Raw genomic sequence first — 57,671 nt, forward strand, 5'->3', positions numbered from 1 at the left:
AGAGGGGCAGTAGACCCGGAGCGACGCGGGCCTGTCCCGGATTCAGGAGTAACACATGCTGATCGCCCAGCGCCCGAGCCTCCAGGAGGAGTCGCTCGAGGAGCATCGGTCCAGGTTCGTCATCGAGCCGCTGGAGCCGGGCTTCGGTTACACCATCGGCAATTCCGTGCGGCGCACGCTGCTGTCCTCCATTCCGGGGGCGGCGGTCACCAGCATCCGCATCGAGGGCGTGCTGCACGAGTTCACGACCGTGCCCGGGGTCAAGGAAGACGTCACCGACATCATCCTCAACCTCAAGGCGCTGGTCGTCTCCTCCGAGCACGACGAGCCCGTGGTGATGTACCTGCGCAAGCAGGGCCCGGGTGAGGTCACGGCCGCGGACATCGCGCCCCCGGCGGGCGTCGAGGTCCACAACCCCGACCTGCACATCGCCACGCTGAACGGCAAGGCGAAGCTCGAGATGGAGCTGACCGTCGAGCGTGGCCGCGGCTACGTCTCCGCGGCGCAGAACAAGCAGCCGGGACAGGAGATCGGCCGGATTCCGATCGACTCGATCTACTCCCCGGTCCTGAAGGTCACGTACAAGGTCGAGGCCACCCGTGTCGAGCAGCGCACGGACTTCGACCGCCTGATCCTCGACGTCGAGACCAAGCCCTCCATGAAGCCCCGCGACGCGGTGGCCTCGGCGGGCAAGACCCTCGTCGAGCTCTTCGGCCTGGCCCGCGAGCTCAACGTCGAGGCCGAGGGCATCGACATCGGCCCGTCGCCGACGGACGCGGCCCTGGCCGCCGATCTGGCGCTGCCGATCGAGGAGCTCAACCTCACGGTCCGCTCCTACAACTGCCTCAAGCGTGAGGGCATCCACACCGTGGGTGAGCTCGTCGCCCGCAGTGAGCAGGACCTGCTCGACATCCGCAACTTCGGCGCCAAGTCGATCGAAGAGGTCAAGCAGAAGCTGCACGAGATGGGCCTCGCTCTGAAGGACTCCCCGCCCGGATTCGACCCCACAGCGGTCGCCGGCGGAGGGTACGACGACGAGGACGGCGGTTTCATCGAGACCGAGCAGTACTGATCGGTACTGCAAGGCCCTGACAGTGACGACCGGCCCGCCGGTCGGCCCGACCCCGGTACCTGACACGGCCGGGGCGGGTTATCCATGAGGAGCATCACATGCCCAAGCCCACCAAGGGCGCGCGCCTGGGCGGCAGCCCGGCGCACGAGCGGCTGATCCTGGCGAACCTCGCCACCCAGCTGTTCCAGCACGGCCGGATCCGCACCACCGAGGCCAAGGCCAAGCGCCTTCGGCCGCTGGCGGAGAAGCTGATCACCAAGGCGAAGAAGGGCGACATCCACAACCGTCGCCAGGTGCTGACCGTCGTTCGCGACAAGAGCGTTCTGCACCACCTCTTCACCGAGATCGCGCCGACGTTCGCCGAGCGTCCCGGTGGTTACACCCGGATCACGAAGATCGGGCCGCGCAAGGGGGACAACGCTCCCATGGCGGTCATCGAGTTGGTCACCGAGCAGCTCAGCCCGGTCACCGTCTCGCGGACCACGCCTGCCGCCGCGCCGGCTCCCGAGCCCAAGGCCGACGAGGTCGAGGCTCCCGAGACCGACGCCACTCCGGAGAGCGCCGAGGCCACCTCGGAGCCGGAGACCGCCGAGGCGGACGGCGCCAAGAAGGACGAGGCCTGATTCCAGGCTTTTGAGAGCGGGTCCGGCCTTCCCTCGCGGGAGTGCCGGGCCCGCTTTCTCGTTTGATGCGGCAGTGATACGGCAGTGATGCGGCAGGCTGAGTTCTGTCGACACGGATACGGCGTGGCCGGCACGGCCTGGCCGTACGGGAAGGATGACGTGGATCGGCTCGTTCGGCTGCGGATGGACCTGTCCTATGACGGGACCGAGTTCTCCGGCTGGGCGCGTCAGCCCGGCAGGCGGACTGTTCAGGGAGAGCTTGAGGAGGCGCTCGGCCGCGTCCTCCGGCTGGCGTCCGCTCCGGCGCTGACCGTGGCCGGCCGTACAGACGCCGGGGTCCACGCCCGTGGCCAGGTGGCCCATGTCGATCTGGCGATCTCGTCGCTCGCGGTCCTGGACTCCTCGGCCCGCCGAGGGACGTCCGCCGGGGGTACGGAGGAAGATTGGGAGGATAAGGGCGCTCAGTGGCTCTCTGCGCTCATCAGGCGGCTATCGGGTGTCCTGCCGCTGGATGTCAGGGTAAAGGCCGTCTGCGTGGCTCCTGAGGGCTTCGATGCCCGTTTCTCTGCCCTGTCTCGCCGGTACGTGTACCGCCTTTCCGACGCGCCCGGCGGGGTGGACCCCCTGAGGCGGCGAGAGGTCGTCTGGCACAACCGGCCGCTCGACGTCGATCTGCTCAACGCCGCATCCGCCGCGCTGCTCGGCGAGCATGATTTCGCGGCGTTCTGCAAGAGCCGGGAGGGGGCGACGACGATTCGCGAACTCCAACGCCTCGACTGGGCGAGGGGTGAGGACGGGATCATCCGTGCCACGGTCGTCGCCGACGCCTTCTGCCACTCCATGGTGCGGGCCCTCGTGGGCTCTGTCCTGGCGGTCGGTGAGGGAAGGCGGCCCGCCGAGTGGCCTGGTCACGTGCTGGCCGCCACGATCAGGGACTCCGGCGTGCACGTCGCGCCCGCGCACGGCCTGACGCTGGAAGAGGTCCGCTATCCGGCCGCCGAGGAACTGGCCCGGCGCGCCGCCTCGACGCGCCGGGTCCGAACGCTCAATGCGTGATGCGCTTGGTGAGCACTTCGGCGGTGTGGTCGCGGAAGGCGGCGCTCACCGGGCCGAGGCTCTTGTCCTTGGCCTCAGGCGTGTGGCCGTCGGCGTAGGTGGCGTAGCTGAAGACGATGTAGCGCCCCCAGACCATCCCGGCGGCGTACCCCCCGGAGATCGTCACCCGGTCGGTCGCCGTCTCCGCGGTGCCGTCGAGGCCCCGGAACCACTGGTTGGTGCCGAGGTTCTTGCTCCGGTCGACCGCCAGCGCGGCCTGCTTGGTGGGCAGGACGGCGATCCCGGTGGTGACCGCGTACAGCTTCTTGGCGTCCACGTAGGTCGCCCGGAGCACCCGGTTGCACTTCTGCTGCTGGAGGGCGGCCGCGAACGTGCCGGTGGCCGCCAGGCTGCAGGTGCTGTTGCTGCCGATCTTGACCCGCTTGAACGTGCGCCCTGCGACCGACACCCGAGACTCGGGGAACGCCTCCGCCAGCGACATGCTCCGGGGATCGGTCTTCTGCGAGTCCAAGATCGTGGCCGCCGTGGGCTTCGGAGCGGGCGCCTCCTCCACGTCCGGAGTGCCGGCCGTCGAAGGCGCCGCGGTGGTCGCCGCGGTGGTCGCGCCGGTGGTCGACTGCCCCGTGTAGGCGTAGAACGCGGCGGCGCCGATGACGCCGATGACGACGGCTCCACACGCGCTGAGCAGCACCCTCTTGGCCATGCCGGTGGCCGGCCTGCCCCGGTCGTCCTGGGAGACCGGGGGGAGGTCCGGCGGCGGCCCCGGCAGAACGGGGACCTTGGGTTGCGGGGCGGTGGCCGGCCCTTCGAAGTCGGAATCAGGCGGGGACCCCAGCGAGTCGAATCCGGACGGCAGAGCCTTCGTGGCGGCCTTGGGCGGCGTCACCGGTGTGAAGGCGAAGGGGGTCGTGGGGGCCGAGGCCGGGTTCTGCGGTGTTGGAGCGGGGGGCATCTGTCCAGGAGTCATGTAGGGGGACGGTGACTGAGGCGGTTGCGAGCCCGAGGGTTCCTCGATCGGCAGCGCGTGGATTCCCGTCTCCGGCGGCGGGAAACCGGCCGTCGGCGTGATCGCCTGCGCGATCGCCTCGTCGGTGGCCCTGCCGGGATCGGACGGGTCGTTCTCGGGGCGCGGCCAGAGCGATCGTGTGGCCGAGGCGCCTTCACCGGAACCCCACTGATCGAGAGCACCGGAGGGGGCCTCGTCACGCATGGCGGCCGGCCCTGTGGGGGAGTCGCCGAAAACGGCGTCACCGGGGAAGGCGGTGCCGGGAAGCGGTTCGTGCAGACCGGTCTGAGAAGCGATCGGGGAGACGCTGTCGTGATGTGCGGACGTGCCCAGAGGCCATATGGCTCTGGCGTCGGCCACCTCGATGGCCGCGGTCTCGTGCTCGACGGGCGGAGCCTCGTGGTGGAGGTGCCTGCCCTCAGCGGCCGGGGCCTCGTCGTCGGTGAGCCGCGGAGGCCAGACGGGGACGTCCCCGGGCTCGGCGGGCCGGGTGGAAACATCGGTACGCGTGGGATCGGCGGCGCCCGCGGCGGTCTCCCCGGGGCCCTCGCCGGTGGCGATGTCGCCGAACCGGGTGTCGTCGACAGGGATGTCGTGACTCGGGGTGTCGTGACTCGGCACGTCGTGCAGGGGAGTGTCGTAGACCGGGGCCCCGAAGACGGGAGCCCTCGAGATGGGGACGCCCTGAGCGGGCACGCCGCCGGTGCGCCCGGCGGGCCCGAGCGGGTCGAGGGGATCGGGAGGCTCGTACCCCTGAGCGGGGCTGTAGGTCCCGGAAGGCTCGTACGCCGGAGGGGGACTGTAGGTCCCGGAAGGGACGTACCCCTGAGGGGGGGTGTACGTCTCGGCGGCGGGATCCGGCTGGTCGGAAGGGGCGGGGCTGTACGCCTCGAGGGCCGGGTCCGGCTGGGAGGTCCCGTAGGTCTCCGCCTCGGGAGCCGGCCAGGCGGCATGCCGGGCGGGCCAGGAGCCGTCCCGGAAAGGCGCGTCGCCCGCCGGGCTCACACCGGGATCGGGGCTCCACGGACGGGAGCGATCCTCCAGGTTCGGCGGCGGTGTCCACGGCGGGGGCCAGGCGGCGTGACCGCCCGGCTCGGCCGACGGAGCATGCGGATCCCCACTGGGCGTCTCGGCGCCGTGCCCGCCCCTGTAGGCGTCCTGGGCGGTGAGGGGCTCTTCTTGGGTGGCGAAGAACTGCCCGGCGGCGTCGGGCTCACGGACAGGCTCCGGCTGTACGGCGATGCCGCCCGGCCATGGGCGCTCAACCGGCCGGGGAGGCTCCTCGGGCTGGGGAGCGAAGGCACCCTGTCCGGACGGGCGGCTCAGCGCGTGACGTCCGGGCTCGCCGAAGAGCGGCGTGTTCTCCGGCGCGGGCGCACTCTCCGCGCCGGTCGCACTCTGCCTGCCGCTCGCACTCTCCGCGGCGGCCCTGCCATCCCCGCCGAGCGCGCCATCCCCGCCGGCCCTGCCATTTCCGCCGAGCGCGCCATCTCCGCCGGTCGCGTCGATCGTGCTCTCCGGGTCGGCCTGGTGGGAGGCCGGCAACGGCGTGCCGGGGGCCTGGAACGGCGGGAACGAGTCGGACGGCTTGATGGCCCTGAACTGATTGGTGTCCTCGAGACGATCGGAGACCTCGGCGTCATGGACCTCCGTCTGCGGAGGCGAGAACCAGCTGTAGGCCGGCTCCTCCTCCGGGGTCCACGCGCTCTCCTCCCCGGCGGGCGATCGGCCGAAGCTCGGCGGTGGCGTAGCCGCTGCCGCCGAGTTCTGGGCGTCCGCCGAACGGCGAGTCCATGCCATATCGTTTTCGTGCTCGGAACCGGAATCCTGGCCACGCATAGCCGGAAGCGTATCGGCGTGGACGAGATCGCCGTGTCGCTATGGGCGTTTCCGCGGGGACCTCGGCGGCCGTTCGTCCGAGAAGATCACCTTATGAACGCACTGGTGACCAGGCCTGTCAGGCATGTCCTCCGGTGAGCGAACGGGTTTCGAGGGCAGGGAAAACCGTCGCATCGGTGATGTCCACGGCTGCCTGGTAGAGCTGCTTCAACCCGGTCTTGCTCGGCTTGTGTCCGTCCTTGAACTGGAACCACAACAGGACGGTGTAGTGGCCGTGAGTCCAGCCTCCGGCATACGCCTCACCGGCGCCGAGGTTCTTGGTGACCGAGTCCTTGCCCGGCAACGGCTTGAGGTAGTCGGTGCGCTCTCCGCCGCCGCCCGCCGACGCCACCTTCTTCGCGCCGGACGCGGTCTTCAGGTTCGCCACGCCGACGGTGCCGATGATCGTGCCCTTGGCGTCCCGGAAGCTCGCCCGGATCATCTGGGTGCAGCCACCCGACTTCAGAGCCTTGGTGATCTTCGTGCCGGAGATGCCGTCGGCGCACGTCTTCTCCTTGCGCCACACCGTCATCAGGTAGGAGTGCTTGTTCTGGGTGATCTTCTTCTTCCCGAACAGCTCCTTGGTGGTCAGCGGCGACTTGTCCGTGGCCCGGGACTCGGCATAGCCGTACTTGCCGCCCGGACCCGACGGCACGACGATCGTCGGCGTCGGCACGACCTGCTTGTGGACCGGCGGCTTGTCGTTCTTCGCGGCGACCCAGAGCCCGGCGAAGAGCGCGACGATCAGGGCGACCAGCGCGACGCCGAACACGAGCGGCCGACGCCACAGGGGCACCGGCGCGTCAGGGTCCCACTTCGGCTCGGGCGGCGGGGGCGGGCCGGGCGGCGGGGCCGCGGGGCCCGCGCCGAACGATTCGGTCGCCCCCGGGTAGCCGTAGCCCTGTCCGGGGGTGTCCTGCCAGTGATCGTTCGACGTCGCGCCGAAGGGCGAGTCCTGCTGGAGCCCGGCCCCGGCACCGTACGGCGCGGTGTCCTGCCGGTATCCGCCCGCCGCGCCGTACGGTGCGGCGATCTGCCCGGTCTCGTAGGGCGAGGGCTCCCGAGTGTGCGGGCCGCCGTAGGGCGAGGAGATCTCCTCGGCCTGGTGCGGCGGGGCGTCCCGCCAGCTCGGCGGGTCGGGAGGTGTCAACGGCTGGCGATGTGGATGTTGGTCGCCGGGATAACCCATGCGCCCGAGATTAGCCGGGTATCAGAGCACATGAGGAAGGGTCACGAATACCCGAAGTCCTCTGTCCACCATGGACCCCCAGGTCCGATGGCCACTCCCACGCCTGTGGCCACCAGCCGGCAGTTGAGCATGTTGCGGCTGTGCCCCGGGCTGTTCATCCAGCCGCGGACGGCTTCGTCCGCCGACCGGTAGCCGCGGGCGATGTTCTCCGCGCCGCCGTCCTTGTAGCCCACCTTGGCCATGCGCGACCAGGGGGTCTCACCGTCGGGGGAGTTGTGGTCGAAGACGTTGCTCTTGGCCATCTCCAGCGAGTGGCGCTGGGCGGACCTGACGAGACGGGTGTCCACGCGCAGCGGCCCGCATCCCACTTTGGCCCGCTCGATGTTGACCAGCGTGACGACCTTCTTGCTGGGGAAGCTCCTGGCGCCTCGGGTGCGGCTGGGGGGCCGGGTGAAGCCGGGGTTGCGCTGCGGCCCCCGGTCCGACGGGCCCGCGCTCGGCGTGGTCGGCGTGGCGGACGGCCGGGTGATCGAGGTGGCCGCCCGGGAGGCGGGCGCCTGCGGCCGCACGGCTTCCAGCGGCGGCCGGTCCTTGCGACTGGCGGCGACCGCACTGGGCGACGGCTGCGAATTGCGCAGGTAGACCTCGTCGACGCCGCCGCCGTTCGTGGTCAGCCTGCTGACCACGGCACCGAGGAGCAGGATCGCCAGCACGCACGCGAGCAGCCCCACGCGAGTCCCGCGTCGGGACGTCCGCCGGGTATGCCGGGTGTGAGGGGTCTGCCACATAGCGCAGTCAAATATAGAGATCCGCGGCATGTGGATGAAGAGGACAACGGGAAAGTATTTGCTGAACGTTCAAATGTTACCTTGGGGTCAGATGTCCATTCTGATCTCCCGATGTCCCGCCGGCGCGCGGGCGTCGTTTTGACCACGCCATACGAGGTCGGTTAGTCTGCTAGTTCGTTGTGTGTGGACCGGTCTGCGAGACGACCGGTGCACGGCGCGTCCGGCGTCTTCTCCCGTACATGCGGAGACGGAGGTTGTCGCCGTGCCTGCGCAACCTACCGAGAGTTCACATTCCGACAGAAGGCACTGCCGTGCGCACGTTCTCACCGAAGCCCAACGACGTCGAACGTCAGTGGTACGTCATCGACGCCACCGACGTCGTGCTCGGCCGGTTGGCCAGCCACGTCGCCACTCTGCTTCGCGGTAAGCACAAGCCGATCTTCGCCCCGCATGTCGACACGGGTGACTTCGTCATCGTCATCAACGCGGACAAGATCGCCCTGACCGGCAACAAGCTCGAGCAGAAGAAGGCATACCGCCACTCGGGGTACCCCGGCGGTCTGCGCGCCGTCACCTACGGCGAGCTCATGGAGAAGCGGCCGGACCGGGCCGTGGAGAAGGCGGTCAGGGGCATGCTGCCCAAGAACGCTCTCGGCCGGAAGATGGCGAAGAAGCTCAAGGTCTACGCCGGAACCGAGCACCCGCACCAGGCCCAGAAGCCGGTGACCTTCGAGATCACCCAGATCGCCCAGTAAACGTCGAGCCAGGAAAGTAAGAGGAGAACCGTGGCTGAGCCCACCGGTACCGAGACGCTCGTCGAGGGCGAGCTGGAAGACTTCTCCCCGGAGGAGTTCCCGTCCGAGTACACCAGTGAGTCCGCGCCCCAGAGCGACGCCCCCGTGCGCAAGCCCGTCACCACGGGCAACTCGTACGGCACCGGCCGCCGCAAGGAGGCCATCGCCCGTGTCCGCATCGTGCCGGGCACCGGCAAGTGGACGATCAACGGCCGCTCGCTGGACACCTACTTCCCGAACAAGGTCCACCAGCAGATCGTGAACGAGCCGTTCGTCGTGCTCGGCGCTGAGGACCAGTTCGACATCATCGCCCGCATCGACGGCGGTGGCGTGACCGGCCAGGCCGGTGCGCTGCGCATGGGCCTGTCCCGCGCGCTCGCCATCCTGGACGCCGAGAACCGCCCGCCGCTGAAGAAGGCCGGCTTCCTCACCCGTGACGCCCGCGCCACGGAGCGCAAGAAGTACGGTCTGAAGAAGGCCCGTAAGGCTCCGCAGTACAGCAAGCGTTAAGTTGGGGCGCCTCTTCGGCACCGACGGGGTACGTGGGGTCGCGGGTCGCGACCTCACCGCGGAACTGGCCATGGACTTGTCCGTGGCCGCCGCTCATGTCCTCGGCGATGCCGGGGCGTTCCACGCCAGCGTCGGGCGGCGTGGCCGCCCGATCGCCGTCGTAGGCCGGGACCCTCGGGCCTCAGGGGAATTCCTTGAGGCGTCCGTGGTCGCCGGCCTCGCGTCGTCAGGCGTGGATGTGCTTCGGCTCGGCGTGCTGCCCACCCCGGCGGTCGCGTATCTCACATCCGCACTGGGGGCTGACCTCGGGGTCATGCTCTCCGCGTCCCACAATCCGGCCCCCGACAACGGGGTCAAGTTCTTCACTCGTGGCGGGTACAAGCTGCCCGACGCGGTGGAGAACGAGATCGAGCAGCGGCTCGGGGAGAAGTGGGACCGCCCGGTAGGCCCGTCCGTGGGCCGAGTCCGGGAGGCGTACGGCGAGGCGGATCGATACGTCTCGCACCTGTTGGCCACCCTGCCCCACCGTCTGGACGGGCTCCGCGTGGTCGTCGACTGCGCACACGGCGCGGCGCACATGGTCGCTCCCGAGGCGTTGCTGCGCTCGGGCGCGGTCGTGGAGACCATCGGCGCCAACCCGGACGGTCTCAACATCAACGAAGGCGTCGGGTCGACGCACCTCGGACCTCTCAAGGAGGCCGTCGCCGAGCGTGGCGCCGACCTCGGGGTCGCCTATGACGGTGACGCCGATCGTTGCCTCGCGGTGACCGCCGACGGCGACGAGGTCGACGGCGACCAGATCATGACGATCCTCGCGCTGGCCATGCACGCCGACGGCCGCCTGGCCGAGGACACCGTGGTCGCGACCGTGATGTCCAACCTCGGATTCAAGATCGCTATTCGGAACGCCGGGCTGAACATGGTGGAGACCGCCGTGGGCGACCGCTACGTCCTGGAGGCGATGAAGGAGCACGGGTACAACTTCGGCGGGGAGCAGTCCGGTCACGTGATCATGCTGGATCACGCAACGACCGGCGACGGTCTCCTCACCTCGTTGCACCTGATGGCCGAGGTGGCGCGGTCGAAGCGTTCGCTGGCGGACTTGGCGTCCGCGATGACCAAGCTCCCTCAGGTGCTGGTCAACGTCCGCGACGTCACCAAGGCGAAGGCGTCCGCGCCGGAGCTTCTGGCGGCCGTCGCCAAGGCGGAGGCCGATCTCGGCGACAGCGGCCGGGTGCTGATCCGGCCGAGCGGGACCGAGCCGATGATCCGCGTCATGGTCGAGGCGGAGTCGCATGACCAGGCCTCGTCCGTGGCCCACTACCTGGCGGACGTCGTCCGTACGGTCTGCGCCTGAACGAGCGTTGAAAGGAAAGGCACGGCTCATGCCCAAGGGCGTGAACCGTGCCTTTCTGCTTGAGGCGGTCTGCTGTCGAGTGGCGAGGAGTCGAGAAGGTCACTCGTCGCCGGTGAGAGACAACGACCGCAGCCGCTGACCGGCCCACACGAGCGAGCCCACCGTCACGACGACCATCGCTGAGATGGCGAAGCCGAGTGAGACGTCCGAGGTGAGGAACGGCGAGGAGGAGATCTGGTCGGCGATCGACGTGGCCCACTGCTGGATGGAGAACGTCCGGGCGCCGGGCACGTAGCCGCCGACCAGGCCTTCCCACACGAGCGCGTAGATGACGCCCACGGTCACCGCGTGCCGGGTGAGCACGCCCACGAGCATGAAGACCGCCGCGTAGGCCACTCCGCCGAGCAGGGCGCCCAGCGAGAAGCCGTAGGCCACCCCCGACTCGTCGCGGATCAGCAGGAACGCCGCCACGAAGGTGCTCAGCGCCCCGAACACCGCCACCAGTGAGGCCGCCACGACGAACTTCGTCAGGGCGATCACTGGCCGCGAGATCGGCTTGGCCAGCAGATGGATGATCGTGCCGTCCTCGATCTCCGGGGCGATCACTCCGGTGCCCGCGATGAGCCCGAGGAGCGGCAACATCGTCCCGATGGAGAACTTCTCCATGAGGATCACGGCCGTGTGCTCGTCGGGACCGCCGATCAGTCTCAGCAGCGCCGCCATGCCGATCAGCGCCGCCGGCAGCAGTGCGAGCAGCCAGATGCGCTTGCGCCCCAGCATCGCCCGATAGGTGATATCCGCCACGACTGCGTTCATCGGTCTCGCTCCGCTCGACTGCTCGACGGCGCCTTTGAGGCACTTTCCTGTTGCGCTCGCGGGTTCATGCGGAGCTCCGGGAGATCAGGTAGGAGAAGACGCTCTCCAGGTCTTCGTCCGTGGGTGAGACCTGCCACAGGTGGACGTCGAGGTCTCTGGCCAGCTTGGGCAGCAGTGAGGTGAACCGGGGGAAGTCCACGGCCTGGACCTCGATGCCCTGGTCGGTGAGCGACACCGCGCTGGAGGAGGGGTCCGCGATCAGCGCGGCGGCCAGTCGCCTGTCGTCGCTCGACCGCACGCGGAAGCGGTGCGGCCGGTCGGTCATCCGGCGCCGGATCTCGCGGTAGTCGCCGGAGGCGGCATGCCGTCCGGCGACGAGGACCTCGATCTGCTGGGCGACGCGCTCGACCTCTTCGAGGATGTGCGAGCTGAACAGGATGGTCCGGCCCTGCTCGCCCAGTTGCCGGACGAGGTCCATGAGATGGAGCCGCTGGCGCGGGTCCATGCCGTTGAACGGCTCGTCGAGCAGCAACACCTGAGGATCGTGGACCAGCGCGGCGGCCACCTTCACCCGTTGGCGCATGCCCTTGGAGTAGGTCTCGATGCGGCGGTCCTTCGGCCCCGCCATCTCCACGAGGTCGAGGGCCCGGGCGGCGGCGTCCGCCGGGGACGGCAGGCCGTGCAGCCGGGCGGCGGAGAGCACGAACTGCCAGCCGGTGAGGAATCCGTAGACGGCCTCCTTCTCCGGGACCAGGCCGACGAGCCGGTAGATCTCGTGGTTGCGCCAGATGCGCTGCCCGTTGAGCGTGGCCGTGCCGCCCGAGGGCGCGAGGAACCCGGCCATCATGTGGAGCAGCGTGGACTTGCCGGCGCCGTTGGGGCCCAGCAGGCCGGTCACCCCTGGCCCGATCGTCATCGTGACGTCGTTGACGGCGACGACGTTGCCGTACCAGCGGGACACCTGGGTGAGCTCCACGACGCTGTGGCGTGTGGTCGCCTGGGTGGTGGTCATGGTCATGACGACGCGGCCTTCCGGTAGCGGAGGAAGAGACCGGCCAGCGCGACTGCGATCACCATCACCACGATCAGACACGGCCACAGACCGGGCGGGTACCCGTCTCCGTTGGAGGGAGCGGTGCCGAACAGCGCCACCTGCACGGAGTCGACCAGGAAGAACGGATTGATGAGCATCGCCCACTTGCCCGCGGTGTCGCGCCCCATCGACATGAACACGCCGTAGAACACCGCTGAGACGGCCGAGGTGAACAGATAGAACGCGATCACCGAGGCGACGCCGAGCCCGCGACGTGGGGTGAACGAGGCCAGGGCGAGCCCGAGCGCGGCGAGGATGACGGCGAGGATGACGGCTCCGGCCATCGCGGAGAAGTACTCGGCCGTGTGCGGCGGCCCGGGCAGGTCGACCAGCAGTTCGCCCGCGAACAGGAGGGTGAGCGGCACGGCCAGCACGAGGAACATCGCGATCGACAGGGCGGCCAGTTTGGCGCCGAGGTAGTCGAGCACGGCCACCGGCCGGGACAGGTAGAGCGGCAGCACCCGGAACCGCAGGTCGGGCGCGACGAGATAGGGCGACTGCGCCGCCAGGAAGACGGCGAGCACGGCCTGCATGAAGACCGCGTAGTCGGGATATTTCACGCCCTGCTGCTTCACGAGCGCCATGATGGCGATCGACACCACGGCGGGCAGCAACATGATCGTCGACAGCAGCAGTGGCATGATCTTGGCGCGTGCCGTGCGGCCGAAGCCGAAGGCGCCCCTGAGACTGTGGACAGTGAGGGCCGCGAAGGCGCTCCCGCGGCCCAGACGCGCACCTTCGTAATGGCGGTATCCGATGTCGTGGATGACACCGGTCGGCTCTGGCATCATGCGGCCGGCTCCTTGAACACGTCCTCGATGTGGCCGCGGCGCTGCTCCAGCCGTATGAGGTTGAGGTTGAGATCGCAGACGGCGTCGCGCAGCGCGTCGTAGGCCCGTCCGGGGTCGGCGTCGGCCGGCACTTCGAGCGTCAGCGTCCTGCCCTGTACGGCGACGGCCTCGCCGACCCCGGCCAGGCGGTCGGCCAGGGGTTGGAGCCCGTCCTCCACCTCGACGGAGATGATCTGAGTGGCCTGGGTGAACTCGCCGATCGACGACGATCGCAGCAGCCGGCCCGCGTCGATCACGATGACGTGGTCGCAGACCCGTTCCAGTTCGCCGAGCAGGTGGGAGGTGACGAGCACGCTGATGCCGAACTCGGCGCCGATGCGCCGGATCAGCGCCAGCATCTCGTCGCGGCCCTGAGGGTCGAGACCGTTGGTGGGCTCGTCGAGGAAGACCAGACGGGGATCGTGGACGAGGGCCTGGGCGAGCTTGACCTTCTGGCGCATGCCGGTCGAGTAGCCGCCGATCGGGCGATACCGCTCTTCGTACAGGCCCACGTGCCGCAGTGTGTCGGCGGCCCGTTCCCTGGCCGCGGTGCGCGGCAGCCCGGACATCTGGGCCATGTGAACCACGAACTCGGTGGCCGACACGTCGGGCGGCAGGCAGTCGTGCTCGGGCATGTATCCCACGACCCGGCGGATCTCCGCGCCCTGGGTGGCCGCGTCCATGTCGAGGACACGAGCGCGTCCCGACGACGCGGGCAGCAGGCCGAGCAGGATCTTGATGAGAGTGGACTTGCCCGCACCGTTGGCGCCGACCAGGCCGGTCACTCCGGCTCCCGCCGTGACCGTCAGGTCTTCGAGCGCGGTGACGCGAGGGAATCGTTTGGTCAGGCCCTCGGTCGCGATGCAGGTGATGGCGCTCGCTGTCATGAATCGCACACTAGCGGCCCCGCGATATGACCGGCCTCCTTCGAACGGACGAGTCGGCCGTCATCCTCCGGTGGGCGGTCGGATCCCTGCCCGCCCCTTTCGCGGGGGGTGGGCGCGGACCCCCACGCTCGTCGTCCGACGCTCGCGATCATGCCCGTCTCAGGTACGGCGGAGCCGTACCTGCTGGATGGAGTGGTCGGACCCCTTGCTGAGGATCAGGCCCGCGCGGCCCCGGGTGGGCGCGATGTTCTCGACGAGGTTGACCTCGTTGATGTCGCGCCACACGTTCCTGGCGAACTCGGTGGCCTCGTCGTCCGACAGGTCGGCGATGTGCGTGAAGTAGGACTTGGGGTCGGAGAAGGCGGTGCGGCGCAGTTTGTGGAACCGGTCCACGTACCAGGACCTGATGTCCTCGACGCGGGCGTCCACGTAGATCGAGAAGTCGAAGTAGTCGCAGACCGCCAGCGCGTCCGGCGGGGCGGGCTGCAGGACGTTGAGGCCTTCGACGATCAGGATGTCCGGCCGCCGGACGGTCTGCGCGGCGCCGGGCACGATGTCGTACTCCAGGTGGCTGTAGACGGGGGCGTCCACCGGGGAGCGGCCCGCCTTGACGTCGGCCACGAACGCCACCAGCGCCCGGCGGTCGTAACTCTCGGGGAAGCCCTTGCGGTGCATGATCCCGCGCTCTTCCAGCACCTTGTTGGGGTAGAGGAAGCTGTCGGTGGTCACCAGATCGACCCGGGGATGCTCCGGCCAGCGGGCCAGGAGCGTGTGCAGCAGGCGGGCGGTGGTCGACTTGCCCACCGCGACGCTCCCGGCGATCCCGAGCACGTACGGCACGCGCTCCTCGCGCTCGCCCAGGAACGCCCCGACCGCGGCGCTGCGCTGCCGCGAACCGGTGAAGTGCAGGTTGAGCAGGCGGGTGAGCGGCAGATAGATGTCGGTCACCTCGGCCAGGTCGATCGGATCGTCGACGCCTCGCAGATCCTCCAACTCGGCTTCGGTCAGGGTGAGGGGGGTGTTCTTGCGAAGATCCCGCCACTGTTCCCGGCTGAGCTCGGCGTACCCGTCTCCATCTGCCACGTCGGAAGCGTATTCGATCGCTTCGGAGTCGATCGAGCCCGGGTCGTGCACAGCCTGTGGACAAAAATCGATGGATTACTTATATGAGGAAGTGGGAAGGACACGCCGATACCGCCTGGATTCGACGGCGTGGCGGGCCGCCTTCCTCCCAACTTGTACGGCGTACGCTGCTCGGGTGATCGTGGGCATCGGGGTCGACGTGGTCGATGTGGCTCGTTTCGAGGCGGCGCTGAACCGCACGCCCAAGCTCAGGGCGCGCCTGTTCACCGATGCCGAGAGGACGCTCCCGCTGGCCTCGCTCGCCGCCAGGTTCGCCGCCAAGGAGGCGGTGGCCAAGGCCCTCGGCGCGCCGGCCGGCATGAGCCACCTCGAGGCCGAGGTCGTCAGGGACGACGACGGAAGGCCCGCCATACGGATCACCGGCAGGGCCGCCGACGTGGCCCGCGATCTCGGGGTCGCCCGCTGGCACGTGTCCCTCTCCCATGACGGCGGAGTGGCCATGGCCTACGTGATCGCCGAGTCCTGACGCGCGCCTGCTTCCGCGGCCCGGTGATCGCGACGCGGGACGCCGGGGGTTACCGTCGGACGCATGCGGACCGCCTACAGCCCTGACCAGATCCGGACCGCCGAGTCGGCGCTGATGGCCGGACTACCCGCCGGGACGCTCATGCAGCGGGCGGCGGCCGGGCTGGCCGTCGTGTGCGCCCGCCTGCTCACGGGGGCGCACGGCCGGGTGTACGGCTCGCGCGTCACCGTGCTCACCGGCAGTGGCGACAACGGGGGAGACGCCCTCTACGCCGGTGCCAGGCTGGCCCGCAGGGGCGCCCGCGTCGTGGCGGTCCTCGCTGGCTCACGGACCCACGAGGCCGGCCTGGCGGCGCTGCGGGCGGCGGGGGGAAGAGCCGTCGCGTTCACCGAGGAGGAGGCCCTCGGGCTGGTCGGTGACGCGGACCTCGTCCTGGACGGCCTCGTCGGCATCGGCGGTGGCGGCGCGCTGCGGGAGCCGTACGCGACGCTGGCGAAGGCGACCGCGGACACGCCCGCGCTGGTGGTGGCGGTCGACGTGCCCAGCGGGGTCGACTCGGGCACGGGGTGTGTCGAGGGTCCGGCGGTGAAGGCCCACGTCACCGTGACGTTCGGCGCCTACAAGACCGCACTGTTCGTGGATCCGGGCGCGACGCACGCGGGCATGGTGGAGTTGGTGGACATCGGCCTGCGCCCCCACCTGCCCGAGCCCGAGGTCGTCGCGCCGGCTGACGGGGATGTGGCCGCCCTGCTGCCGCGACCGGCGGCGGAGTCCGACAAGTACCGCCGCGGGGTCGTGGGGATCGTGGCGGGCAGCGACACCTACACCGGGGCGGCCGTGTTGTCGGCCGGCGGCGCCGTACGGGCGGGTGCGGGGATGGTGCGCTTCGCGAGTTCGGCGGAGCCGGTCCGGCTCGTGCGGGCACGCTGGCCGGAGGTCGTCACGACGATCCTGGACACGACCTCCGAGGTGTCCCTCGACGGAATCGGGCGGGTCCAGGCGTGGGTGGTCGGCCCCGGGATGGGGACCGGGCCCGAGGCCCATGCCGTGGCCCGCGCCGTCCTGGCGGCCGACGTGCCCGTGCTTGTGGACGCCGACGGGCTGAGCATCGTGGCCGCGGATCGTGCGCTGCTGCGCAGGAAGGCGCCGACCCTGATCACTCCGCACGCGGGCGAGCTGTCCCGACTGCTGGGGGTGCCCAGGGAACGGATCGAGGCCCGCCGCCTCGAGCACGTACGGCGGGCCGCGGACGAACTGGGCGTCACCGTGCTGCTGAAGGGCTCGACGACGCTGATCGCCGAGACCGGCCGCCCGGTGCGGGCGATCACCACCGGCACGCCATGGCTGGCCACCGGAGGCACCGGCGACGTTTTGTCGGGCATCGCGGGCGCCTTCCTCGCCGGAGGGCTCAGCGGGTACGACGCCGCCTCGTGCGCGGCGCACGTGCACGGTCTGGCCGCCAGGGTCGCGGCCAGGGGCGGGGTGCCGGGCTCGGGCGAGGCGCCGATCGCCGCTCTCGACGTGGCCGACGCGCTTCCCGAGGCCCTCCGGACGCTCTGACGAAGCGCTCGGAAGGCGTCGAGGAGGCGCCGAGGACGCTCGGAAGTGCCCGGAAAGTGCTCGGGCGCGGGATGTCTCGTGGTCACGCGCACGGGACCCACCTGACAGACTGGGGGGATGAGTTTGTCGACGGCGCACCAGGTCACCCCGGCCGAGGCGCGTGTGGATCTCGCCGCGATCCGGCACAACGTGGGGCTTCTGGCGGAGAGCGCCCCCGGCGCCGCGCTGATGGCCGCCGTCAAGGCCGACGCCTACGGCCACGGCCTGGTCCCCGTGGCGCGGGCGTGCCTGGAGGCGGGCGCCGCCCGGCTCGGCACGGCGTTCGTCCGGGAGGCCCTCGCGCTGCGCGAGGCGGGCGTCACCGCGCCCATCCTGTCGTGGATCATCACGCCGGGGGAACCGCTCGACGAGGCGTTGCTCCAGGACGTGGAGCTGTCCGCGAGCGCGTCGTGGGTCATCGACGAGATCGCCGCCGCCGCGGGCCGCACGGGGCGGACCGCCCGGGTCCATCTGAAGGTGGACACCGGCATCACCCGCGGTGGGGCGCCGATCGCCGAGTGGCCCACGCTCGTCGAGAAGGCTCTGGCCGTACAGGCCGGGGGTGCGATCGAGATCACAGGGATCTGGTCGCACTTCGCCTGTGCCGACATTCCAGGACACCCCTCGATCGATCGCCAGATCTCGACCTTCGACGAAGCCCTCGCCATGGCGGACAAGGCGGGCGTGTCGAGCACCGTCATCCGGCACATCTCCAACTCGGCCGCCACGCTCACCGTGCCCCGGGCCAGATACGACATGGTCAGGACGGGCATCGCCCTCTACGGCCTGAGCCCCGTTCCCGAGCTCGGCGACTTCGGGCTGCGCCCTGCCATGACCCTTACGGCCAGGCTTGCCCAGGCCAAGCGGGTCCCGGTCGGCTCCGGCGTCTCCTACGGCCACCTGTACGTCACCGAGCGGGAGACCACGCTCGGTCTCGTTCCGCTCGGGTACGCGGACGGGATCATGCGGCACGCGACGAACCTGGCCGAGGTGCTGGCCGCCGGGAAGAGGCGGACGATCGCCGGGCGGGTGTGCATGGACCAGTTCATGCTCGACTTCGGCGACGATCCCGCGGAGGCGGGCGACGAAGTGATCCTTTTCGGGCCCGGGGACCATGGCGAGCCGACATGTCAGGAATGGGCGGATTCCCTGGGCACGATCACTCATGAGATCGTGACGAGGATCGGGTCCCGCGTGCCGCGCGTCCACGTGGACGGACGCTGAGCCGCGGTTGCGAGGAGAAGCGGGAATGAGCACACGTCGCAGGGTCGGCATCGCCGGAGCGGTCGTCGGTGCGGCTTCGGCCGGCGTGGCCGCCGCCGCCCTGGCCAAGAGGTATGCGGTCGGCCGCATCCGGTTGCGCCCGGATCTGGAGGCCAACGAACCCTTCGGTGAGCTCCGGGGACGTCCCGTGGCGCTCACGACGTCGGACGGCGTGCTGATCCACGCCGAGGTCGACGGGCCGGAGGACGCGCCGCTCACGATCGTGTTGTGTCACGGCTACTGCCTCACGCTGGACTCCTGGCACTACCAGTGGCGGGATCTGCGCGAGTCCTACCGTCTCGTGCTGTGGGACCAGCGATCCCACGGCCAGTCGGCGCGGTCGGAGGACTGCTCGATCGACCGCCTCGGCGAGGATCTCGCGCACGTGCTGGACGAACTGGTCCCCGGCCCCTGCGTGCTGGTCGGCCATTCCATGGGCGGTATGACGATCATGGCGCTGGCCGACCGGCGGCCTGAACTCTTCGGCGACAAGATCCGCGGCGTCTCGCTGATCTCCACGTCGGCGGGCAAGCTGGCCGAGCTCACCCTGGGCCTGCCGGCCCTGCTGTCGAAGGTCGTGCACCGGGCCGTCCCCTCCGCGGTGTCGGTCATGCGCAGGAGCGGCGCGCTGGTGGACCGCGGCCGGGAGGCGGGCACCGACCTGTCCTTCCTCGCCCTGCGCCACCTCGGGTTCGGCGACTCGAAGAGCGTGAGCCCGACGGTGGTGGACTTCGTGGATTCGATGATCAGGGCCACGCCCAGCGAGGTGATCGCGGACTTCTATCCCGCCCTGATGTCGCACGACAAGCTGACCGCGCTCGACGTGCTCAACAAGGTGCCCACGGCGATCATCGTCGGTGAGCGCGACTGGCTGACCCCCCTCGACCACAGCAGGGCCATCGCGGCGGCCGTGCCCACCGCGGAGCTGACCACGGTGGCCGGCACCTCGCACCTCGTGCAACTCGAACGGCCGGGCGAGGTGAACGACGCCCTGCGCGTGTTGCTGAAGCGGTCGGAGAAGGAGGACGCGTGAGCACGACACCACCCGGCCCGCAGACCCGGGACGTCCAGGAGATCGGAGCGGAGACCGCGGAGGAGATGCGGGCGGTGGGAGCGCGGCTGGCGACGCTGCTGCGCCCCGGCGACATGGTCGTCCTCAGCGGACCTCTGGGCGCGGGCAAGACCACCCTGGTGCAGGGGATCGCCGAGGGTCTCAAGGTGCGGGGTCCCATCACCTCGCCGACCTTCGTGATCGCCCGGGTCCATCCGTCGCTCTCCGGCGGCCCCGCCCTGGTCCACGCGGACGCCTACCGGCTGGGCGGCTCGCTGGAGGTGGACGACCTCGACCTGGACGCCTCACTGGAGGAGTCCGTCACGGTCGTCGAATGGGGCGAGGGCCTCGTCGAGGGGCTCTCCGACGACCGGCTCGAGATCCACATCGAACGCGGCGACGAGGACGAGCGGCGCCTGGTGCGACTCCGCGGCGTCGGCGCGCGGTGGGCCGGCGCCGTCGTCTAATTTCGGGCTCCATCTCTCTTCATTTCAGAGGGTGACGAACCACACGTCTTGCTGTACACACGGCATGTATACATCGTGTGTATATTCCCTGGCATGTCGATTGGACAGACCTTCCTCGGTCTCCTCGAGTCCGGACCGCGTCATGGCTACGACCTGAAGAAGACGTATGACGACCGGTTCGGCCATGCGCGCCCCCTGCACTACGGCCAGGTCTACGCCACGCTCTCGCGGCTGCTGAAAGACGGCCTCGTCGAACTCGACGGCGTCGAGCCGGGTGAAGGCCCGGAGCGCAAGCGGTACGCCGTCACCTCCGCCGGAGTGAGCGACGTCGAGTCGTGGCTGGCCAGCGCCGAGAAGCCCGAGCCGTATCTGCAGAACACCCTCTACACGAAGGTGATCCTGGCGCTGCTCACGGGCCGGTCGGCCGCCGACCTGCTCGACGTGCAGAGGGCCGAGCACCTCCGGCTGATGCGGGAGCTCACCCGCCGCAAGGCCGGCGGCGACCTCGCGGACAACCTCATCTGCGACCACGCGCTGTTCCACCTCGAGGCCGACCTGCGCTGGCTGGAGCTCACCGCGGACCGGCTCGACGACCTCCGCAGGCAGGTGCGGGCATGACCGGGCAACCGTTGCTGGAGGGCGACGGCCTGCACAAGGCGTTCGGTCCGACGAAGGCGCTCGACGGTGCGTCGATCGCCATCAGGGCCGGTGAGATCGTCGCCATCATGGGGCCGTCGGGATCGGGCAAGTCGACCCTGCTGCACTGCCTCGCCGGCATCGTCCGGCCCGACTCCGGTCACGTGCGGTATCAGGGCGCCGAGATCTCGGCGATGACCGACGGGGAACGCAGCGCGCTGCGCCGCACCCAGTTCGGCTTCGTCTTCCAGTTCGGTCAGCTCGTGCCGGAGCTGACCTGCCTGGAGAACATCGCCCTCCCGCTGCGCATGGAGGGGGTCCGTCGCCGCGAGGCCGAGGCCCGGGCCGCCGAGTGGCTCGACCGTCTCGATCTGGCCGACGTGGGGAGCAAACGGCCGGGAGAGGTCTCCGGAGGCCAGGGTCAGCGGGTCGCCGTGGCCCGTGCGCTCGTCACGCGGCCGCGGGCGGTGTTCGCCGACGAGCCGACCGGCGCCCTCGACTCACTCAACGGTGAACGGGTGATGCGGCTGCTGACCGAGGCGGCTCGCGAAACCGGCGCGGCCGTGGTGCTGGTGACCCACGAAGCGCGGGTGGCCGGATACTCCGATCGGGAAATCGTCGTGCGCGACGGCCGCACCCGCGACATCGCGCGGGAAATGGAGGAGGCGCTGTGAGCGTCGGCCGGGGCAGGGGAGGGGCGTCCGCGTCGCGCGACGTGCTGCTGGGCATGCGGTTCGCCTTCGCCGGCGGCCGCGACGGATGGACCCGCACCGTTCTCACCGCGGTGGGGGTGGGGATCGGCGTCGCGCTGCTCCTGCTCGCCGCCGCGGTGCCGGGCGCGTTGCAGGCCCGCCAGGAACGCACCGACGCCCGCAGCGACCTGCGGCTGGGGGAGCAGATTCCGGCGGCGGCCGACACCATGCTGGTGGGGCAGGTCGACACCTCCTTCCGCCAGACGCCGGTGCGCGGGCGTCTCCTCCACCCCGAAGGCCCGCGGGCGCCCGTCCCGCCCGGACTCACGGCCGTTCCCCGGCCCGGCGAGGTCGTGGTTTCGCCGGCGCTGAAGGACCTGCTCGACTCGCCGGACGGACGCCTGTTCGCCCCACGCCTCGGCGGCGCCCGAGTGACCGGGACGATCCGGCAGGAAGGCCTGTCCGGCCCGGGTGAGCTGGCCTTCTACCGCGGCGTCGACGCCCTGCCCGCCGACGAGGCCACCAGACTGCGAACCTTCGGCGACGACTTCTCCTCGGAGGGTCTGGGGACGCTGCTCTCCGTCCTCGTCGTGATCATCATTGTCGTGCTGTTGCTGCCCATCGCGGTCTTCCTCGGCGCGGCCGTACGGTTCGGAAGCGAGGGCCGTGACCGGCGGATGGCGGCCCTCCGGCTGATCGGCGCCGACCGCCGGATGACCCGCCTGATGGCGGCAGGCGAGACGATGGCCGGGGCCTGCCTCGGGTTACTGGTCGGCGGTGTGCTGTTCCTCGTCGGCCGCCAGGTCGCGCCGATGCTCTCGCTCTGGGACATCAGCGTCTACGCGTCGGACGTACGGCCGAGCCTTCCGCTTGTCGCGGTCATCGTGCTGGCCGTACCGGCGATGTCGGTGGCGGTGAGCGTGATCGCGCTGCGAGGGGTGGCGATCGAGCCGCTGGGAGTGACCCGGCGGGCGACTCCGCCTCGGCGCAGGCTCTGGTGGCGGCTGATCCTGCCCGGGATCGGCCTGGTGCTCCTCGTCCCGCTGGTCGGCGGTCTGCCCGCGACCATGGGCGGCGTCGTCCAGTATCAGGTCGCGGCGGGGGCCGTCCTGTTGCTGATCGGCGCGGTCACCGTGCTCCCCTGGGTGATCGAGCTGGTCGTGCGTCCCCTGCGCGGCGGCCCGGTCGGCTGGCAGCTCGCCGTCCGGCGGCTGCAGCTCGACAGCGCCATGTCGGCGCGCCTGGTCAACGGGATCGCGGTCGCGGTCGCCGGCGCCATCGCCCTGCAGATGCTCTTCGCGGCCGCGCAGAAGGAGTCGACCGTTCAGACCCGGCAGGACCCATCCCGGGCGCAGGCGCAGATCCGCACCCACGACCCGGCCTCGGCGGGACGGATCGCGGCGCGGCTGCGCGCCACACCGGGGGTGACCCGCGCCACCGAGACGCTGGTCGACGGCGTGTCCGCCGAGCCGCCCGCCGGAGCGGCCGGGCGGGATCCCGTCTTCGCCGTGCTGCAGGTGGGGGATTGCGCCGCGCTGGCGGAGTACGCGGACCTGGGATCGTGCGCCGGCGGCGACGTCTTCATCGCCCGGGCGACGCCCGTCGACCCGGCCGCGCAGGAGGCCATCCGCCCCGGCGCCACGGTCACGGTCGGAGAGGGCGGGCCACGGTGGAAGGTGCCTGGTGACGCCCGGCAGGTCCCCGCGCGCAAGGACCCCTCCGGGGTCTACCAGGACGTCATCCTCGCCACGCCGGGCGTCGTCGACGCGGACGCCGTGCCGAGATCGATCGCGAACACGTTCGTCAGCGTCGACCCGGGCGATCCCGACGCGATGGACCGGGTCAGGAACGTGGTGGCGCAACTCGATCCCCTCGGGACGGTCGCGACTCTGGCGGCCAGCGCGACCGTCGGCAGGTTCGACGGCATTCGTCGCGGCCTCTACGTGGGCGTCATGGTGACGCTCCTGCTGATCGGGGCCAGCATGCTGGTGGGAACCGTGGAACAGCTGCGCGACCGGCGCCGGCTGCTCGCCATGCTCGTCGCGGTCGGCACGCGGCGCAGCGCGCTGAGCTGGTCGGTGCTCTGGCAGACGTTCATACCGGTCATGATCGGTCTCGTTCTCGCGGTCGTCTTCGGGCTGGGACTCGGCGTCGCTCTGCTGAGGATGGTGTCGGTGCCCGTGTCGATCGACTGGGCGACGGTAGCGATCTCGGCGGGCATCGGCGCGGCCGTGGTCCTGCTGGTGACCGCGTTGAGCCTGCCCACCCTGTGGCGGCTCACCCGGCCGGAGGGCCTGCGCATGGAGTGATCCCGAGGACGGGCGGGCAGCGCGCCCGATCCCGGGGCGACGGTAACCCCCTTGTCACCTCGACACGTTTGCGGAACATGCCGAAAAGAAGATCTCTAGTCATGGATTGGCATAGATTTTCTGGGTAAATGACCGGGCGTGGGAGGGGTTGGCCGATGAGCAGGGTCACGCAGGTCGCCGTCGCGGGAGTCGTGCTGTTCGGCGCGCTCGGCTGCTCGGCCTCCGCCCAGACGGACACACCCACACCGGGGATCACGCTGACCCCAGGGCTTCCCTCGCCGACGGTCACCATTCCGCGCCAGGACATCGACGTCGTGGTGGAGCCCGCGACGATCACCGGTGGGGCGACCAGGAGCGTCCGCATCACGGCTCGCTGCCCGCTCCCGCAGGGCGGCCCCGCGTATCGGGCCGCCGCCCGCTCGGACGCCTTCACCGGCCCGGTGACGCTGCTACCCCCGGTGACGACGCCCTCGGCCTCCCCGACGACCGAGCTCGCCGTGCCGGAGTTGACGGGCAGCGCCCCGGTCCGGGCGGACGCGAAGCCGGGCGGCTACAAGGTGCAGGTCCGCTGTGAGGCCACCAACGACATCGGCAGCGCCTCGTTCAAGATCGTCTCACCGACTCCGGCGCACACGCGGATACCCACCCGGGCGCCGCACGCGGGCGGCGGAGGCACCGCGGCAGGCGGCCCGACCGACGATTCCGGGCTGCCCGTCGGTGTGACCGCGGTGGCGCTGCTCGCCGTCCTCGGCATCGGCATCGGCGTGTCCCGCAGGCGCTCGAGGAGCTGACCTTGGGGGTCTCGTCCCGGTGGGTCGTGGTGGCCGGGGTCGTCACCGGGCTCGCGTTGTTCGCGGCGAACGGCCGTTCGCAGGAGCCGCGCCCCGCCGCCCGTCCGGACCCGGTCGTGCCGAAGCGCATCGACATCCCTTCATTGAGCCTGAAGGCGCCGCTCATGAAGCTCGGGCTGGACTCGGCGGGCGACGTCGAGCTTCCGCCGTTCGACAAGCCGTCCACAGCGGGGTGGTACACCGGCAGCGCGGTGCCGGGGAACCCCGGCGCCTCAGTGATCATCGGCCACGTCGACACCAAGACCGCACCCGCCGTGTTCTACAAACTGCGCGATCTCCGCAAGGGCGCGCTGGTCAAGGTCGTGCGCAGCGACGGCAAGACCGCCGACTACCTGGTCGACTCGGTCGAGCGGGTGTCCAAGAACGACTTCCCCGCCGAGCGTGTCTACGCCGAGAGCGGGCTGCGGCTGATCACCTGCGGCGGCGCCTTCGACTGGTCGGAGCACCAATACCGGGACAACATCATCGTCTACGCGTCCCTGGAGGCGGACGTCTGAGGCCGCCGCCCCCGCCGCCCGGCGGGACGTCGTCATGATGCGGTCCCACCCGTTCGCCGATCGGTCTTCCGGTACCTGTGCACCGACTACCCTTGACGTTCGTGCTTGTCTTGGCCTTCGACACCGCCACACCCGCCGTCACGGCCGCCCTGCATGACGGAGAACGCGTGCTGGCCGAGTCGACGACGATCGACGCGCGGCGGCACGGGGAGCTTCTCGCCCCCGCGATCGAGCGCGTCCTGCGCGACGCGGGTGTGACGCTGCGGGATCTCACCGCGATCGTCGCCGGAACCGGCCCGGGGCCGTACACCGGCCTGAGGGTCGGTCTGATGACCGCGACGGCGCTCGCGGCGACCGCCGGAGTCCCCGCCTTCGGGGTGTGCACCCTCGACGCCCTCGCGTACGCCGCGCAGTCACCCGGCCCGTTCCTGGTCGCGACCGACGCGCGGCGCAAGGAGGTCTTCTGGGCGAGGTACGGCGACCGCGAGACGCGCCTCGACGGCCCCCGGGTCGACAGGCCGCACGATCTCCCCGGCGACCTGCCGGTCGTGGGAGCGGGGGGCCGTCTCTACGCGGACATCGTGGGTCCCGGCCGCGTCGAAGGCCCCGAGCACCCGTCGGCGGGAGCCCTTGCCGCGCTGGCCGCCGGGCACCTCGCCGCGCTCACGGACGAGGAGGCCGCCGAGATCGCCCGCGTGCCCGAGGGCCGCGTCGACTCGGTGGAGAAGGCGCGCGAGCTCGGTGTGCTCGGCCCGCCCCGGCCGATCTACCTGCGCCGCCCCGACGCCCAGGTGCCCGGCGCGCCCAAGAAGGTGACGGCGTGAGCGCCACGGTCGACGGAGCGGCGCGATGAGCGGGCCCGATCCCGTGGTGCGGCAGATGACCATGGACGACCTCCCGGCGGTCATGGAGATCGAGCGGACCACCTTCCCCGCCGACGCGTGGAGCGAGTCCATGATGCGTGGGGAACTGAACGACCAGCCGCGCACCCGGCACTACGTCGTCGCGTGCGTCGGCGACGCGATCGTCGGCTACGGCGGGCTGGCGGCCGCCGCCGACCAGGCCGACATCCAGACGATCGCGGTCCTGGCCGGGCACCGCCGGTCCGGCATCGGGGCCGCCCTGATGGACGCCCTGCTCGCCGAGGCGGCTCGTCGCGACACCGAGGCGGTCTTCCTCGAGGTGCGGTCGGACAACGAGCCCGCGCAGGCCATGTACGAACGGTTCGGCTTCGAGCGGCTCGGTGTCCGGCGCCGCTACTACGAGGACGGGACCGACGCCATCACGATGGTGAAGAAACTCGACGGACGAGGGGACGGGGCATGAGCGGAGCTGACGAGCCGATCGTCCTGGGGATCGAGACGTCCTGCGACGAGACGGGCATCGGCATCGTCCGCGGCCACACGCTCCTCGCGGACACGATCGCCTCCAGCATGGAGGAGCACGCCAGGTTCGGCGGCGTCGTGCCCGAGGTGGCCTCACGCGCCCACCTGGAGGCCATGACGCCGACGGTGGAGAGCGCGCTCGCCAAGGCGGGCCTGCGGTTCTCGGACATCGACGCGGTCGCCGTCACGGCCGGCCCCGGTCTCGCGGGCGCCCTGCTCGTCGGCGTCGCCGCCGCCAAGGCCTATGCCATGGGGCTCGGCGTCCCGCTCTACGGCGTCAACCACCTGGCCGCGCACGTGGCCGTCGACCAGCTAGAGCACGGCCCGTTGCCGAAGCCGGCCATCGCGCTGCTGGTCTCGGGCGGGCACTCCTCGCTGCTGCTCGTGCCCGACGTGGCCCGCGACGTCGTCTCGCTCGGCTCCACCGTCGACGACGCGGCCGGTGAGGCGTTCGACAAGGTGGCGCGGGTGCTCGGCCTGCCGTTCCCCGGCGGCCCTCACATCGACCGCGCCGCCCGTGAAGGATCCGGCACGGCCGTCGCCTTCCCCCGGGGCAAGTACGACGACGGAACGCTGGACTTCTCCTTCTCCGGCCTGAAGACGGCGGTCGCCCGCTGGGTGGAGGCCCGGGCGGCGGCAGGCGAGTCCGTGCCGATGAATGACGTCGCCGCCTCGTTCCAGGAGGCCGTCGTCGACGTGCTCACCCGCAAGGCCCTCCAGGCGTGCGCCCGTCACGGCGTCGAAGACCTGTTGATCGGTGGTGGCGTGGCGGCCAACTCCCGGCTCCGCGCGCTGGCCCAGGAGCGGTGCGACGCCGCTGGCGTCCGGTTGCGGGTCCCGCGGCCGGGGCTGTGCACCGACAACGGCGCGATGGTGGCCGCCCTGGGATCGGAACTGGTCGCCGCCGGCGCCGAGCCCTCCACGCTGGAGATCCCGGCCGACTCCTCGCTCCCGATCACGACCATTCACATCTGACCGGCTGCGGCCGGGCCTGGCCTGACTGGCCGTGCGGCCAGGGGGTTTCGCCGGGGGATCAGTCGCCGGGGGAGCGCACCGGCCGCAGCAGGGCCTCGGCGAGCGCCAGCATCGTCTCTTCGAGCGCGGCCAGCCGCCGGGCCACGTCACCGTGGACGGGCTCCACGACCCGGCTCGTCGCCTCTGAGACGGTCTCGGCGATCTGGTCGCGGTCGGGGCGGTTCCTGATCGCCTCCAGGAGAGGGGCGAGTGAGCTCGCGGTGGCGCTGACCTCGGCGCCCATCTCGGCGACGGCCGCGCGAAGCTCACCGACCTCGAGCTCGGCGGGCAGCCCGCCCACACGTTCGCTCGCGGCCTCCAGCCGTTCGTCGACGGCGTCGAGCCGGCCGAGGACGGCGGCCTCCAGACGCTCGACGCGCTGGACCGCCTCGGTGACGGCCTTGTCGAGGCGGGTGAAGCGGCCCGCCGCGGCCTCCATCCCCGCGTGGACCTGACCGAGCCGCTGGCTGAATGCGGCCACCTGGTCCGCGACGTCCTGGGTGCGGCCCCTGACCTCGTCCACGTGCTCGCGGAGCGACTCCACATGCTGGGCGAGGGCCTCGGCCCAGGCGGGCGGCCGGGCGGTCATGTCCTCGAGCCGTCCCGCCACGCTCTCGACGGCGCCGCTCAGGCCGCCGAGCTCGCGCTCGCGAACCTCGCGCAGCAGCCACTCCATGCCCTCCAGGCGCTGCCGGATCTCATCGAGGACGGCCCCCTGCGTGCGCTGCTCGTAGACGTGGTCCTGAGCCGCGCGGGCCAGAAGCTCGCGCATCCGATCGGAGATGGCGGTCTGGCTGCCCGCCTGGAGGAGGGTGTGGCTGGAATGGTCCACCGAAAGCTCCTTCACTCGCTGAGGCGGTGGTATCGGCCCGGTCTCGCGGAAATGAACGAACAGGGGGAACAGACCGCGCCGCCAACTGTAGGCCCTGTACGGCATGGCTTTCGGGTGGACTGTAAAAGATCGCAATTCTCGATGAATTGCCGGGATTGATGTGATCAGTGCTGGTCAACGGGGTCGCAGAGCAGCACGAAGGGCCGGTCATCGATACGGGTGAGAACGACGACCGCCGAATTTCCACCGGAAAGCCGGAGGTCTTTCCGCAATCGCTCGATATCGACGGCTGAACCACGTTTCTTGATGGTGACGTTCCCGACTTTCCGGTTTCTCAGCGCGCTCCGGAGGTGCTTGAGCGAGAAGGGCATCACGTCGGTGATCTCGTAACAGGACGCCCATTCCGTGGCCACCTGACCGTCGCCGGTGATGTAGGCGATCCGAGGGTCGAGCAGGTGTCCGCCGACCATCTCGGCCACCTCGGCGACGAGATGCGCCCGGATCGCGGCGCCGTCGGGTTCGTAGAGGTAACGGCCCACCGGCCCCGCCTCGGCCTCGGCGCCGGAGGGCGTGAGCGTCGCGCCGGAGGGCAACATCGTCGCGCGCCGCCCGCTCGCTTCCGTGCCGATCCAGATCGCCGCCTCCTTGACCTCTCTCCTGTGGGAGACCCACTCCGCCTCCGCCCCTCCGGGGACCAGTTCGTGCGGGATGCCGGGGGCGACCTTGAGACAGGCCGTGCGCGCCCGAGCGACCAGGTCGAGCACTTCGGGCCAGGTGGGGGAGTAGGCCATCGGATCGAAGATCCGTCCCCTGACGCCACGCCGCGCCGGATCGGCGAAGAGCAGGTCGTATCCGGAGGGGTCGGCCTCGACGGCGTCGGCTGTCCGGACGTCGACGAGGCCGGACAGCCCCAGTGCCGCGGCGTTGGCCCGGGCGACCTCCACGGTCAGCGGATCGAGGTCCACGGCGTCGACGGCGAACCCGGCCCGGGCGAGCGCGATGACGTCGCCTCCGATGCCGCAACACACGTCGAGGACCCTCGCGGCCGGCCCTGCCCCCGGCTCCGTGTCCAGCGCTGTGCCCGGCCCTGCGCCCGGCTCCGTCCCTCGCTCCGTGCGCGTTCCTCCGGCCGGTGCGGCGAGCAGGCGGGCGCGGTGGGCGCGATGAGTGGCGACCTGCGTGCGGGTGGCCTGCTCGAGCCCGTGCGGCGTGAAATACATCACGGCGGCGTCCGCGCCGAACTTGGCCTCGGCCCGTCGCCGTAGGGCCGCCTGGGTGAGCGCCGCCGCCGTGAGGTCGGCCGGGTGGCTCCGGCGGAGCGTGGTGGCCGCCACGACCGGATCGGCTCCCGCGGCCGCCAGTTCCACCGCCTGCGCCAGGGCCTTCTGCCCGGCCGGTTCGAGCAGGTCGCGAAACGCCACGAGGTCCACGCCTCCCGACGTTAGCGCCTCGCCGTAAGGGCGCCGGCCGGGCGAGCGGCCGGGCTCATGATCCCGGCGGCCCGATCGGCACCGGCCGCGGCGCCGATCCGCGGGACGCACGACCCGCCACGCGCGCCGCCTGAGCGGTCCCGGACGGGCGACGGCCGAGGGCGCCCGCCCGGACGCGGGCCGGTTCCGGTGGGGTGCGGCCGGAAAGCGAGATGACCTGCGACGTGGGTTCGTGTTGACTGTCACGGCCCCCTTGCATACTGTTTCGTGTTGGCACTCGCCTATCGAGAGTGCCAACATGCGACGAGGCAGGTCTGACACCCGCGACGGCAGGCCGCTGGTCGCCTCTTCAGCTCATTCATCGCAATCTGAAGGGGAGGTCCGATCGTGACGACCGCCACTAAGGTTCCCGTTAAGCCGCTTGGTGACCGCATCGTGGTCCAGCCGCTCGAGGCTGAGCAGACCACCGCTTCCGGTCTGGTCATCCCGGACACCGCCAAGGAGAAGCCTCAGGAGGGCCGGGTCCTCGCTGTGGGCCCCGGCAACTGGGACGAGGACGGCGACAAGCGGATTCCGCTCGACGTCAAGGAGGGCGACATCGTCCTCTACAGCAAGTACGGCGGCACCGAGGTCAAGTACGGCGGCGAGGAGTACCTGGTGCTCTCGGCTCGCGACGTGCTCGCCATCATCGAGAAGTAAGCCGCGCAAGCATGAGGAGCCCCGGGACGTTCGCGCCCGGGGCTCCCGTGCTCCTATAAGGAGACTTGAATGCCCAAGATCCTGGAGTTCGAGGAGGACGCGCGGCGCGCTCTTGAGCGTGGCGTGAACGCCCTCGCGGACGCCGTGAAGGTGACCCTCGGCCCGCGTGGCCGCAACGTGGTCATCGACAAGAAGTTCGGCGCACCGACCATCACGAACGACGGCGTGACCATCGCCCGTGAGGTCGAGCTGGACAAGCCGTACGAGAACCTCGGCGCCCAGCTCGCCAAGGAAGTCGCCACCAAGACCAACGACGTGGCCGGTGACGGCACCACCACGGCGACCGTCCTGGCCCAGGCCATGGTCCGCGAGGGCCTGCGCAACGTGGCCGCGGGCGCCCAGCCGCTGGCCCTGAAGCGCGGCATCGACCTGGCGGCCAAGGCCGTCAGCGACAGGCTGCTCGACAGCGCCCGTCCGGTCGAGGACAAGCAGGAGATCGCGAACGTCGCGACCATCTCCGCGCAGGACGCCAAGATCGGCGAGCTGATCGCCGAGGCGTTCGACAAGGTGGGCAAGGACGGTGTCATCACCGTCGAAGAGTCCAACGCCATGGGCCTGGAGCTGGAGTTCACCGAGGGTCTCCAGTTCGACAAGGGTTACCTGTCGCACTACATGGTGACCGACCCGGACCGTATGGAGTCCGTGCTCGAGGACCCCTACATCCTGATCACCCAGAGCAAGATCGGCTCCATCGCGGACTTCCTGCCGCTGCTGGAGAAGATCGCGCAGACCAAGAAGCAGCTGCTGGTCATCGCCGAGGACGTCGAGGGTGAGGCCCTCGCCGTTCTGGTGACCAACAAGATCCGTGGCACGTTCACCTCCGTCGCCGTCAAGGCGCCCGGCTTCGGTGACCGCCGCAAGGCCATGCTGCAGGACATCGCGATCCTCACCGGCGGCCAGGTCGTCAGCGAGGAGATCGGCCTCAAGCTGGAGCACGTCGGCCTCGAGGTGCTCGGCACCGCGCGCCGCGTCGTCGTCGGAAAGGACGCCACGACGATCGTCGACGGCGCCGGCGAGGCTCAGGCCATCGAGGACCGCATCCGCGAGATCAAGCTCGCCATCGAGCAGTCCGACTCCGACTGGGACCGTGAGAAGCTCCAGGAGCGGCTCGCGAAGCTCTCCGGCGGCGTCTCCGTGCTCAAGGTCGGCGCGGCCACCGAGGTGGAGCTCAAGGAGAAGAAGCACCGTCTCGAGGACGCGATCTCCGCGACCCGCGCCGCGATCGAGGAGGGCATCGTCTCCGGCGGTGGCTCCGCGCTCGTGCACGTGTCCAAGGAGCTCGACGACCTCGGCCTGGTCGGCGACGAGGCGACCGGTGTCTCGATCGTGCGCAAGGCGCTGATCGAGCCGGCTCGGTGGATCGCCGAGAACGCCGGGCTCGAGGGATACGTCGTCACCTTCAAGATCGCCGAGCTGAAGGCCGGTGAGGGCCTCAACGCCGCCACCGGTGAGTACGGCGACCTGGTGGCCCAGGGCGTCATCGACCCGGTCAAGGTGACCCGTTCGGCCGTTCAGAACGCCGCGTCCATCGCGGGCATGTTGCTGACGACCGAGGCTCTCGTGGTCGACAAGCCCGAGGAGGAAGAGGCTCCGGCCGCGGGCGGCCACGGGCACGGTCACGGGCACGGCCACTGACGCCTGCGCGTCTTCCCCGATGAAGGGGACGCACCGTGAGAATGCAGTTCGGCTCCCGCCTCAGTGAGGCGGGAGCCGTACTTCTTTATAGAAGTCAGGCCATCTGACAATTCCCGACGATTTGGCCATTTGGTTGGAATGTTCCAACGGTATTGTGTTCGGTTGATTACAGCTGGTTATCGCCGCGTCAATGTGACCAATCCGTAGCCGTCAACCATGACGACATGCACGATCGTGGCGGGCATCATGCCTAACGTGACCGAGGGACGCGTCGCCGACGCCGCAACTGGGGTAAGGCTTGCGACGAGATCGGATGAGTCCGACCTCAGGGAACTGACCAGCCTTGCCGTACAAGGAGATCGCAGCGCGATCGAATCGCTTCTGGGGCATCTGCGCCCCATGGTGGTGCGATATTGCCGAGCCCGGTTGGGTAGGGTCTCCGGTCATTACCACATCGCCGACGACGTCGCGCAGGAAGTGTGCATCGCCGTTCTTTCCGCGTTGCCGCGTTATCGCGATATGGGCCGGCCGTTCGCGTCGTTCGTGTTCGGAATCGCCTCGCACAAGGTGGCCGACGCGCTGCGCAGTTCTGTGCGCTCCGCGGTGCCGACACAGGACCTGCCGGACGGGCCGGACGAGGGGCCGGGGCCGGAGGAGACCGTCGTCCGCTACATCGAGGCGCAGCACGCTCGTGACCTGTTGTCGCGCCTTCCGGACAACCAGCGCGAGCTCCTCATCCTTCGGGTGGTGTCGGGCCTTTCGGCCGAGGAGACCGGTAATGTACTCGGCATGTCACCAGGTGCCGTCCGGGTCGCCCAGCATCGCGCCCTCGCCAGGCTGAGGCAGCTGGCCGAGCTGGAGTCGATTGCGTGACCACGAAACGTCGTCGTCGTCCGGCACGCTTCCTCGGGTCGTACGACGACGCCGACGTGGAGGCCGAAGTACAGCGGACCGACGCGATCCTCGACGGGCTGGCCCGGCGTGAGCCGGTGGCCTCAGGCGCCGACGCCGCGATCCGGATGCTGGGCGCGCTCGTGGCCGACGTGGAGAGTCAGCGGCTCTCCTCGGTGTCGATCACCCCGTCCACGTAGCCCCGGGCGTACTCCCAGCTGACGTAGTCGGTCGGGTCGGGCTGAAAGGCCGGCTCGTGTACCTGGGGCCGGCCGTTGTCGATCATCTGGCGAAGGTTGCCGCGGAGCAGGTCCCAGTCGAAGTAATGCTGCTCGCCGCACTCGGGGCAGTCGAGGACCAACCCCAGCACACCCTGGGGCTCCAACAGGGAACGGAAGACCTCCACGTCGGCGAGGTCGGTCAGCGCCTCATCCCGCTCGGCGACACTGAGCGGCTCCGGGTCGTCGGGCTCGCCCAGCTCGGCAGCGGGGTCGTTCGGGTCATCCGCGAACGGGTCGCGGGGGACGTCTTCCAGCACGCATCCCACCTTATGACCAGGACCCACCATGGTGAGTGAAAGTGGACCCCATCTACTGATTGGGCTGTCATAACCGGACCAGCGTGCCAGATGCCCGCCCGGCAGGGGTCACAACCAGCCGCGACGCGCGGCCTCGACTCCGGCGTGGAAGCGGGACTGCGCCCCCAGCTCGGCCATCGCCTCGGCGAATCTGGCCCGGACCGTCCGGACGGAAAGGCCCAGGTGGCGGGCGATTCCCTCGTCGCTGAGCCCTTGCGCGGCGAGCCTCAGCACCTGGGACGTGCCGCTGTCGCACGACGACACTGGGACGGCCCTGGCCCACAGTTCCTCGAAGAGCGTACGGAGCGCGGCCACGACGATCGGCGCCCGGACGAGGTAGCAGTTGTAACCGTGCTCCGGCAGGGAGTCGCCCCATTCGGCAGGCAGGCCCGCGGTGTCGTCGCCCAGGGCGAAGAACCAGCTCGGCACCCGGTCGAGGGTGCGGATGCGTGCACCCGCCTCGGTCAGCCGGTCGCACACCTCCCGTATGCCGGGCACCTCCATCACCGAGATGGGGATGACGGCCCGCGAGGACAGCAGGCCGTCCTTCATGGCCGCCGTCCAGGGGCCGGTGTACTTCTCGACCAGATCGCACATCGTCCGCCGGTCCGGGATCGCGGAGACCAGGTCGGCCGGCGGCGCCTGCAGGGCCAGGCCGACGACGCTCTCGTAGAGCTCGTCCGCCCCGCTCACGAGGTCGACGGCGAACTGTCCGTTCTGGTAGTCCCGGCCGGCGTCGTAGTGGTGGGTGAGGGGTGCGACGGAGGCGAGGGCCGCGTCGATCTGGCGGCTCTCCCTGGCCAGCCGGTCGAGCCTCTCGGCCACCAGCCTCCCGATGGCGGCGGCCGGGTGACGGGCGAGGTACTCCCCCTGCTGCTCGTCGACCGTGCCCAGCCGTACGAGCCGGGTGAGCCGGTCGAGCACGTCGTCGACGGGCGCGTCGACGGCGCGGGCGATCTCGGCGAGGGTGGCCCGATGGAGTTTCAGCACCACGGTGTAGAGGTCCCTGTGCTCCTGGGTGAGGCCGAGGGCTTCGAGAGGGTCCGCGTTCCGCGTCGTGATCATCAGCCGCTCCGTTGGTCGTTCCGCTCCGCGTCAAATCCGCGGTCGCGCCAATGGCGGAACTCGCGGAAGTCCGATCCCTCGCGTCGCGAGAATAGCCGCGCCCTCCGGCGCCGTGCCGGGCGTTCGCGTATTCGGAAGAGCGCGCGAAGAACTTTTGTGCATATGCACGTTCCAAAGCTTTCTTCGCCCGCACTTTCGAAACGGCGACAAAATGCAACTTTGTGCAGTTGCATCTAGCGACATTGCGCTTGGACGCTTCGTGACGCATCCTTGACTCAGCGTTAGCGAACGGTACGTCATTCGAGCGCGGAGGGGGGCTCGATGGCGTGGCCTGAGTGACGCACATGTGGGGGGACCGCTCGTCGGTCCCCCCACCTTGTCTTCTCCGGAGCCGCCTCGGGGGCCGCCTCCGGAGTCGATCCCGGCCCGCGCCGGGCCCCGTGGCGGTCTCCGTCTCCGTCTCCGGCCGGCTCACCTCCCGGTTCGCGTCCTGCCTGTTCCGCAGGGCCGGGGAGGGAACCCCGGAACCGCGTGCTGAGGAGCCCACTAGACTGACCTCGGGGTCTGGCGAGGGGTCCGCCGGGCAGGAGGGTTGGAGATGGCCAAGTTCACCGAACCGGGGCTCACGTTCGATGACGTGCTCCTTGTTCCCGCCTACTCGGATCTGCAGCCGGGAGAAGCCGACACGACGACGCGCCTGTCGCGGAACGTCGTGGTGCGCATCCCGCTGGTGTCCGCCGCCATGGACACCGTCACCGAGGCGCGGATGGCCGTCGCGATGGCCCGCCAGGGCGGCATCGGCATCCTGCACCGCAATCTCTCGATCGAGGACCAGGCCAGTCAGGTCGACCTCGTCAAGCGCTCCGAGGCGGGCATGGTGACCCATCCGGTGACCTGCGCTCCGGACGACACGCTCGCCGACGTCGAGCGGCTGTGCGCCACCTACCGGATCTCCGGCGTTCCGGTGACCGACCCCGACGGAGTCCTCGTCGGCATCGTGACCAATCGCGACATGCGGTTCGAGACCGACCAGACGAAGGCCGTCCACGAGGTCATGACCCGCATGCCTCTCGTGACCGCCCCCGCGGGCGTCTCCCGCGACGAGGCGTTCCGGCTGCTCCGGGAGCACAAGGTCGAGAAACTGCCGATCGTCGACGTGGCCGGCCGCCTGCAGGGCCTCATCACCGTCAAGGACTTCACCAAGAGCGAGCAGTACCCGCTGGCCACCAAGGACGCGCGCGGCCGGCTGATGGTCGGCGCGGCGGTGGGCGTCGCGGGCGACGCGGAGCAGCGGGCGACGGCCCTGATCGAGGCGGGCGCCGACGTCATCATCGTGGACACGGCCCACGGCCACTCGCACGGCGTGTGCGAAATGATCGCCAAGATCAAGGCGAACAGCCGGGGCGTGGACGTGATCGGCGGCAACGTGGCCACCAGGGCCGGCGCCCAGGCGCTGATCGACGCCGGCGCCGACGCGGTGAAGGTCGGCGTGGGCCCGGGCTCCATCTGCACCACCCGCGTCGTCGCGGGCGTGGGCGCGCCCCAGCTCACGGCGATCTACGAGGCGGCCCTGGCCTGCGGGCCCGCGGGCATCCCGGTCATCGGAGACGGCGGCCTGCAGTACTCGGGGGACATCGCCAAGGCCCTCGCCGCCGGCGCGGACACCGTCATGCTGGGTTCGCTGCTCGCGGGATGCGAGGAGTCACCCGGTGAGCTGATCTTCATCAACGGCAAGCAGTACAAGTCCTACCGCGGCATGGGGTCGCTCGGCGCGGTGCGCAACCGCGAGCGCGGCGGCAAGTCCTTCAGCAAGGACCGTTACGCCCAGGCCGACGTCTCCGGCGAGGACAAGTACATCCCCGAGGGCATCGAGGGCCAGGTGCCCTACCGCGGTCCCCTCGCCGCCGTGGCCCACCAACTGGTCGGCGGGCTCCGCCAGGGCATGTGGTACACCGGCTCCCGCACCGTCGCCGAGATGCACGAGAAGGCGCAGCTCATGCCCATCACGGCGGCGGGTCTCAAGGAGAGCCACCCTCACGACATCCAGATGACGGTCGAGGCTCCGAACTACCACCGCCACTAGGGGAGCCGTCCGGCACCGTATCGATACGGGCTCGGTACGGCTTTCGCGCCCGGCGGGAGCCGTACGCACATGAATGGAAAGAGCAGGCGAGATGACTCAGGTGGAGATCGGGCGCGGCAAGAACGGCCGTCGTGCGTACGCGCTGGACGAGATCGGCATCGTGCCCTCCCGGCGCACCCGTGACCCCGAGGAGGTCTCGATCTCCTGGCAGATCGACGCCTACCGGTTCGAGCTTCCGCTCGTGGTGAGCCCGATGGACAGCGTCGTCTCGCCCAGGACCGCGATCGAGATCGGCAGGCTGGGCGGCCTCGCCGCCCTCGACCTCGAAGGTCTGTGGACGCGCTACGAGGACCCCGCGCCGCTGCTCGAGGAGGTCGCCACCCTCGACCAGGAGGCCGCCACCCGCCGCCTCCAGGAGATCTACACTGCCCCGATCCAGGACGAGCTGATCGCCCGGCGCATCGGGGAGATCCGCGAGGCGGGCGTGACCACGGCGGTACGGCTGTCGCCCCAGCGGACGGTGCAGCACCACAAGGCCGTGATCGACGCCGGCGTCGACATCTTCGTCATCCGCGGCACCACGGTCTCGGCCGAGCACGTGTCGGGGCGGGCCGAGCCGCTGAACCTCAAGCAGTTCATCTACGAACTGGACGTGCCCGTCATCGTCGGCGGCTGCGCCACCTACACCGCCGCGCTGCACCTGATGCGCACCGGCGCGGCCGGCGTGCTGGTCGGCTTCGGCGGCGGCGCCTCGCACACCACCCGCAACGTGCTCGGCGTGGTCGTGCCGATGGCGACCGCGATCTCGGACGTGGCCGCGGCCCGCCGCGACTACATGGACGAGTCGGGCGGCCGCTACGTCCACGTCATCGCCGACGGAGGCATGGGCGGCTCGGGGGACATCGCCAAGGCGATCGCCTGCGGCGCCGACGCCGTCATGGTCGGCTCACCCCTCGCCCGGGCCGCCGAGGCCCCGGGCCGCGGCTTCCACTGGGGGTCGGAGGCGCACCACCCGGACCTGCCGCGTGGCAGGCGGGTCGAGTTCGGCACGATCGGGACGCTGGAGCAGATCCTGCACGGCCCGTCGTCGGTGGCGGACGGCTCGATGAACCTCATGGGTGCGCTGCGCCGCACGATGGCGACCGCGGGCTACTCCGACCTCAAGGAGTTCCAGCGCGTCGAGGTCGTCGTCGCCCCTCCGCAGCCCTGATCAACGGGAGCGGGCCCCGCGTGATCGGGTGATCACGCGGGTTCCCGCACCCAGACGCCGCGCCTCATGACGCCGTCGAGGCGCAGATCCTCGTCGAGGACGACCAGGTCGGCGTACTTGCCGACGGTGATCGAGCCGATCTCGCCGTCGAGGCCGAGCACCCGCGCCGGGGTCAGCGAGGCCATCGTGGACGCGTCGACGAGCGAGGCGCCCATCTCACGGACCGTGCGGCGGAAGGCCACGTCCATGGTCAGCGTGCTTCCGGCGATCGTGCCGCCCTCGGACAGGCGCGCCACGCCGTTCTCGACGTCGACGGTCATCGGGCCGAGCGGGTAGCGCCCGTCGCCCATGCCGGCCGCGGCCATCGCATCGGTGATCAGCGCCGTCCTTGCGGGGCCCGACTCGTGCGCGGCGAGACGCAACATCGCGGGGTGGACGTGGACTCCGTCGTTGATGAGTTCCACGGTGACCCGATCGTCTTGGAGGAGGGCCGCGACCGGGCCGGGATCGCGGTGGCTCAACGGCGGCATCGCGTTGTACAGGTGGGTGGCGACGCTGCCGCCCGCCTCGATCCCCGCGAGCGTCTGCTCGTAGGTGGCGTCACTGTGGCCGAGTGCGGCGATCACACCCTCGGCCGCGGCGTCCCTGATGACGTCGAGCGCGTTCGGCAACTCCGCCGCGATGGTCAGCATGCGGACGTGGCCCCGGCCGGCCCGCACCAACTCCCGGAACTCCGCCCGGTCGGGCTCGCGCAGCAGCGCGGGGTCGTGGGCGCCGCAGCGGGCCTTCGAGATGTACGGACCCTCGAAGTGGATGCCGGCGATGAGCCCCTGTTCGCAGAGATCGGCCAGGGCGGACGCCGTACGCGCCAGGGTGGCGGGTGAAGCGGTGACCAGGCTGGCCAGTGTGGTGGTGGTGCCGTGTCCGAGGTGGAACGCGGCGACCTCGGCCGCCTTCTCCGGATCGCCCTCCGGGTAGGAGCCGCCGCCCCCGCCGTGCGTGTGGACGTCCACGAAACCCGGGACGACCGTCCGGCCGCCCAGAGACCGGCCGTTGCCGGGCGCCTGGCCTCGGCCGATATGGGTGATCTTGCCGTCCTCGATGGTCAGCCAGCCGTCGTGGACCCCTTCCGGCGTCACGAGGCGAACATCAGAGACAGTGAGGCTCATGAGCCCATCTTTCCGCCCGGGGGCCGGGATCACAGATCGGGGGAGGTGGAACGGCTCGTTTATAGCAAAAAACCAGCATCGATCCGGCGCGTCGTGCCTGATCTCCTCGTGCCGACCGGGCGATGAAGATCATTTGGCGTGAGGGGTGGAAGTAGGATTTGCTGGTCAGAACCTACGGGTAGAAAACGACCGCACAGGCGAAAGCCGTACCGAGGGAGCCCTATGACCGCGCGGATGGGCACCGCAGCGCTCGGCCCCACAGAGCGTTCCGCCGCCCTTGACCGGATGCAATCGCAGGAACTCGACGTGGTCGTGATCGGCGGCGGTGTCGTCGGTGCAGGTGTCGCCCTCGACGCCGTGACGAGAGGCCTGTCGGTGGGTCTCGTCGAGGCGAGGGACTTCGCCTCCGGGACCTCCTCGCGCTCGTCCAAACTGATCCACGGCGGTCTGCGCTACCTGGAGCAACTCAACTTCGATCTGGTGAGAGAGGCGCTGAGGGAGCGGGCCCTGCTGCTCCAGCGGATCGCGCCGCACCTGGTCAGGCCGGTGCCGTTCCTGTTCCCGCTGACCCACCCGGGCTGGGAGCGGCCGTACGTGGGGGCGGGGCTCGCGCTCTACGACACGCTGGGCTTCTCCTTCGGCTTCAGCCGGGGCATGCCGGGCCACCGGCACCTGTCGCGGCGGCGGGCCCTGCGGATCGCCCCCGCGCTCAAGCGCTCGGCCTTCACCGGCGCGGTGCAGTACTGGGACGCCGGGGTGGACGACGCCCGATACGTGATGACCATGCTCAGGACCGCCGCGACATACGGTGCCGACGTGGCGTCGCGGGTCCAGGCGGTCGGCTTCCTGCGCGAGGGCGAGCGCGTCACCGGGGTCCGCGTGCGCGACCTGGAGAGCGGGACCGAGTTCGACGTCCGGGCCCGCCAGGTCGTCAACGCGACGGGGGTCTGGACCGACGACGTCCAGGAACTCGTCGGCGGGCGCGGCCAGATCCACGTCAAGGCGTCCAAGGGCATCCACCTCGTGGTGCCGCGCGACCGCATCCACTCCCTGACGGGGATCATCATGCGCACCGAGAAGTCGGTGTTGTTCGTGATTCCCTGGGGCCGGCACTGGATCATCGGCACCACCGACACGGAGTGGACACTCGACAAGGTCCATCCCGCCGCCTCCCGGACGGACATCGACTACCTGCTCGACCACGTCAACTCCGTCCTCGCGGTGCCGTTGACCAGGGACGACGTGGAAGGTGTGTATGCCGGGCTGCGGCCGCTGCTCGCCGGCGAGTCGGAGGAGACGTCCAAGCTCTCGCGTGAGCACGTGGTGGCCCACCCCGTCCCCGGCCTCGTCATGGTGGCCGGCGGCAAGTTCACGACGTACCGGGTGATGGCGGGCGACGCGGTCGACGCCGTCGCGCACGGCCTCGACCGGCGCGTGCCCCCGTCCTGCACCGACCAGATCCCCCTGGCGGGGGCGGAGGGCTATCGGGCGTTGTGGAACTCCCGCCATCGGCTCGCCCGCTCGTCCGGTCTGCACGTCGCGCGGATCGAGCACCTGCTCCAGCGGTACGGTTCCATGATCGACGAGGTGCTCGAGCTGATCGAGCGGGATCCCTCGCTGGGACGGCCCCTCGCGGGGGCCGACGACTACCTGCGTGCCGAGATCGTCCACGCGGCCACCCACGAGGGCGCCCGCCACCTCAACGACGCGCTGACCCGCCGGACCCGCATCTCGATCGAGACCTTCCACCGCGGCGCCGCCGTCGCGCAGGAGGCCGCGGAGCTCATGGCGAAGCCGCTCGGCTGGGACACCGAGCAGGTCAAGCGGGAGGTGGAGTACTTCACCAAGAGGGTCGAGGCCGAACGGGCCTCGCAGGAGCAGGACACCGACCAGGAGGCCGACGCGATCCGTCTCGGTGCTCCCGAGATCGTTCCCGTCGCCCTCCCGGAGGGTCACGGCGTCTGACGCCGGATCACACGAAGGGGATCCATGCCCGGTCGGCGAGGCTCGTCGCGTCGCTGACCTTGAGGCCGCCGTCGGAGACCGTCCAGATGGCGTCCCCGATGACCATGCAGCGGCGGATGCCCTGGTCGACCGGTGCGAACGAGCCCTGCACGGTCTTGCTGGGATGGCTGATCAGGCCGACCTTGTCGATCCCGCCGTCGCCGACCTTGAGCACGAGGGCGGAACTGCCCTCGATGACGTCGCCGCCCCAGCTCTGGAGGGGCAACATCGCCAGGCCCGACTGCGGCCAGTAGACGAAGGCGTGCGGATCCCACTCGGCCTCCGAGCCGGACTTCTCCTGGAGGAACCGGGAGACGATCTTCGGGCTGGCCGGGTCGCTGACGTCGAACAGGGAGATCTGGGTGCCGATCGTCTGGCCCGACTGGGTGGCCTCCTGGCCGACGCCGAGCAGGCGCCCCTCGCCGCCCGGGTGCAGGTAGGCCGAGTAGCCGGAGATCTTCAGCTGGCCCGTGACCTTGGGGTCGGCCGGATTCCGCAGGTCCAAGGCGTAGAGCGGGTCGGTCTGCTTGAAGGTGACCACGTAGCCGACGTCGCCGATGAACCGGACGGAGTAGATGCGCTCGCCCTTGCCGAGTCCCGTCACCGAGCCGACCGGGGACAGGCTCGCCGCGTCGAGGACGTAGACCCCGCTCTCGCTCGTCTCACGGGCCCCGCCGAAGGTCTCCGAGTTGGACGTCGTGGCCACGCGGAGATTGCCCTTGCTCTCCGACAGGGAGTACTGGTTCAGCAGGCGCCCGGGCACCGAGCCCGAGTCGACGTAGCGGGGGGACCCCGCGGCGGTGATGTCGAACCGGTGCACCTCGGTGCGCTCGGGGGGCGTGGTCGGCGTCGGTGCCGGCTTGCGCGGCTTCCCCGTCACTCGGGGAGTCGGCATCGGCATGTCGTCGATCACCATCGGCCGCAGCCACCAGCGGGGGTTGCTGGTCACGTAGAGGCTGGTCGCCGTGCCGTACACGGTGTCGCCGTCGGCGGCCACGCTGATCGGGGAGTCGGGGGAGAACGTCTGGTCGGCGGCGAGGTCGATCGTGTGGACGGTCAGCATCGAGGTCCCGGTGTACTCGGCCGGGTGGCTGATCTTCTCGCACTTCACCGCGTCGGTACGGGTGACCCCGTCGCCCTTGATCTGGAAGGCGGGCAGCCAGGCGTTGACCGGCGCGGCGAGCACGGCCTTGCGGTTGCGCTCGAGCAACTCGGACTCGGGCATGTCGGGCTTGGGGGGAGGGAGCGTGATGTTCGGCTGGGACCTGACGACGATCCGGACGGTCGACCCGACCTGGCGGGCGTCGACGTGCATGCCGTCGGCGGTCATCGTGGACAACACCTTCGGCCGGCCGGAGAGGTCGACCAGGACGTACTTGGGCCCCGCCGGTCCCGGCATCACCTTGGCCATCGCGCCCAGCGGGATCATCCCCCCCACGCCCTCGAACAGCACCAGCGCCCGGTTGCCGGAGATCAGCAGATCGGCCTGTGCCCAGGCCTGCTCCTTGGGGACGAGACGCAGGGTGCCGGTCACCCGGCGGCTCTCGATGTCGACGACGCGGAGCAGGCCCTGGCTGACCGTGATGACCCGCTGGCCGTCGGTCTTGACCAGGTCGGGCTCGTCGACCCCGGCCTCGTGGACGTTGGTCGTCGAGTACGACTGGTCGGAGACGGCTCCCTTGGCGGCGGTCGCCGCGGGCATCGCGTCGGCGGCCTCCGAGAACGCCCGTCCGTAGACGGCGGGGCCTCCGACGCCCCAGGGAGTCGCGTTCTCGGCGGTCTTGCGCCGGATGTCGTTCAGCATGTCGTCGCAACTCGTGTATGAGACGAGGGAGACCTTGTCGGTCAGGTCGACACGCGGAGGAGCCTCCGCCGCGCGGCCTTCCGAGCACGCCGTGGCGAGCAGCCCGGCCAGGGCGATGGCGCCCGCCGTACGAATCGATGTCCTCATGCCCCTAGGACGTATCGCGCCGGGCTTCGGTTCGAGCGTTCCTTGGGGCCGCCTGAAGGTTGCTTTACCAACCAGTAGCTTTAGTGGGGTCCCCGGAATATTCTTCCGCCATGGCCGCCACGATTCGGACGCTCGACAGCGCCATGGTCGATCGAGTCCTCGCGCACGTCACCTCGGAGGGCAAGACCCGGCAGATCGCCGTCCCGTTCACGGGTGAGCCCCTCGCCGACATCCCGATCTCCTCGGCCGACGACGTCAGGGCCGCGTACGCCAAGGCCAGGGCCGCGCAGGAGGCGTGGGCCGCGCTGCCCGCCCGGGAGCGGACCAGGCCGTTCCTGCGCCTGCACGACGCGATGATCGACCGTCGCGACGAGATCCTCGACATCGTCCAGACGGAGACGGGGAAGGCCAGGCGGCACGCGTTCGAGGAGGTTCTCGACGTGGCCGGATGCAGCCTCTACTTCGCCAGGCGCGCGCCGGGGCTGCTGGAACCGCAGCGCCGCCGGGGCATCTTCCCGGTCGCCACCCGGGTGACCGAGCTTCGCCACCCCAAGGGCGCCGTGGCCGTGATCAGCCCGTGGAACTACCCGCTGTCCCTGGGGGTGACCGACGTGGTCCCCGCGCTGATCGCGGGCAACGCCGTCGTCCACAAGCCCGACACGCAGACCGCGCTGTCCACCCTCTGGACGATCGACCTGCTCGTGGAACTCGGCATGCCGCGCGACATCTGGCAGGTCGTGCTGGGCGACCCCGAGGACGTCGGCGGTCCGCTGATCGACGGCGCCGACTACGTGGCGTTCACCGGATCGACCAGGGGTGGCAGGAAGGTCGCCGCCGAGGCCGCCGCCCGGCTCGTCGGCTGCTCGCTGGAACTGGGCGGCAAGAACCCGATGATCGTGCTCGACGACGCCGACCTCGACCTGGCCGCGCAGGGAGCCATCCGGGCGTGCTTCACCAACGCCGGCCAGTTGTGCATCTCGATCGAGCGGCTCTACGTGCAGGAATCGGTCGCCGACGCGTTCCGGGACAAGTTCGTCCGGGCGGTGGAGAACATGAAGATCGCCGCGGGGTTCGACTGGGACACCCAGATGGGGTCCCTGACACACCGGCGGCAACTCGACGCGGTGACCGATCACGTGGCCGACGCCGTCGCCAAGGGCGCGAAGGTGCTGACCGGAGGCCGCGCGCGGCCCGACCTCGGGCCGCTGTTCTACGAGCCGACGGTCGTCGAGGGCGTCACCGAGGACATGGACCTGTGCCGCGACGAGACCTTCGGCCCAGTCGTCGCCCTCTACCGGTTCTCCGCCGAGGACGAGGCCGTCGCTCTCGCGAACGACACGCCGTACGGGCTGAACGCCTCGGTCTGGACGCGCGACCTCGGGCGGGCCCGCCGGGTCGCCGCCCGCGTCAAGGCGGGCACCGTCAACGTCAACGAGGGGTACGGCTCGGCCTACGCGTCCTACGACGCCCCGATGGGCGGCATGAAGGCCTCCGGCCTCGGCCGCCGCCACGGAAGCGAGGGCCTGCTCAAATACACCGAGGTCCAGACCGTCGCCAGCCAGGCGTCGTGGCTCGGCTTCGAGCCGATGCTCGGCCTGTCGTACGACACCTACGCCGACACCCTCGCCGGCGTCCTCAAGACGATGAAGCGGCTTCACCTCAAATAGGACTGTCATGGACTACGACGTCGTCGTCATCGGGTCGGGATTCGGCGGGAGCGTGACGGCCCTCCGCCTGACGGAGAAGGGCTATTCGGTCGGCGTCCTGGAGGCCGGCAGGCGGTTCGAGGACGGCACGCTTCCCAAGACGTCCTGGCGGGCCAGGGACTTCCTGTGGGCCCCGCGGCTCGGTCTCAAGGGCATCCAGCGGATCCACCTGCTGCGCGGCGGAAGCGGCGTCATGGTCCTCGCCGGGGCGGGGGTGGGCGGCGGCTCGCTCGTGTACGCGAACACCCTCTACGAGCCCCTGGACCCCTTCTTCGACGACCCCCAGTGGAGCCGCATCACGGACTGGAAGAGCGAACTCGCCCCTTACTACGACCAGGCCAAGCGGATGCTGGGGGTGACGCGGAACCCGACCGTGACGCCCGCCGACGAGGTCATGCGGAAGGTGGCCGAGCGGATGGGGGTCGGCGACACCTTCCATCTCGCTCCCGTGGGGGTGTTCTTCGGCGCTCCCGGCGTCGAGGTCGACGATCCGTACTTCGGCGGGGCCGGTCCGCGGAGGCGGGGATGTCTGGAGTGCGGCGAGTGCATGACGGGCTGCCGCCATGGCGCCAAGAACACGCTGGTCAAGAATTACCTCCACCTCGCGGAGAGCGCGGGGGCGACGGTCCACCCGGAGACGACCGTCAGGAGCGTGCGCCCGGTCGACGGCGGATACGAGGTCACGGCCAGGAGGACCGGTTCCCTGGGCGGGAGCCGCGCCTTCACCGCGCGGCAGGTCGTCTTCGCCGCCGGCACGTACGGCACGCAGCGGCTGCTGCACCACCTGAGGGCGACCACCCTGCCCGGGCTCTCGGCTCGGCTCGGCGTCCTGACCCGGACGAACTCCGAGGCCCTGCTCGGGTTCGAGCGGCTGACGGTCAAGGGGGACAAGCTCAACCGCGGGGTGGCGATCACCTCGTCGATCCACCCCGACGCCGAGACGCACATCGAACCCGTCCGGTACGGCGACGGCTCCAATGCGATGGGCATGCTCCGCACGCTGCTCGTCGACGGCGGGGGCAGGGTGCCTCGCTGGCTCAAATTCCTCGGCGCGGCCCTCCGCCGGCCCCATCTGGTGCCCCGGCTGTTCAATCACCGGAGATGGTCGGAACGGGCCGTCATCGCCCTCGTCATGCAGGCCAAGAACAACTCGGTCACGGTCTCCCTCCGGGGGCGCGGTCTGCGGGCCGATCCCGGCCACGGCGAGCCCAATCCCACCTGGATCCCCGCGGGGCACCAGGCCGCACGGCTGGCCGCCGAGGAGATCGGCGGTATGCCGGGCGGTTCCTGGCTGGACCTGTTCGACATCCCGGCCACGGCGCACTTCCTCGGCGGCTGCGCGATCGGCGACTCCCCGGAGAGCGGTGTGATCGACGCCTACCACCGGGTCTACGGGTACGAGGGCCTGCACATCGTCGACGGGTCGGCGATCTCCGCCAACCTGGGCGTCAACCCCTCGCTCACCATCACGGCCCAGGCGGAGCGGGCCATGGCGCTGTGGCCGAACAAGGGAGAGCCCGACCCTCGCCCGGCCGTCGGATCCGCCTACGCGAGGGTCTCGCCGGTCGCGCCGCTCCATCCGGTCGTGCCGGCGGCGGCGCCGGGAGCGCTCCGGCTGCCGATCGTGGAGATCACCTAGTCCTGGCGTCCTCTCAGGAGGCCCGGGCGACGACGTCCTCGATGGCGGCGTCCTCTCAGGAGGCCCGGGCGAGGACGTCCTCGATGGCGGCGACCACGGTGCCGGGGTTCTTGCTCAGGATCTGCACGTGGTTGCCGGGCGTCGTCGCGAACACCGACACGCGCTCGTTCATCGACACCGCCTCGGCGGCGGTGGCGCGCATCGTGCGCATCTCCTCCTCCGAGGCGCCCGAGTGCGGTCCGGTGCCGACGACATACACGGCCGGGCATTCCAAAGCCTCGAAGTCGGGGCCGAGTTCGCCGTTCATGGAGTCCACCTCGATGACGATCTCGGCCGACTCGGCGGGCGTCATCCGGGCCGAACGGCCCAGGGCCGCCATGATGCGCATGATCCAGCCAAGCCGGCGGAACTGCTTGCGCACGGCTCCCTTGCCCGCCTCGTCGAACATGGAGATCGGGTAGGCGCCGTCGACGAGCACGAGCCCGGCGACCTGCTCCGGGTGCTCCGCCGCGTACCGCACCGCGATCGTCGCACCGTGGGACCACCCCACCAGGACCGGCCGCTCGATCCCGGTCGCCTCGATCACGCGGCCGATGTCGTCGATGGCGCCACGGATGGAGTAGTCGGCCGAGGTGCCCGACTTCCCGCGTGCCCGTGCGTCGAACGTGACGGTGCGGTGCCTGCCGCCGAGGCGCCGGATGACGCCGTTCCAGTGCCGCTGCGTCGCGAACCCGCCGTTGAGGAAGAGCAGCGGACGACCCTCACCGGGAGTCTCGGTGCCGTCGAGCCGGGTGTCCGCGGCCGGAATGGTGAGCTGACGAGACATGGGGGGCTGCCTTTCGTCCGGGTGCCCGCAAGGGGTGATCAGCGGTGACGTGCGTCGCGCCGGGCGTGCCATTCGGAGAGCAGGGCGGGCATCCGCTCGGCGAGGAAGTCGTAGAAGGCGGCACCCTCCTCGAGCATCGAGCGCCGCTCGGAGGGGCCCTCCTCGAGCAGGTCCAGCGCCTCACGCGCGAGCGTCGCCTGCTCCTGATACGTCGCGCCCGCGAAACCCGTGGGGTCGAGCGCTCGGGGATCGAGGGTGACGTGGTCCACACGCTGCCCCGCCGACCGGGACCGGCGCACGACGTGATGGCCCGCCAGGAGGGTGACCGCCCCCGTGACCGCGCTGCGGCTCGCGAGCAGGGCCGCGCCGATCTCGTCGATGGTCTGCTGGGGAGGCCGGCAGATGAGCAGGTAGCCCAGCACTCGGCCGGCCACGGGCGGGAAGCCGTACTCCCGCGCGTAGAAGTGGGCCATGCGATCGGTGAAGGCGAGCTCATCGGGAGTGGTCATGTGACGACTATAACTGAGATGACGCAGATAACACAAATAAATGTCATTTGGATTTTGCGAGTGGAGAGGATGAGGCGCGATCCCCGCCGACCCGGGCGGGGAAGTGTCGGGGCTGGTCGGGGGAACCGCGCCGATAGACTGGCGACACCGCTCGTTTCCTTTGGGGGTCCTTCCGGTGTCTGAGTTCGACACGGTCCTGGTGGTCGACTTCGGCGCGCAGTACGCGCAGCTGATCGCTCGCCGGGTGCGTGAATGTCACGTCTACTCCGAGATCGTCCCGTCGACGATGCCGGTGGCGGAGATGCTGGCCAGGAAGCCCAAGGCGATCATCCTGTCGGGCGGCCCCTCGTCCGTGTACGCCGAGGGCGCCCCGCCGGTCCCCGACGGCCTGTTCGCGACGGGTGTGCCCACCTTCGGCATCTGCTACGGCTTCCAGGCGATGGCGCAGGCGCTGGGCGGGACGGTGAACAGGACGGGCGTCGCGGAGTTCGGCGGCACCTCGTTGCAGGTGCTCGGGGACGGCGTGCTGTTCGCCGGGCTGCCGTCCACGCAGTCGGTCTGGATGTCCCACGGCGACTCCGTCGCCGGAGCCCCGGCCGGGTTCGCCGTCACCGCGTCCACCGAGGCCACGCCGGTCGCCGCGATCGAGAACCCCGACCAGGGCCTGTACGGCGTGCAGTTCCACCCCGAGGTCCTCCACACCGCGCACGGGCAGACGGTCCTCAAGCACTTCCTCGAGGCGGCCGGATGCCGTCCGTCGTGGACCATGCTCAACATCGTCGAGGACGCGGTCGCGGCGGTGCGCGAGCAGGTCGGCGACGGCAGGGCGATCTGCGCGCTGTCGGGCGGCGTGGACTCCGCCGTGGCGGCCGCCATCGTCCAGCGGGCCATCGGCGATCGCCTCACCTGCGTCTTCGTCGACCACGGCCTGCTCCGCAAGGGTGAGGCCGAGCAGGTCGAGCGCGACTTCGTGGCCGCGACCGGGGTGAAGCTCCGGGTGGTGGACGCCGCCGAGCGGTTCCTCAAGGCTCTGTCCGGGGTGGTCGACCCCGAGGAGAAGCGCAAGATCATCGGCCGGGAGTTCATCCGCGTCTTCGAGGACGAGCAGCGGGCCATCCTCGCGGACGGCCCGGCGGACTTCCTGGTCCAGGGCACGCTCTACCCCGACGTCGTCGAGTCGGGCGGCGGCACCGGCACCGCGAACATCAAGTCCCACCACAATGTGGGCGGACTTCCCGACGATCTTCGGTTCCAGCTGGTCGAGCCGTTGCGGACGCTGTTCAAGGACGAGGTCAGGCGGGCCGGCGAGGAATTGGGCCTTCCCTCGGCGATGGTCTGGCGGCAGCCGTTCCCCGGCCCGGGGCTGGGCATCCGGATCATCGGCGAGGTGACCGCCGAGCGGCTCGACATCCTGCGCGAGGCCGACGCCATCGCACGCGAGGAGCTGTCCCGGGCGGGGCTCGACCGCGACATCTGGCAGTGCCCGGTCGTCCTGCTGGCCGACGTCCGCTCGGTCGGCGTCCAGGGCGACGGCCGCACCTACGGACACCCTGTCGTCCTGCGGCCCGTCACCTCGGAGGACGCGATGACGGCCGACTGGGCCCGCGTGCCGTACGACGTGTTGTCCCGCATCTCGACCCGGATCACCAACGAGGTCCGCGAGATCAACCGGGTGGTCGTCGACGTCACCAGCAAGCCCCCCGGCACCATCGAGTGGGAGTAACCCCCCCACACACACCCCACGCACACCCCTCCCGCGTGATCATGCACAGGTTCGCGGAAATGCCCTCCGACCTGCCCATGCCTCCATCGTGATCATGCACAGGTTCGGCGGCATCCCCAGTGACCTGTCACTTTCCGGTTCGTGATCATGTGCACTTTCGGTCACGTATCGTCTGACCAGCGCGTATTCCTTTCGTGATCATGCGCGAATTCGTGGATGCGGTGCCTGGGCTGCGGCTTTCCATCTGTTGATCATGCACAGGTTCGGGAAGGCCGCATCCGACCTGGGGTCATGTGTTTCGTGATCATGCACAGGTTCGTCGGCGGCGGCCCATCGGCAACCGGCTTGTTCCTGATCGCGCACGACGACCGCTGTCACCAATTGCATGATCACGCAAGGGGGTGCGTGTGGGCGGGGGAGAGTTGACTGTCACGAATTGCATGATCACGTGGGAGGTGGCCTTGCCTGCCCACGTGAATGGTGACCTTGGCCTGCCCGCGTGAGGGTGGCGTTTCATGATCATGTGATTTGGGTGAAATGCATGATCGTGGCAGGGGGGAGTGAAAAAGGCGTACATATGGGTGTGGGTCAGGCGTCAGCGGTAAGTTGAGGCTGGTGATTGCCACACAGGTCGCCATCGCACCCGCACGTACACAGGCCGCCCGCCTCGCCTGGCTGGACGCGTTACGCGGGATCGGTGCGATGGCCGTGGTGGCCGAGCACATGCTTCCGTGGCTCATGCCCGCGCTGCGGCCGTACTGGTTCAACCTCGGCATGTACGGCGTGCTGGTGTTCTTCCTGGTCAGCGGGTACATCATTCCGGCGTCCCTGGAACACAGGGGAGACGTAAGGTCCTTCTGGATCAGCCGCCTCTTCCGCCTCTACCCGCTCTATCTGCTGGTCATCGGGCTCGTCCTCGTCATGGCGATCTGGGTGCCGGTGCGCATGGAGGTCCCCCGCCGACCGTCATCCGTCGCGGCCCACCTGTCGATGCTGCTCGACGTCGTCCACATGGGCGGGGTCGCCGATCCGATGTGGACCCTGTCGTACGAGATGGTGTTCTACCTGATCGTCACCGCGCTCTTCGTAGGCGGCGTGCACAGGCGCAGCGGCATGCTGGCCATCGCGTTCGGTGGTGCTGCGGTCGCCGCGGGCCTGGTGTTGTCCGCGCCGCTGCTGCCGGGCGAATGGCCGGCCGTCGTGACATGCGTGATCTTTCTCGCCGGCCTCGTCTGCCTGATCTCGGGCCGGTTCCGGACGACCGCCGCCTACTCCCTGGGCCTGATGGCGCTCGTGCTGCTCATGTTCGGCAGCTACGTGCCCTGGTTCGGCGCGGCGATCCTCGCGGTGATGTTCACCGGGACGGCCATCCAGCGCTGGGAGGCGGGCACGGGCGGGCTGACACCGGTCGTGGTGTCGGCGGCGCTGGTGGCCGCCTCTCCAGTGTGGTCGATCCAGGCGGGCTGGTGGTGGGTCCAGCCGGACGTGTGGATCACGACGATGGCGCTCGCGGGCGGCACGTTCGCCCTTGGGATGGCGTGGCGGGGCCGCCCCATCCCCGGCGTACTGACGTGGATCGGCCTGATCAGCTACTCGATCTACCTGCTGCACCACCCCCTGCTGCGGGGGCTGAACTCCATGATGGGCGACCTCCGAGGCCTGCCGGCCGCGCTTTCGTCGGCCATCAGCCTGGGGTATCTGATCGTGCTCCTCACCTTGAGTTGGCTGACGTACCGCTTCGTGGAGGCCCCGGCGCAGCGGCTCGGCAAGCGGATCAGCCGTTCGCTGAGGTCCCCGCAGGAGGCGTCCTCCCAAGGGTGATCATCCGGGACGGAGACCCGTGAGCCTCGGGCCACAGACGGCCACAGACAGCCCCTTACGGCCGTAGACGGCCGTAAACGTTCGGCCAAGGACGAGCACATGACGGCCGCTCCGCCGCCCGTTTCGCGATGCTGTCCCAGTCGCTGCCATGAGAACCGGCGACCCGGAGCAGGGCGATTCGAGGGAGGAGGCCGGGGTGGTCCGTTCCGCCTCCCGTGCGCCGCGGACATGGGGAACGAGCGCCGGTTTCGGCCACTGCCCGGAGTGGCTCGGCCGGGTCGTCGACGGCTTCAGCGGCCCGTGGCACGTCCCGGACGCGGCCGGTGCGCCGCGAGAGCCGTACGACTGCGTGGTCGTCGCCGTCCGGACACTCAGCGACCTGCGCAGGGTCGTCCCAATGCACAGGCTTCTCCCCAGTGCCGGACGGGTACGCGTCGCACTGGCCGAGGTGCCCCCATGGGCCACGGAGCCGATTCCCGTCTCCGGGCAGTCGGACGCCTGGCGGCACCTCGCCGACCTGCGGATCACTCGTACGACCTCGGGCTGGCACCTCGACGCGTCGTTCGCCGAACCCGTCGCGGCGGGCGAGGTGATCGCCTCAGTGGCGCGCGGCCTTCTCGGGACGGGCCGTCACATGAGCCAGCCGGTGATCGGCCTCGCGGGCGATCACGCCGACGAGTGGCGGCCCGGCGACGCCAACGCGACACCTGTGGAGCTCACTCTCCCGCCGCCGGAGCGCCGTGACGCCCCCGGCTGCGACCTGCTCCTCCGCCTCGGCCGAGACCACGACCACGACCACGACCACGACCGGGACCACGACCGGGACCACGACCGGGACCACGACCGGGACCACGACCGCGGCCGAGACGGGGGCCGGAGCCGAGACCGGGCCGAAGTGCGTGCCGGTGGTGCCCACATCGACCTCGGCGCCGGGCGTGACCACGCCGACCCAGGCCCGCTGCCGCCGGTCGACGAGGCCGTGATCAACCCCATCGGCTTCAAGAGGCACCCCACGGGTCCCCTCGCGGTGCTCGGCCCGGACTTCGCCGTCACCGGTGGCTCCGACGTGCTCGTACGGCTCGGGCCGCGTGGAGAGCTGACGGACGTCGAGGTGGCCCGCCTCAGGGACGTCAGGGGCGTGGTGATCCCGTCCTGCGACGGGGCAGGGCCCGCCCCGATCAGGATGGCCTCCGGGGTCACCGCAGGGACCGCGGTCGCAACTGTCGCCAGGATCGTCGCCGGGCTCGCCGCCGCCGGGGTGCCGGTGATCGCGCGGCCCGACGCGGCTCGCGACGCCGCCCTCGGGCCCGAACTGGCCGAGGCGGTCGCGGCGGTGGGTGAGGAGGACCTCGCGTCCGACCTCCGGCGTGAGGAGACCGCGATCCGGCTGCGCAGGATCGCACTGCGCGCCCACGGCGCGGTCGCCCGATGGCGTGCCATCGCCGCATCGGCCGGTCTGCCCGTGCCTCCAGAGCCGATGGTGTCGGTCCTGCTGTGCACCCGCAGGCCGGAGATGATCCCTTTCGCGATCCAGCAGATGGAACGCCAGCGCGGGGTGCGGTTGGAGCTCATCGTGGGGCTCCACGGGCTGCCGGCCGGCTCGGTGCCCGCTACGAGCCTCCCGGTCACGGTGGTCGAGGCCCCCGGCGGTCTGTCCTTCGGGGCACTGCTCAACCGGATGGCGGCCGCGGCCTCGGGGACGTTCCTCGCCAAGGTCGACGACGACGACTGGTATGGGCCCGACCACCTCGCCGACCTCCTGCTCGCGCAGCTGTACTCCGGTGCGGACCTGGTCGGTTCCGCCCCGGAATTCGTCTACCTGGAGCCCATCGACGTGACGATCAGACGGCGTGTCGGCACGGAGCGCTTCGCCCCTTTCGTGGCCGGAGGGACCGTGCTGATCACCCGGGCGATGTTCGACGCGGTCGGCGGATTCCGGCCCATCCCGCGGACCGTCGACGGGCAGTTGCTCGAAGCCGTGCAGGCCGCCGGTGGCCGGATCTACCGCACCCACGGCTTCAACTACGTCCTGCGCCGCAGGAACGCGCGCGAGCACACCTGGCGGCCGCCCGTTCAGTCGTTCCTCACGTCCTATGAGGAGCAGTGGCGCGGCCTGGTCTTCAACGCCCTGATGGAAGATGCTCCGGCGTACGGCAGGCAGAAGTGAGGCAGGCGGCGGCTGCTTACGTGCCGCGCCCCCGGATCCCGCTCAACGACTACGGGGTGCTCGGCGACCCGCCTGAGCCGGGCGCGTGGACCCCCACCCTGCCCGTCAGCGTGGTCGTCTCCACGCTGCGCGGCCACGCTCGGAGCCTGCCGTTGACGCTGGCCGGTCTCGCGGCCCAGAGCTATCCGGATCACCTGCTGGAGGTCATCGTCGTCGACGCCGGCGACGGGCCGCCGGTCGTGCTTCCCGACCGCGTGCCCGGGCGCACCCGGGTGATCCGGCCGGAACCGGGAACGTCGACGACGCCCGATGCGGGAGCCGCGGTCGCCGACGGGCATGTCGTCCACCTGCTCGACGCCGACCTGGTTCTCCTGCCGGAGCACATCGAGGCGCACATGCGCTGGCACCACCTCGCGGACCACCTCGTCGTGCTGAGCCGCCCGCGGCACGCGCCCGGCATGGACGGGACGCGGATGGACGGACGACTGGACAGACGACTGGACACGACGTCGGACCTGCGGGCCGCGGGACCGAAGGCGTTCAACGCCATGGTGGGCGTCCCCGCCTCCGTCCCGGCTGCCCTGCTGCGCGCGAGCGGCGGATGGCAGCCGTCGGGGGAGTACACCGAGCTGGGATACCGGCTCGCCCTGGCCGGAGCCGTCTTCGTGGCCGAACGGCACGCGCGGAGCGTGCACACCGGTACCCCCGCCGAGCCGGACCGGTCGTACCTGGCCGAGCACGTGCCGACGCTGCGGCGGCTCAGGAAGCAGCGGCGGACCCACCTGGTGCCGTACGTCGAGGCCGTCGTGCCCGTGGGAGACGCGGCCGCCGAGGACGTCCGGGCCACGGTCGACGGCCTGCTCGCGAGCGACCTGCACGACATCGTCGTGATCGTGGCAGGCCCGCCGACCACCGGCGTACGGGCGATCCGGGAGGCCTACGCGGGACGGAGCCGGGTGGTCTTCGCGGAGGACGCCCCCGGCATGGCCTCCCGGAGCGTCCCGTTCCGTTTCCACTGCCCGCCGGGCTGGGTGCCTTCGCCGCAGACCCTGCGGTCGATCGTCGCGTTCGCCGACCGCAAGGCCCTCGGCGTCCTGTCGCTGGCGCTCGACGAGCGGGAGGGCGTCGTCAGCGCCCGGCTGGAGCGCACGGCCGCCATGAACAGGGCCCGACTTCTCGCGCGGCCGGGGGAGGACCTGGACGACCTGGTTCATGAGACGTTCGGGACGCTCTGGGAGGCCGGCGAGACCTGGGGGATCGCCCCCGCCTCGGCCCCGCGCCCGGAGACAAGCCGGCCCGGGCAACGGAGGGTGGCGGCACGACGGAGCCGCAACCCCTTGCGACGCGGGCTTGTCGGGCTTCTGACGCGCACGTGAAGAGCTGGTAAAGCAAAACGGCCGTCACGATGCGTGACGCTAGCCTTACAGCTCGCTGTCGCATGCGACACCCGGGGGGAAGAATGGCAAAGCCTGAGGTGAGCGTGATCCTGCCGATGCGGGACGCGGGCGGATGGCTGCGGGACGCTCTCGACTCCATCGACGCCCAGAGGTTCCGTCACCGTGTCGAGGTGATCCTCGTCGAGGAGGGCTCCGGCGGAGAATCCGCCGACGAGGTCCGAGTGCTCGGCAAGCCCATGCGCCGTGCCGAGACGGTCGCCGCCGCCGTGGCCGGAGCGCAGGGACGTCATGTCGCCTTCCTCGACACCGGCGACGTCTACGTGCCCGGAGGACTGGACGGCCTGATGGAGCTGGCCGCGCGGCATGACGCCGACGTGGTCGTCGGTGACATGGTCGGCACGGCTCCCGGCTGCGCGTGGCGCAAGGAGCTCGCGCTCGGGGAGCGGGTCATCGGCTCTGTCGCCGAGGCGCCGGACATCGTGTGCGGCGGGCCCGCCTCGAACAAACTCTTCGCGCGTGAGCTGGTGGCGACCACACGGGCGGATCTCTCCAGCGGCGTCCCGGCCCTGCTGGCGCTCATGCTCGACGCGCGCAGCCTGGTGCTGAGCGATCAGGTCTGCTGCCGGTCGGCCCGCGAACAGAGCGCACCTCAAGGGGAAGGCCACGGGGTCATGGCCCTCCTCGCGGACGCCGAGCAGGTCGCCGGCCACTGCGAGGGCCGTCCGCCCGCGGTGCGGAGGGCGCTCATGCGCTGGGTGGGCGCCACACAGCTCCGTCACGCCGAGACCGCGGCGACCTCTCTCGACGACGCCGGGCTCGCCGACTTCGCCCACCGGACGTCGATCATGTTCAAGGAGATCTCCCCTCCGGTGATGACCGAGATCCTCACGGAGGTGCTGGCCCGGCGCGGCGCCCGTCTGGACGACGGGCTGCGCGCGATCGGGACCTGCAGGGGAGAGCCGGAGACGATCAGGCGGCCGGTGTCCCGGGGGCGGCTCCGCGTGCTCGCGGGCCGCGTCTACCTGGACCTGCCCGATCTCGAGACGTTCGGCGACCTGCTCAGGGTCCAGCCGCTCACCGCCGTCGTCTGCAGGGTGCGCACGGCCGGCCACGCCACCCTGCTCCGCGTGGGTGGCCAGGTCCTCGCACCCGGGTTCCTCGCGACGCAGGGAGAGGTGCGCACCGACCTGCTGCTCGAGGTGGGCGATGCCGTCTGCCGCAGGGACGTGCAGGTCACCCGGGCCAAGCCCGGGTTCTTCTCCTGGTCCTGCGATCTGCCCCAGCGTGCCCTGCCGTACGGCGAGGCGGGACTGCGGCTCGTCGCCCGCGACCGGTTCGGAGCCGAGACCGCGCTGCCGCTCAGCGTCATCCGGGACGACCGCGCGGTGGCCGACTTCGACGGGCGCCGCGTCAGGTTGCGCGCCACCCCCGAAGGGGCGGGGCTCGTCACCACCAGGACGGGACCGCTGCGCTGTGCCGTGACGAGGGCGCGGGTTCTCGGAGCGGCGATGCGGGGGACCGTCCACCGCTGATCGACGCGCCGGACACCGCCATCCGACGGACGAGTTCTAAGGATTCACCTGTGCCTCGTATCAGCGTCATCGTCCCGATCTACGACGTGGAGCTCTATCTTCCCGCCTGCCTGGAGTCGGTGTCGGCGCAGACCTGGGAGGACATCGAGGTCGTCATGGTCGACGACGGATCCCCCGATTCCAGCGCGGAGATCGCGCGGGGGTTCGCGGAGCGGGACGAGCGGTTCCGGCTGGTCCGCCAGGGCAACCTCGGGCTGGGCGCGGCGCGGGACACGGGGGTGCGCCACGCGACCGGTGACTTCCTCGCCTTCCTCGACAGTGACGACCTGCTCCCGCCGTACGCGCTCGAGTACATGCTGGCGAGCCTGCTGGAGTCCGGTTCCGATCTGGCCACGGGCAACGTCGGCAGGTATGACGGGCGACGGGTCCGGCAGTCGGCGATGCACCGGGTCGTCTTCTCCGGCCCGGCGACGACCACGCATGTGACGCGGACCGGCGTCCTGATGAGGGACCGGCAGGTCACCAACAAGTTGTGGCGCCGGTCGTTCTGGGACGCCCACGGGTTCAGCTTCCCCCGCGGCGTGCTGTACGAGGACATGCTCGTGGCGTTGCGGGGCCACGTCCTGGCGGGCTCCGTCGACGTGCTGCCGGCCCAGGTGTACCTGTGGCGCGAGCGCACCGCGGGCAGCCGGTCGATCACTCAGGACAAGACCCGCGTACGGCATCTCGACGACCGCTTCTCCGCTGTGCGGTCGGTGCGGGAGTTCCTCGTGGCCGAAGGCCTCGCGGCTCACCTCCCCGCCTGGGACCACGCCGTCCTCGACAGCGACCTGACGAATTTCCTCGACGTCCTCGACCAGGCGCCGGAGGCCTACCGCGGTCGCTTCCTCGATCTCGCCGGCGACTATCTGGACGGCGTCTCGCCCGCGGTGTTCGACGGGTTGCCCGCCATCAGGCGGCTGGAATGGCATCTCGTCCGGCACAGGAGGCCCGCGGACCTGCTCGAGGTCGTCGCATGGGACCGCCAGGCGGTGTCAGGCGCCAGGCTGGTGAGACGGCTGGGGCGGTCCTATCTGGCCACACCGTTGCTGGAACGGCTGCCCGCCGCGCTCTCGCGCGTCGGAGACACCCTCCACCACCGGATCGACGAGATCGGCTGGCGGGACGGCAGGCTGGTCGTGGAGGGACGGACGACGCCTCGGCATCTGCGGCCGACCCGGCGGTTCCATCAGCAGGTCTTCGCGTCGCTCGTCCAGGAGGAGACGGGACGGCGTGTCCGCGTCGGCGCGTCGGTCAGGCGCGCGAAGGTCTCCCGGGGTGGGCACGACGACCGCGAGGACTGGGGCGGGTTCCGTCTGACCATCGATCCGAGGCGTCTCGGCGCCGCCGACGAGGGACTGTGGCACGTCGAGATGCGACTGGTCCACCGGGGCACGCTCGTGCGGGGGCCGCTGGCGGATCCGGGAGCCGGCC

The 57,671-nt window shown here is 70.5% G+C and carries 50 protein-coding genes (1 of these 50 running past the window's edge); 34 read left to right on the top strand and 16 right to left on the bottom strand.

Annotation, left to right across the window (positions count from 1 at the left end):
• The first annotated feature begins 55 nt into the window (after positions 1-55).
• The 3 genes from Pmi06nite_RS14345 (at position 56) to truA (ending at position 2,751) form a co-directional block, all read left to right on the top strand.
• Positions 56-1,072 carry a DNA-directed RNA polymerase subunit alpha gene (locus Pmi06nite_RS14345; RefSeq protein WP_203885769.1) on the top strand — a complete coding sequence of 339 codons (1,017 nt, stop codon included), beginning with the start codon at positions 56-58 and terminating at the stop codon, positions 1,070-1,072.
• A gap of 98 nt (positions 1,073-1,170) precedes the next feature.
• Positions 1,171-1,695 carry a 50S ribosomal protein L17 gene (rplQ, locus tag Pmi06nite_RS14350; protein ID WP_203953459.1) on the top strand — a complete coding sequence of 175 codons (525 nt, stop codon included), beginning with the start codon at positions 1,171-1,173 and terminating at the stop codon, positions 1,693-1,695.
• 159 nt (positions 1,696-1,854) lie between these two features.
• Positions 1,855-2,751, top strand: a complete 897-nt coding sequence (gene truA / locus Pmi06nite_RS14355) for a tRNA pseudouridine(38-40) synthase TruA (RefSeq protein WP_239113894.1) — start codon at positions 1,855-1,857, stop codon at positions 2,749-2,751.
• On the opposite strand, the gene Pmi06nite_RS14360 is transcribed toward truA, so the two are convergent.
• The 3 genes from Pmi06nite_RS14360 to Pmi06nite_RS14370 all read right to left on the bottom strand — a co-directional run bounded on the left by Pmi06nite_RS14360 (position 2,741) and on the right by Pmi06nite_RS14370 (position 7,555).
• Positions 2,741-5,557, bottom strand: coding sequence for a hypothetical protein (locus tag Pmi06nite_RS14360; RefSeq protein ID WP_203953461.1), 2,817 nt, complete (start codon positions 5,555-5,557; stop codon positions 2,741-2,743). The two genes, truA and Pmi06nite_RS14360, sit on opposite strands and share 11 nt — an antisense overlap.
• A 157-nt stretch (positions 5,558-5,714) precedes the next feature.
• Entirely contained in the window at positions 5,715-6,785 is a 1,071-nt protein-coding gene (locus Pmi06nite_RS14365; protein ID WP_203953462.1) for a hypothetical protein, read from the bottom strand.
• A gap of 80 nt (positions 6,786-6,865) precedes the next feature.
• Positions 6,866-7,555: a CAP domain-containing protein gene (locus Pmi06nite_RS14370; RefSeq protein WP_203953463.1), complete on the bottom strand. Its 690-nt coding sequence runs from the start codon at positions 7,553-7,555 to the stop codon at positions 6,866-6,868.
• Positions 7,556-7,923: 368 nt separating this feature from the next.
• On the opposite strand from Pmi06nite_RS14370, the gene rplM reads away from it, so the two are divergent.
• The 3 genes from rplM to glmM are packed head-to-tail and all read left to right on the top strand — an operon-like array spanning position 7,924 to position 10,273.
• Entirely contained in the window at positions 7,924-8,367 is a 444-nt protein-coding gene (rplM, locus tag Pmi06nite_RS14375) for a 50S ribosomal protein L13 (RefSeq protein WP_203953464.1), read from the top strand.
• A gap of 30 nt (positions 8,368-8,397) precedes the next feature.
• Positions 8,398-8,916 (top strand): 30S ribosomal protein S9, encoded by a 519-nt coding sequence (gene rpsI, locus Pmi06nite_RS14380; protein WP_203953465.1) that lies wholly within the window; start codon positions 8,398-8,400, stop codon positions 8,914-8,916.
• Position 8,917: 1 nt separating this feature from the next.
• The gene (glmM, locus tag Pmi06nite_RS14385) at positions 8,918-10,273 is read left to right on the top strand and encodes a phosphoglucosamine mutase (RefSeq protein WP_203953466.1); all 1,356 of its coding nucleotides are present in this window, start codon (positions 8,918-8,920) and stop codon (positions 10,271-10,273) included.
• Between the two features lie 99 nt (positions 10,274-10,372).
• On the opposite strand, the gene Pmi06nite_RS14390 is transcribed toward glmM, so the two are convergent.
• The 5 genes from Pmi06nite_RS14390 to coaA all read right to left on the bottom strand — a co-directional run bounded on the left by Pmi06nite_RS14390 (position 10,373) and on the right by coaA (position 14,982).
• A complete protein-coding gene (locus tag Pmi06nite_RS14390) occupies positions 10,373-11,089 on the bottom strand; it encodes an ABC transporter permease (RefSeq protein ID WP_203953467.1) in 717 nt (238 codons plus the stop codon).
• 64 nt (positions 11,090-11,153) lie between these two features.
• Positions 11,154-12,107, bottom strand: coding sequence for an ABC transporter ATP-binding protein (locus Pmi06nite_RS14395; protein ID WP_239113895.1), 954 nt, complete (start codon positions 12,105-12,107; stop codon positions 11,154-11,156).
• Positions 12,104-12,973: an ABC transporter permease gene (locus Pmi06nite_RS14400; RefSeq protein WP_239113896.1), complete on the bottom strand. Its 870-nt coding sequence runs from the start codon at positions 12,971-12,973 to the stop codon at positions 12,104-12,106. The genes Pmi06nite_RS14395 and Pmi06nite_RS14400 overlap by 4 nt, the downstream gene beginning before the upstream one ends.
• Positions 12,970-13,899, bottom strand: coding sequence for an ABC transporter ATP-binding protein (locus tag Pmi06nite_RS14405; RefSeq protein ID WP_239113897.1), 930 nt, complete (start codon positions 13,897-13,899; stop codon positions 12,970-12,972). The genes Pmi06nite_RS14400 and Pmi06nite_RS14405 overlap by 4 nt, the downstream gene beginning before the upstream one ends.
• 159 nt (positions 13,900-14,058) lie before the next feature.
• The gene (gene coaA / locus Pmi06nite_RS14410) at positions 14,059-14,982 is read right to left on the bottom strand and encodes a type I pantothenate kinase (protein ID WP_203953468.1); all 924 of its coding nucleotides are present in this window, start codon (positions 14,980-14,982) and stop codon (positions 14,059-14,061) included.
• Positions 14,983-15,157: 175 nt separating this feature from the next.
• Between coaA and Pmi06nite_RS14415 the strand changes: the two genes are divergently transcribed.
• The 13 genes from Pmi06nite_RS14415 (at position 15,158) to tsaD (ending at position 27,233) form a co-directional block, all read left to right on the top strand.
• Positions 15,158-15,508, top strand: a complete 351-nt coding sequence (locus Pmi06nite_RS14415; protein ID WP_203953469.1) for a holo-ACP synthase — start codon at positions 15,158-15,160, stop codon at positions 15,506-15,508.
• A 63-nt stretch (positions 15,509-15,571) separates the two neighbouring features.
• Positions 15,572-17,068 carry an NAD(P)H-hydrate dehydratase gene (locus Pmi06nite_RS14420; RefSeq protein ID WP_203953470.1) on the top strand — a complete coding sequence of 499 codons (1,497 nt, stop codon included), beginning with the start codon at positions 15,572-15,574 and terminating at the stop codon, positions 17,066-17,068.
• A gap of 117 nt (positions 17,069-17,185) precedes the next feature.
• A complete protein-coding gene (gene alr / locus Pmi06nite_RS14425) occupies positions 17,186-18,331 on the top strand; it encodes an alanine racemase (RefSeq protein ID WP_203953471.1) in 1,146 nt (381 codons plus the stop codon).
• A gap of 25 nt (positions 18,332-18,356) precedes the next feature.
• Positions 18,357-19,403 (top strand): alpha/beta fold hydrolase, encoded by a 1,047-nt coding sequence (locus Pmi06nite_RS14430; RefSeq protein WP_203953472.1) that lies wholly within the window; start codon positions 18,357-18,359, stop codon positions 19,401-19,403.
• Positions 19,400-19,888: a tRNA (adenosine(37)-N6)-threonylcarbamoyltransferase complex ATPase subunit type 1 TsaE gene (gene tsaE / locus Pmi06nite_RS14435; protein WP_373317298.1), complete on the top strand. Its 489-nt coding sequence runs from the start codon at positions 19,400-19,402 to the stop codon at positions 19,886-19,888. Before Pmi06nite_RS14430 ends, tsaE begins: the two co-directional genes overlap by 4 nt.
• Before the next feature lie 93 nt (positions 19,889-19,981).
• A complete protein-coding gene (locus Pmi06nite_RS14440; protein WP_203953473.1) occupies positions 19,982-20,506 on the top strand; it encodes a PadR family transcriptional regulator in 525 nt (174 codons plus the stop codon).
• Complete coding sequence (locus Pmi06nite_RS14445; protein ID WP_203953474.1) at positions 20,503-21,198, top strand: ABC transporter ATP-binding protein; 696 nt, start codon at positions 20,503-20,505, stop codon at positions 21,196-21,198. The genes Pmi06nite_RS14440 and Pmi06nite_RS14445 overlap by 4 nt, the downstream gene beginning before the upstream one ends.
• The gene (locus tag Pmi06nite_RS14450; protein WP_203953475.1) at positions 21,195-23,525 is read left to right on the top strand and encodes an FtsX-like permease family protein; all 2,331 of its coding nucleotides are present in this window, start codon (positions 21,195-21,197) and stop codon (positions 23,523-23,525) included. Before Pmi06nite_RS14445 ends, Pmi06nite_RS14450 begins: the two co-directional genes overlap by 4 nt.
• A gap of 155 nt (positions 23,526-23,680) precedes the next feature.
• Complete coding sequence (locus tag Pmi06nite_RS14455) at positions 23,681-24,316, top strand: hypothetical protein (RefSeq protein ID WP_203953476.1); 636 nt, start codon at positions 23,681-23,683, stop codon at positions 24,314-24,316.
• Between the two features lie 2 nt (positions 24,317-24,318).
• On the top strand, positions 24,319-24,873 hold the full coding sequence (locus tag Pmi06nite_RS14460) for a class F sortase (RefSeq protein WP_203953477.1): 555 nt from the start codon (positions 24,319-24,321) through the stop codon (positions 24,871-24,873).
• A gap of 101 nt (positions 24,874-24,974) precedes the next feature.
• Positions 24,975-25,697 (top strand): tRNA (adenosine(37)-N6)-threonylcarbamoyltransferase complex dimerization subunit type 1 TsaB, encoded by a 723-nt coding sequence (gene tsaB / locus Pmi06nite_RS14465; protein ID WP_203953478.1) that lies wholly within the window; start codon positions 24,975-24,977, stop codon positions 25,695-25,697.
• A gap of 25 nt (positions 25,698-25,722) precedes the next feature.
• On the top strand, positions 25,723-26,199 hold the full coding sequence (rimI, locus tag Pmi06nite_RS14470) for a ribosomal protein S18-alanine N-acetyltransferase (protein WP_239113898.1): 477 nt from the start codon (positions 25,723-25,725) through the stop codon (positions 26,197-26,199).
• Positions 26,196-27,233, top strand: coding sequence for a tRNA (adenosine(37)-N6)-threonylcarbamoyltransferase complex transferase subunit TsaD (gene tsaD, locus Pmi06nite_RS14475; protein WP_203953479.1), 1,038 nt, complete (start codon positions 26,196-26,198; stop codon positions 27,231-27,233). Before rimI ends, tsaD begins: the two co-directional genes overlap by 4 nt.
• A gap of 58 nt (positions 27,234-27,291) precedes the next feature.
• On the opposite strand, the gene Pmi06nite_RS14480 is transcribed toward tsaD, so the two are convergent.
• Both Pmi06nite_RS14480 and Pmi06nite_RS14485 read right to left on the bottom strand, forming a co-directional pair.
• Entirely contained in the window at positions 27,292-28,104 is an 813-nt protein-coding gene (locus Pmi06nite_RS14480; RefSeq protein WP_203953480.1) for a hypothetical protein, read from the bottom strand.
• A gap of 164 nt (positions 28,105-28,268) precedes the next feature.
• On the bottom strand, positions 28,269-29,534 hold the full coding sequence (locus Pmi06nite_RS14485; protein ID WP_203953481.1) for a THUMP-like domain-containing protein: 1,266 nt from the start codon (positions 29,532-29,534) through the stop codon (positions 28,269-28,271).
• 387 nt (positions 29,535-29,921) lie between these two features.
• Here Pmi06nite_RS14485 and groES point away from each other — a divergent pair, with 387 nt between their 5' ends.
• The 4 genes from groES (at position 29,922) to Pmi06nite_RS14505 (ending at position 33,019) form a co-directional block, all read left to right on the top strand.
• A complete protein-coding gene (gene groES / locus Pmi06nite_RS14490) occupies positions 29,922-30,233 on the top strand; it encodes a co-chaperone GroES (RefSeq protein ID WP_425564417.1) in 312 nt (103 codons plus the stop codon).
• A 69-nt stretch (positions 30,234-30,302) separates the two neighbouring features.
• Positions 30,303-31,928 carry a chaperonin GroEL gene (gene groL, locus Pmi06nite_RS14495; protein ID WP_203953482.1) on the top strand — a complete coding sequence of 542 codons (1,626 nt, stop codon included), beginning with the start codon at positions 30,303-30,305 and terminating at the stop codon, positions 31,926-31,928.
• 246 nt (positions 31,929-32,174) lie between these two features.
• Complete coding sequence (locus Pmi06nite_RS14500) at positions 32,175-32,801, top strand: sigma-70 family RNA polymerase sigma factor (protein WP_203953589.1); 627 nt, start codon at positions 32,175-32,177, stop codon at positions 32,799-32,801.
• The gene (locus Pmi06nite_RS14505; protein WP_203953483.1) at positions 32,798-33,019 is read left to right on the top strand and encodes a hypothetical protein; all 222 of its coding nucleotides are present in this window, start codon (positions 32,798-32,800) and stop codon (positions 33,017-33,019) included. Before Pmi06nite_RS14500 ends, Pmi06nite_RS14505 begins: the two co-directional genes overlap by 4 nt.
• Here Pmi06nite_RS14505 and Pmi06nite_RS14510 read toward each other — a convergent pair.
• Positions 32,980-33,357, bottom strand: coding sequence for a DUF5319 domain-containing protein (locus Pmi06nite_RS14510; protein ID WP_203953484.1), 378 nt, complete (start codon positions 33,355-33,357; stop codon positions 32,980-32,982). The two genes, Pmi06nite_RS14505 and Pmi06nite_RS14510, sit on opposite strands and share 40 nt — an antisense overlap.
• 108 nt (positions 33,358-33,465) lie before the next feature.
• On the bottom strand, positions 33,466-34,461 hold the full coding sequence (locus Pmi06nite_RS14515) for a helix-turn-helix transcriptional regulator (RefSeq protein WP_203953485.1): 996 nt from the start codon (positions 34,459-34,461) through the stop codon (positions 33,466-33,468).
• Positions 34,462-35,059: 598 nt separating this feature from the next.
• Here Pmi06nite_RS14515 and guaB point away from each other — a divergent pair.
• The gene (guaB, locus tag Pmi06nite_RS14520) at positions 35,060-36,544 is read left to right on the top strand and encodes an IMP dehydrogenase (protein ID WP_275409569.1); all 1,485 of its coding nucleotides are present in this window, start codon (positions 35,060-35,062) and stop codon (positions 36,542-36,544) included.
• A 91-nt stretch (positions 36,545-36,635) separates the two neighbouring features.
• A complete protein-coding gene (locus Pmi06nite_RS14525) occupies positions 36,636-37,754 on the top strand; it encodes a GuaB3 family IMP dehydrogenase-related protein (RefSeq protein WP_203953487.1) in 1,119 nt (372 codons plus the stop codon).
• A gap of 32 nt (positions 37,755-37,786) precedes the next feature.
• On the opposite strand, the gene nagA is transcribed toward Pmi06nite_RS14525, so the two are convergent.
• The gene (gene nagA / locus Pmi06nite_RS14530; RefSeq protein WP_203953488.1) at positions 37,787-38,923 is read right to left on the bottom strand and encodes an N-acetylglucosamine-6-phosphate deacetylase; all 1,137 of its coding nucleotides are present in this window, start codon (positions 38,921-38,923) and stop codon (positions 37,787-37,789) included.
• Between the two features lie 222 nt (positions 38,924-39,145).
• Between nagA and Pmi06nite_RS14535 the strand changes: the two genes are divergently transcribed.
• Positions 39,146-40,888 carry a glycerol-3-phosphate dehydrogenase/oxidase gene (locus tag Pmi06nite_RS14535; RefSeq protein WP_239113899.1) on the top strand — a complete coding sequence of 581 codons (1,743 nt, stop codon included), beginning with the start codon at positions 39,146-39,148 and terminating at the stop codon, positions 40,886-40,888.
• 7 nt (positions 40,889-40,895) lie between these two features.
• Here the strand turns inward: Pmi06nite_RS14535 and Pmi06nite_RS14540 are convergent, their stop codons facing one another.
• Entirely contained in the window at positions 40,896-42,878 is a 1,983-nt protein-coding gene (locus tag Pmi06nite_RS14540) for a beta-propeller domain-containing protein (RefSeq protein WP_203953489.1), read from the bottom strand.
• 110 nt (positions 42,879-42,988) lie between these two features.
• On the opposite strand from Pmi06nite_RS14540, the gene Pmi06nite_RS14545 reads away from it, so the two are divergent.
• Entirely contained in the window at positions 42,989-44,545 is a 1,557-nt protein-coding gene (locus tag Pmi06nite_RS14545; protein WP_203953490.1) for a succinic semialdehyde dehydrogenase, read from the top strand.
• A 7-nt stretch (positions 44,546-44,552) separates the two neighbouring features.
• Positions 44,553-46,223, top strand: coding sequence for an FAD-dependent oxidoreductase (locus Pmi06nite_RS14550; RefSeq protein WP_203953491.1), 1,671 nt, complete (start codon positions 44,553-44,555; stop codon positions 46,221-46,223).
• Positions 46,224-46,278: 55 nt separating this feature from the next.
• Here the strand turns inward: Pmi06nite_RS14550 and Pmi06nite_RS14555 are convergent, their stop codons facing one another.
• The gene (locus Pmi06nite_RS14555; protein WP_203953492.1) at positions 46,279-47,049 is read right to left on the bottom strand and encodes an alpha/beta fold hydrolase; all 771 of its coding nucleotides are present in this window, start codon (positions 47,047-47,049) and stop codon (positions 46,279-46,281) included.
• A gap of 38 nt (positions 47,050-47,087) precedes the next feature.
• A complete protein-coding gene (locus tag Pmi06nite_RS14560; RefSeq protein WP_203953493.1) occupies positions 47,088-47,558 on the bottom strand; it encodes a GbsR/MarR family transcriptional regulator in 471 nt (156 codons plus the stop codon).
• Between the two features lie 160 nt (positions 47,559-47,718).
• Here Pmi06nite_RS14560 and guaA point away from each other — a divergent pair, with 160 nt between their 5' ends.
• The 6 genes from guaA to Pmi06nite_RS14590 all read left to right on the top strand — a co-directional run.
• Positions 47,719-49,281: a glutamine-hydrolyzing GMP synthase gene (gene guaA / locus Pmi06nite_RS14565; RefSeq protein WP_203953494.1), complete on the top strand. Its 1,563-nt coding sequence runs from the start codon at positions 47,719-47,721 to the stop codon at positions 49,279-49,281.
• Positions 49,282-49,896: 615 nt separating this feature from the next.
• Positions 49,897-51,102 (top strand): acyltransferase family protein, encoded by a 1,206-nt coding sequence (locus Pmi06nite_RS14570; RefSeq protein ID WP_239113901.1) that lies wholly within the window; start codon positions 49,897-49,899, stop codon positions 51,100-51,102.
• Positions 51,103-51,250: 148 nt separating this feature from the next.
• The gene (locus Pmi06nite_RS14575) at positions 51,251-53,269 is read left to right on the top strand and encodes a glycosyltransferase family protein (RefSeq protein WP_203953496.1); all 2,019 of its coding nucleotides are present in this window, start codon (positions 51,251-51,253) and stop codon (positions 53,267-53,269) included.
• 20 nt (positions 53,270-53,289) lie between these two features.
• Positions 53,290-54,645: a glycosyltransferase family 2 protein gene (locus Pmi06nite_RS14580; protein WP_203953497.1), complete on the top strand. Its 1,356-nt coding sequence runs from the start codon at positions 53,290-53,292 to the stop codon at positions 54,643-54,645.
• 83 nt (positions 54,646-54,728) lie between these two features.
• The gene (locus tag Pmi06nite_RS14585; RefSeq protein ID WP_203953498.1) at positions 54,729-56,198 is read left to right on the top strand and encodes a glycosyltransferase family 2 protein; all 1,470 of its coding nucleotides are present in this window, start codon (positions 54,729-54,731) and stop codon (positions 56,196-56,198) included.
• Between the two features lie 50 nt (positions 56,199-56,248).
• Positions 56,249-57,671: the 5' portion of a bifunctional glycosyltransferase/CDP-glycerol:glycerophosphate glycerophosphotransferase gene (locus Pmi06nite_RS14590; RefSeq protein ID WP_203953499.1), read on the top strand. 2,054 nt of this gene lie beyond the right edge of the window; only the first 1,423 of its 3,477 coding nucleotides appear in the window; its start codon is at positions 56,249-56,251; the stop codon falls past the right edge of the window.

This window comes from Planotetraspora mira, assembly GCF_016863275.1.
In the GTDB taxonomy this organism is placed as follows: Bacteria; Actinomycetota; Actinomycetes; order Streptosporangiales; family Streptosporangiaceae; genus Planotetraspora; species Planotetraspora mira.

Coding starts and splice junctions, on each gene's coding strand:
- Pmi06nite_RS14345 (WP_203885769.1), top strand. CDS start 56: ATGCTGATCGCCCAGCGCCCGAGCCTCCAGGAGGAGTCGCTCGAGGAG.
- rplQ (WP_203953459.1), top strand. CDS start 1,171: ATGCCCAAGCCCACCAAGGGCGCGCGCCTGGGCGGCAGCCCGGCGCAC.
- Pmi06nite_RS14360 (WP_203953461.1), bottom strand. CDS start 5,557: ATGGCATGGACTCGCCGTTCGGCGGACGCCCAGAACTCGGCGGCAGCG.
- Pmi06nite_RS14390 (WP_203953467.1), bottom strand. CDS start 11,089: ATGAACGCAGTCGTGGCGGATATCACCTATCGGGCGATGCTGGGGCGC.
- Pmi06nite_RS14395 (WP_239113895.1), bottom strand. CDS start 12,107: ATGACCATGACCACCACCCAGGCGACCACACGCCACAGCGTCGTGGAG.
- Pmi06nite_RS14400 (WP_239113896.1), bottom strand. CDS start 12,973: ATGATGCCAGAGCCGACCGGTGTCATCCACGACATCGGATACCGCCAT.
- Pmi06nite_RS14405 (WP_239113897.1), bottom strand. CDS start 13,899: ATGACAGCGAGCGCCATCACCTGCATCGCGACCGAGGGCCTGACCAAA.
- Pmi06nite_RS14420 (WP_203953470.1), top strand. CDS start 15,572: ATGCGGACCGCCTACAGCCCTGACCAGATCCGGACCGCCGAGTCGGCG.
- alr (WP_203953471.1), top strand. CDS start 17,186: ATGAGTTTGTCGACGGCGCACCAGGTCACCCCGGCCGAGGCGCGTGTG.
- Pmi06nite_RS14430 (WP_203953472.1), top strand. CDS start 18,357: ATGAGCACACGTCGCAGGGTCGGCATCGCCGGAGCGGTCGTCGGTGCG.
- Pmi06nite_RS14440 (WP_203953473.1), top strand. CDS start 19,982: ATGTCGATTGGACAGACCTTCCTCGGTCTCCTCGAGTCCGGACCGCGT.
- Pmi06nite_RS14445 (WP_203953474.1), top strand. CDS start 20,503: ATGACCGGGCAACCGTTGCTGGAGGGCGACGGCCTGCACAAGGCGTTC.
- Pmi06nite_RS14455 (WP_203953476.1), top strand. CDS start 23,681: ATGAGCAGGGTCACGCAGGTCGCCGTCGCGGGAGTCGTGCTGTTCGGC.
- rimI (WP_239113898.1), top strand. CDS start 25,723: ATGAGCGGGCCCGATCCCGTGGTGCGGCAGATGACCATGGACGACCTC.
- tsaD (WP_203953479.1), top strand. CDS start 26,196: ATGAGCGGAGCTGACGAGCCGATCGTCCTGGGGATCGAGACGTCCTGC.
- groL (WP_203953482.1), top strand. CDS start 30,303: ATGCCCAAGATCCTGGAGTTCGAGGAGGACGCGCGGCGCGCTCTTGAG.
- Pmi06nite_RS14500 (WP_203953589.1), top strand. CDS start 32,175: ATGCCTAACGTGACCGAGGGACGCGTCGCCGACGCCGCAACTGGGGTA.
- Pmi06nite_RS14515 (WP_203953485.1), bottom strand. CDS start 34,461: ATGATCACGACGCGGAACGCGGACCCTCTCGAAGCCCTCGGCCTCACC.
- guaB (WP_275409569.1), top strand. CDS start 35,060: ATGGCCAAGTTCACCGAACCGGGGCTCACGTTCGATGACGTGCTCCTT.
- Pmi06nite_RS14525 (WP_203953487.1), top strand. CDS start 36,636: ATGACTCAGGTGGAGATCGGGCGCGGCAAGAACGGCCGTCGTGCGTAC.
- nagA (WP_203953488.1), bottom strand. CDS start 38,923: ATGAGCCTCACTGTCTCTGATGTTCGCCTCGTGACGCCGGAAGGGGTC.
- Pmi06nite_RS14535 (WP_239113899.1), top strand. CDS start 39,146: ATGACCGCGCGGATGGGCACCGCAGCGCTCGGCCCCACAGAGCGTTCC.
- Pmi06nite_RS14540 (WP_203953489.1), bottom strand. CDS start 42,878: ATGAGGACATCGATTCGTACGGCGGGCGCCATCGCCCTGGCCGGGCTG.
- Pmi06nite_RS14545 (WP_203953490.1), top strand. CDS start 42,989: ATGGCCGCCACGATTCGGACGCTCGACAGCGCCATGGTCGATCGAGTC.
- Pmi06nite_RS14550 (WP_203953491.1), top strand. CDS start 44,553: ATGGACTACGACGTCGTCGTCATCGGGTCGGGATTCGGCGGGAGCGTG.
- Pmi06nite_RS14555 (WP_203953492.1), bottom strand. CDS start 47,049: ATGTCTCGTCAGCTCACCATTCCGGCCGCGGACACCCGGCTCGACGGC.
- Pmi06nite_RS14560 (WP_203953493.1), bottom strand. CDS start 47,558: ATGACCACTCCCGATGAGCTCGCCTTCACCGATCGCATGGCCCACTTC.
- Pmi06nite_RS14575 (WP_203953496.1), top strand. CDS start 51,251: ATGAGAACCGGCGACCCGGAGCAGGGCGATTCGAGGGAGGAGGCCGGG.
- Pmi06nite_RS14585 (WP_203953498.1), top strand. CDS start 54,729: ATGGCAAAGCCTGAGGTGAGCGTGATCCTGCCGATGCGGGACGCGGGC.